General features: G+C 62.6%; 48 protein-coding genes, 1 tRNA gene and 7 pseudogenes (2 of these 56 running past the window's edge). 37 read left to right on the forward strand and 19 right to left on the reverse strand.

Annotated elements, in window-relative coordinates; all coding sequences use genetic code 11:
* Nucleotides 1-696, forward strand: the 3' portion of a protein-coding gene (locus ACRQ5J_RS03630) for a cell envelope integrity protein TolA (protein ID WP_432381165.1). 213 nt of this gene lie to the left of the window's left edge; 696 of the gene's 909 nt are visible here — the last part of the coding sequence; its start codon lies off the left edge, out of view; the stop codon is at nt 694-696.
* Between the two features lie 38 nt (nt 697-734).
* On the opposite strand, the gene hemB is transcribed toward ACRQ5J_RS03630, so the two are convergent.
* Complete coding sequence (gene hemB, locus ACRQ5J_RS03635; protein WP_432381166.1) at nt 735-1,736, reverse strand: porphobilinogen synthase; 1,002 nt, start codon at nt 1,734-1,736, stop codon at nt 735-737.
* On the reverse strand, nt 1,729-2,457 hold the full coding sequence (gene yihA / locus ACRQ5J_RS03640) for a ribosome biogenesis GTP-binding protein YihA/YsxC (RefSeq protein ID WP_432381167.1): 729 nt from the start codon (nt 2,455-2,457) through the stop codon (nt 1,729-1,731). Before yihA ends, hemB begins: the two co-directional genes overlap by 8 nt.
* A gap of 157 nt (nt 2,458-2,614) precedes the next feature.
* Here yihA and ACRQ5J_RS03645 point away from each other — a divergent pair, with 157 nt between their 5' ends.
* The 5 genes from ACRQ5J_RS03645 to ACRQ5J_RS03665 all read left to right on the forward strand — a co-directional run bounded on the left by ACRQ5J_RS03645 (nt 2,615) and on the right by ACRQ5J_RS03665 (nt 8,313).
* Nucleotides 2,615-3,280, forward strand: a complete 666-nt coding sequence (locus ACRQ5J_RS03645) for a c-type cytochrome (RefSeq protein ID WP_432381168.1) — start codon at nt 2,615-2,617, stop codon at nt 3,278-3,280.
* A 118-nt stretch (nt 3,281-3,398) separates the two neighbouring features.
* Entirely contained in the window at nt 3,399-5,498 is a 2,100-nt protein-coding gene (locus ACRQ5J_RS03650; protein WP_432381169.1) for a cytochrome c biogenesis protein ResB, read from the forward strand.
* A gap of 12 nt (nt 5,499-5,510) precedes the next feature.
* Complete coding sequence (ccsB, locus tag ACRQ5J_RS03655) at nt 5,511-6,674, forward strand: c-type cytochrome biogenesis protein CcsB (RefSeq protein ID WP_432381170.1); 1,164 nt, start codon at nt 5,511-5,513, stop codon at nt 6,672-6,674.
* Nucleotides 6,675-6,745: 71 nt separating this feature from the next.
* A complete protein-coding gene (gene msrP, locus ACRQ5J_RS03660; RefSeq protein WP_432381171.1) occupies nt 6,746-7,723 on the forward strand; it encodes a protein-methionine-sulfoxide reductase catalytic subunit MsrP in 978 nt (325 codons plus the stop codon).
* A complete protein-coding gene (locus ACRQ5J_RS03665; RefSeq protein ID WP_432381172.1) occupies nt 7,723-8,313 on the forward strand; it encodes a sulfite oxidase heme-binding subunit YedZ in 591 nt (196 codons plus the stop codon). Before msrP ends, ACRQ5J_RS03665 begins: the two co-directional genes overlap by 1 nt.
* A gap of 84 nt (nt 8,314-8,397) precedes the next feature.
* Here the strand turns inward: ACRQ5J_RS03665 and lysA are convergent, their stop codons facing one another.
* Together lysA and lptM are read right to left on the reverse strand one after the other, a co-directional pair.
* Nucleotides 8,398-9,675, reverse strand: a complete 1,278-nt coding sequence (lysA, locus tag ACRQ5J_RS03670; protein WP_432381173.1) for a diaminopimelate decarboxylase — start codon at nt 9,673-9,675, stop codon at nt 8,398-8,400.
* 5 nt (nt 9,676-9,680) lie between these two features.
* Complete coding sequence (lptM, locus tag ACRQ5J_RS03675; protein ID WP_432381174.1) at nt 9,681-9,860, reverse strand: LPS translocon maturation chaperone LptM; 180 nt, start codon at nt 9,858-9,860, stop codon at nt 9,681-9,683.
* Nucleotides 9,861-9,899: 39 nt separating this feature from the next.
* Between lptM and cyaY the strand changes: the two genes are divergently transcribed.
* Nucleotides 9,900-10,238: an iron donor protein CyaY gene (cyaY, locus tag ACRQ5J_RS03680; protein WP_432381175.1), complete on the forward strand. Its 339-nt coding sequence runs from the start codon at nt 9,900-9,902 to the stop codon at nt 10,236-10,238.
* Here the strand turns inward: cyaY and ACRQ5J_RS03685 are convergent.
* Nucleotides 10,235-12,571 (reverse strand): penicillin-binding protein 1A, encoded by a 2,337-nt coding sequence (locus ACRQ5J_RS03685; RefSeq protein ID WP_432381176.1) that lies wholly within the window; start codon nt 12,569-12,571, stop codon nt 10,235-10,237. The two genes, cyaY and ACRQ5J_RS03685, sit on opposite strands and share 4 nt — an antisense overlap.
* A gap of 251 nt (nt 12,572-12,822) precedes the next feature.
* On the opposite strand from ACRQ5J_RS03685, the gene ACRQ5J_RS03690 reads away from it, so the two are divergent.
* The 9 genes from ACRQ5J_RS03690 to ACRQ5J_RS03730 all read left to right on the forward strand — a co-directional run bounded on the left by ACRQ5J_RS03690 (nt 12,823) and on the right by ACRQ5J_RS03730 (nt 23,373).
* Complete coding sequence (locus tag ACRQ5J_RS03690; protein WP_432381177.1) at nt 12,823-13,905, forward strand: pilus assembly protein PilM; 1,083 nt, start codon at nt 12,823-12,825, stop codon at nt 13,903-13,905.
* Nucleotides 13,905-14,516 (forward strand): PilN domain-containing protein, encoded by a 612-nt coding sequence (locus tag ACRQ5J_RS03695; protein WP_432381178.1) that lies wholly within the window; start codon nt 13,905-13,907, stop codon nt 14,514-14,516. The genes ACRQ5J_RS03690 and ACRQ5J_RS03695 overlap by 1 nt, the downstream gene beginning before the upstream one ends.
* The gene (locus tag ACRQ5J_RS03700; RefSeq protein ID WP_432381179.1) at nt 14,516-15,193 is read left to right on the forward strand and encodes a type 4a pilus biogenesis protein PilO; all 678 of its coding nucleotides are present in this window, start codon (nt 14,516-14,518) and stop codon (nt 15,191-15,193) included. Before ACRQ5J_RS03695 ends, ACRQ5J_RS03700 begins: the two co-directional genes overlap by 1 nt.
* Nucleotides 15,190-15,726, forward strand: a complete 537-nt coding sequence (locus tag ACRQ5J_RS03705; protein ID WP_432381180.1) for a pilus assembly protein PilP — start codon at nt 15,190-15,192, stop codon at nt 15,724-15,726. The genes ACRQ5J_RS03700 and ACRQ5J_RS03705 overlap by 4 nt, the downstream gene beginning before the upstream one ends.
* Complete coding sequence (pilQ, locus tag ACRQ5J_RS03710; protein ID WP_432381181.1) at nt 15,723-17,915, forward strand: type IV pilus secretin PilQ; 2,193 nt, start codon at nt 15,723-15,725, stop codon at nt 17,913-17,915. Before ACRQ5J_RS03705 ends, pilQ begins: the two co-directional genes overlap by 4 nt.
* A gap of 31 nt (nt 17,916-17,946) precedes the next feature.
* The gene (locus tag ACRQ5J_RS03715) at nt 17,947-20,133 is read left to right on the forward strand and encodes an Ig-like group 1 domain-containing protein (RefSeq protein ID WP_432381182.1); all 2,187 of its coding nucleotides are present in this window, start codon (nt 17,947-17,949) and stop codon (nt 20,131-20,133) included.
* A gap of 12 nt (nt 20,134-20,145) precedes the next feature.
* Nucleotides 20,146-21,789 carry a bifunctional shikimate kinase/3-dehydroquinate synthase AroKB gene (gene aroKB, locus ACRQ5J_RS03720; protein ID WP_432381183.1) on the forward strand — a complete coding sequence of 548 codons (1,644 nt, stop codon included), beginning with the start codon at nt 20,146-20,148 and terminating at the stop codon, nt 21,787-21,789.
* Between the two features lie 2 nt (nt 21,790-21,791).
* Entirely contained in the window at nt 21,792-22,928 is a 1,137-nt protein-coding gene (locus tag ACRQ5J_RS03725; protein ID WP_432381184.1) for a deoxyguanosinetriphosphate triphosphohydrolase, read from the forward strand.
* A gap of 115 nt (nt 22,929-23,043) precedes the next feature.
* Nucleotides 23,044-23,373 (forward strand): hypothetical protein, encoded by a 330-nt coding sequence (locus tag ACRQ5J_RS03730; protein WP_432381185.1) that lies wholly within the window; start codon nt 23,044-23,046, stop codon nt 23,371-23,373.
* On the opposite strand, the gene mutY is transcribed toward ACRQ5J_RS03730, so the two are convergent.
* From mutY to mutM, 3 genes are read right to left on the reverse strand one after another with little or no spacing between them, the layout of a single operon-like run.
* Nucleotides 23,370-24,500, reverse strand: coding sequence for an A/G-specific adenine glycosylase (gene mutY, locus ACRQ5J_RS03735; protein ID WP_432381186.1), 1,131 nt, complete (start codon nt 24,498-24,500; stop codon nt 23,370-23,372). The two genes, ACRQ5J_RS03730 and mutY, sit on opposite strands and share 4 nt — an antisense overlap.
* A 13-nt stretch (nt 24,501-24,513) precedes the next feature.
* Nucleotides 24,514-26,442: a dynamin family protein gene (locus ACRQ5J_RS03740; RefSeq protein WP_432383576.1), complete on the reverse strand. Its 1,929-nt coding sequence runs from the start codon at nt 26,440-26,442 to the stop codon at nt 24,514-24,516.
* Between the two features lie 13 nt (nt 26,443-26,455).
* Nucleotides 26,456-27,295: a bifunctional DNA-formamidopyrimidine glycosylase/DNA-(apurinic or apyrimidinic site) lyase gene (gene mutM, locus ACRQ5J_RS03745; RefSeq protein WP_432381187.1), complete on the reverse strand. Its 840-nt coding sequence runs from the start codon at nt 27,293-27,295 to the stop codon at nt 26,456-26,458.
* 169 nt (nt 27,296-27,464) lie between these two features.
* On the opposite strand from mutM, the gene ACRQ5J_RS03750 reads away from it, so the two are divergent.
* From ACRQ5J_RS03750 to ACRQ5J_RS03785, 8 genes and pseudogenes are all read left to right on the forward strand, one after another.
* Nucleotides 27,465-29,189, forward strand: coding sequence for a tetratricopeptide repeat protein (locus tag ACRQ5J_RS03750; protein WP_432383577.1), 1,725 nt, complete (start codon nt 27,465-27,467; stop codon nt 29,187-29,189).
* Nucleotides 29,190-29,798 (forward strand): outer membrane lipoprotein LolB, encoded by a 609-nt coding sequence (locus tag ACRQ5J_RS03755; protein ID WP_432381188.1) that lies wholly within the window; start codon nt 29,190-29,192, stop codon nt 29,796-29,798.
* 9 nt (nt 29,799-29,807) lie between these two features.
* Nucleotides 29,808-30,673, forward strand: a pseudogene (gene ispE / locus ACRQ5J_RS03760) (4-(cytidine 5'-diphospho)-2-C-methyl-D-erythritol kinase).
* Nucleotides 30,674-30,749: 76 nt separating this feature from the next.
* Nucleotides 30,750-30,826 (forward strand) — tRNA-Gln (locus tag ACRQ5J_RS03765).
* Nucleotides 30,827-30,976: 150 nt separating this feature from the next.
* Nucleotides 30,977-31,927: a ribose-phosphate pyrophosphokinase gene (locus ACRQ5J_RS03770; RefSeq protein WP_432381189.1), complete on the forward strand. Its 951-nt coding sequence runs from the start codon at nt 30,977-30,979 to the stop codon at nt 31,925-31,927.
* Between the two features lie 131 nt (nt 31,928-32,058).
* Nucleotides 32,059-32,645 (forward strand): annotated as a pseudogene (locus ACRQ5J_RS03775) (50S ribosomal protein L25/general stress protein Ctc).
* 81 nt (nt 32,646-32,726) lie between these two features.
* Nucleotides 32,727-33,307, forward strand: a pseudogene (gene pth, locus ACRQ5J_RS03780) (aminoacyl-tRNA hydrolase).
* A gap of 10 nt (nt 33,308-33,317) precedes the next feature.
* Nucleotides 33,318-34,586 (forward strand): annotated as a pseudogene (locus ACRQ5J_RS03785) (amidohydrolase).
* Between the two features lie 87 nt (nt 34,587-34,673).
* Here ACRQ5J_RS03785 and ACRQ5J_RS03790 read toward each other — a convergent pair.
* Both ACRQ5J_RS03790 and ACRQ5J_RS03795 read right to left on the reverse strand, forming a co-directional pair.
* Entirely contained in the window at nt 34,674-36,485 is a 1,812-nt protein-coding gene (locus ACRQ5J_RS03790; RefSeq protein WP_432381190.1) for a DUF885 domain-containing protein, read from the reverse strand.
* A gap of 111 nt (nt 36,486-36,596) precedes the next feature.
* Nucleotides 36,597-36,944, reverse strand: a pseudogene (locus ACRQ5J_RS03795) (acyl-CoA thioesterase); the annotation flags it as partial.
* A 193-nt stretch (nt 36,945-37,137) separates the two neighbouring features.
* Between ACRQ5J_RS03795 and ACRQ5J_RS03800 the strand changes: the two are divergent.
* The 3 genes from ACRQ5J_RS03800 to ACRQ5J_RS03810 are packed head-to-tail and all read left to right on the forward strand — an operon-like array spanning nt 37,138 to nt 39,573.
* Nucleotides 37,138-37,965, forward strand: a complete 828-nt coding sequence (locus ACRQ5J_RS03800) for an AAA family ATPase (RefSeq protein WP_432381191.1) — start codon at nt 37,138-37,140, stop codon at nt 37,963-37,965.
* A complete protein-coding gene (locus ACRQ5J_RS03805) occupies nt 37,914-38,816 on the forward strand; it encodes an ATP-dependent nuclease (RefSeq protein ID WP_432381192.1) in 903 nt (300 codons plus the stop codon). Before ACRQ5J_RS03800 ends, ACRQ5J_RS03805 begins: the two co-directional genes overlap by 52 nt.
* 52 nt (nt 38,817-38,868) lie before the next feature.
* Nucleotides 38,869-39,573 (forward strand): hypothetical protein, encoded by a 705-nt coding sequence (locus ACRQ5J_RS03810; protein WP_432381193.1) that lies wholly within the window; start codon nt 38,869-38,871, stop codon nt 39,571-39,573.
* Between the two features lie 529 nt (nt 39,574-40,102).
* Here the strand turns inward: ACRQ5J_RS03810 and ACRQ5J_RS03815 are convergent.
* Together ACRQ5J_RS03815 and ACRQ5J_RS03820 are read right to left on the reverse strand one after the other, a co-directional pair.
* A complete protein-coding gene (locus tag ACRQ5J_RS03815; protein WP_432381194.1) occupies nt 40,103-41,149 on the reverse strand; it encodes a DUF2971 domain-containing protein in 1,047 nt (348 codons plus the stop codon).
* A gap of 59 nt (nt 41,150-41,208) precedes the next feature.
* A pseudogene (locus tag ACRQ5J_RS03820) lies at nt 41,209-41,613 on the reverse strand (IS3 family transposase); the annotation flags it as partial.
* Nucleotides 41,614-41,682: 69 nt separating this feature from the next.
* On the opposite strand from ACRQ5J_RS03820, the gene ACRQ5J_RS03825 reads away from it, so the two are divergent.
* Nucleotides 41,683-42,770 (forward strand): IS3 family transposase gene (locus ACRQ5J_RS03825; protein WP_432379136.1). Its coding sequence is split into 2 segments (ribosomal slippage): nt 41,683-41,944 and nt 41,944-42,770, totalling 1,089 coding nucleotides; the frame shifts between segments, so codons are not numbered across the junction.
* Between the two features lie 38 nt (nt 42,771-42,808).
* Here ACRQ5J_RS03825 and ACRQ5J_RS03830 read toward each other — a convergent pair.
* The 6 genes and pseudogenes from ACRQ5J_RS03830 to ACRQ5J_RS03855 all read right to left on the reverse strand — a co-directional run.
* A pseudogene (locus ACRQ5J_RS03830) lies at nt 42,809-43,560 on the reverse strand (IS3 family transposase); the annotation flags it as partial.
* Nucleotides 43,561-44,008: 448 nt separating this feature from the next.
* Nucleotides 44,009-44,305, reverse strand: a complete 297-nt coding sequence (locus tag ACRQ5J_RS03835; RefSeq protein ID WP_432381195.1) for a hypothetical protein — start codon at nt 44,303-44,305, stop codon at nt 44,009-44,011.
* Nucleotides 44,298-44,720, reverse strand: a complete 423-nt coding sequence (locus ACRQ5J_RS03840; RefSeq protein ID WP_432381196.1) for a DUF1249 domain-containing protein — start codon at nt 44,718-44,720, stop codon at nt 44,298-44,300. Before ACRQ5J_RS03840 ends, ACRQ5J_RS03835 begins: the two co-directional genes overlap by 8 nt.
* Nucleotides 44,717-45,136: a hypothetical protein gene (locus tag ACRQ5J_RS03845; RefSeq protein WP_432381197.1), complete on the reverse strand. Its 420-nt coding sequence runs from the start codon at nt 45,134-45,136 to the stop codon at nt 44,717-44,719. Before ACRQ5J_RS03845 ends, ACRQ5J_RS03840 begins: the two co-directional genes overlap by 4 nt.
* A gap of 70 nt (nt 45,137-45,206) precedes the next feature.
* Nucleotides 45,207-45,566, reverse strand: coding sequence for a hypothetical protein (locus ACRQ5J_RS03850; protein ID WP_432381198.1), 360 nt, complete (start codon nt 45,564-45,566; stop codon nt 45,207-45,209).
* Nucleotides 45,567-45,761: 195 nt separating this feature from the next.
* Complete coding sequence (locus ACRQ5J_RS03855; RefSeq protein ID WP_432381199.1) at nt 45,762-46,193, reverse strand: acyl-CoA thioesterase; 432 nt, start codon at nt 46,191-46,193, stop codon at nt 45,762-45,764.
* Nucleotides 46,194-46,508: 315 nt separating this feature from the next.
* Between ACRQ5J_RS03855 and ychF the strand changes: the two genes are divergently transcribed.
* From ychF to ACRQ5J_RS03875, 4 genes are all read left to right on the forward strand, one after another.
* Complete coding sequence (gene ychF, locus ACRQ5J_RS03860; protein ID WP_432381200.1) at nt 46,509-47,600, forward strand: redox-regulated ATPase YchF; 1,092 nt, start codon at nt 46,509-46,511, stop codon at nt 47,598-47,600.
* 69 nt (nt 47,601-47,669) lie between these two features.
* Nucleotides 47,670-49,334, forward strand: a complete 1,665-nt coding sequence (locus ACRQ5J_RS03865; protein WP_432381201.1) for an NYN domain-containing protein — start codon at nt 47,670-47,672, stop codon at nt 49,332-49,334.
* Between the two features lies 1 nt (nt 49,335).
* Nucleotides 49,336-50,187 carry an MOSC domain-containing protein gene (locus tag ACRQ5J_RS03870; protein ID WP_432381202.1) on the forward strand — a complete coding sequence of 284 codons (852 nt, stop codon included), beginning with the start codon at nt 49,336-49,338 and terminating at the stop codon, nt 50,185-50,187.
* A 67-nt stretch (nt 50,188-50,254) separates the two neighbouring features.
* A complete protein-coding gene (locus tag ACRQ5J_RS03875; protein ID WP_432381203.1) occupies nt 50,255-51,430 on the forward strand; it encodes a DUF484 family protein in 1,176 nt (391 codons plus the stop codon).
* Between the two features lie 90 nt (nt 51,431-51,520).
* On the opposite strand, the gene ACRQ5J_RS03880 is transcribed toward ACRQ5J_RS03875, so the two are convergent.
* On the reverse strand, nt 51,521-53,503 hold the full coding sequence (locus tag ACRQ5J_RS03880) for a cation:proton antiporter (RefSeq protein WP_432381204.1): 1,983 nt from the start codon (nt 53,501-53,503) through the stop codon (nt 51,521-51,523).
* Nucleotides 53,504-53,629: 126 nt separating this feature from the next.
* Here ACRQ5J_RS03880 and ACRQ5J_RS03885 point away from each other — a divergent pair, with 126 nt between their 5' ends.
* The 5 genes in view from ACRQ5J_RS03885 to lptB are tightly spaced (at most 13 nt apart) and all read left to right on the forward strand, a layout consistent with a single transcriptional unit that may run on beyond the window.
* Nucleotides 53,630-54,619, forward strand: coding sequence for a KpsF/GutQ family sugar-phosphate isomerase (locus ACRQ5J_RS03885; protein ID WP_432381205.1), 990 nt, complete (start codon nt 53,630-53,632; stop codon nt 54,617-54,619).
* Nucleotides 54,619-55,146 carry a KdsC family phosphatase gene (locus tag ACRQ5J_RS03890; RefSeq protein ID WP_432381206.1) on the forward strand — a complete coding sequence of 176 codons (528 nt, stop codon included), beginning with the start codon at nt 54,619-54,621 and terminating at the stop codon, nt 55,144-55,146. Before ACRQ5J_RS03885 ends, ACRQ5J_RS03890 begins: the two co-directional genes overlap by 1 nt.
* Nucleotides 55,147-55,159: 13 nt before the next feature.
* Nucleotides 55,160-55,753 carry an LPS export ABC transporter periplasmic protein LptC gene (gene lptC / locus ACRQ5J_RS03895; protein ID WP_432381207.1) on the forward strand — a complete coding sequence of 198 codons (594 nt, stop codon included), beginning with the start codon at nt 55,160-55,162 and terminating at the stop codon, nt 55,751-55,753.
* 11 nt (nt 55,754-55,764) lie between these two features.
* The gene (gene lptA / locus ACRQ5J_RS03900) at nt 55,765-56,346 is read left to right on the forward strand and encodes a lipopolysaccharide transport periplasmic protein LptA (RefSeq protein WP_432381208.1); all 582 of its coding nucleotides are present in this window, start codon (nt 55,765-55,767) and stop codon (nt 56,344-56,346) included.
* 1 nt (nt 56,347) lies between these two features.
* Nucleotides 56,348-56,429: the start of an LPS export ABC transporter ATP-binding protein gene (gene lptB, locus ACRQ5J_RS03905; RefSeq protein ID WP_432381209.1), read on the forward strand. It continues 671 nt past the right edge of the window; 82 of the gene's 753 nt are visible here — the first part of the coding sequence; its start codon is at nt 56,348-56,350; its stop codon lies beyond the right edge, outside the window.

The following is a 56,429-nucleotide window of genomic DNA, read 5'->3' on the forward strand; positions in this document are numbered from 1 at the left end:
GTCAAGGGCGGGCAGATGGTCTATATCGCGCCGCTGGAAAAGCAGGCCAGCAAGCCGAAACCGAAGCCGATCACCAAGCCGGAAACGCCGAAGGCCAAGCCGAAGACGCAGCCGTCGCGCAAGCCGGCCGAATCGAAACAGGCGCCGGTGGCGCCGCGTGAAAAACTGGAAACCTTCGTGCCGCCGGTGCAGGCCAGGATGACGCCGCCACCACCGGAACAGGATATGTCGGAAATGATCGCCAAGCGGCGCGCCGCGCGCGAGGCGCAGAATCCGCCGGCGCCGCCGTCGCCGCCGGTCGAGAGCGAAGGCGACCGCGCCAAGCGGGTGGCCATGGCCAACATCGCGCGCGCCAACAACGCCGCCACGGCCGATGAGAGCGGCGGCCTGTTCACGGTCAGGAAGATCAGCTTCAACAGCGCCGAGATCAAATTCCGCGGCTTTAACACCAACTTCAAGCGCAACTGGCTGAAGCAGGTGAACGTCGAGCGCGGCGCCGAGCCGGACATCGAAACGGCGGCGATCAAGGAAATGATCAAGATCATCCGCAGCGAGAAGACCGGCGACTTCGACTTCGAATCGCGCCGCCTGGGCCGCACCGTGCCGCTCAGCGCGCGCAAGGAAGACGAGAAGCAGCTGTTCGACTTCCTGATGCGCGAGGTGTTCCCCGACTACTTCAACCTCGGCCGCAGGTAGCCGCCCGTCGTTCCCGCCTGCGCGGGAACGACGCAGGTTTATTTGAGCTTGCGGGCGATGTCCAGCGCGAAGTAGGTCAGCACGCCATCGGCGCCGGCGCGCTTGAAGGCCAGCATCGATTCCATCATCACCTTGTCATGGTTCAGCCAGCCGTTTTGCGCGGCCGCCTTGATCATCGCGTATTCGCCGCTGACCTGGTAGGCGAAGGTCGGCACCTTGAACTCATCCTTGACCCGGCGCACGATGTCGAGGTACGGCATGCCCGGCTTGACCATCACCATGTCCGCGCCCTCGGCCAGGTCCAGGCCCACTTCGCGCAGCGCTTCGTCGCTGTTGGCCGGGTCCATCTGGTACTGGTTCTTGTCGCCCTTGCCGAGATTGGCCGCCGAGCCGACCGCGTCGCGGAACGGGCCGTAGAACGCCGACGCGTACTTGGCCGAATAAGCCATGATGCGGGTGTGGATGTGGCCGGCCGCCTCCAGCGCTGCGCGGATGGCGCCGATGCGGCCGTCCATCATGTCCGACGGCGCCACCACGTCGGCGCCGGCGTCGGCGTGGCACAGCGCCTGGCGCACCAGCATGTCGGTGGTGATGTCGTTGATGACGTAGCCGTTTTCATCGATCAGGCCGTCCTGGCCGTGGCTGGTGTACGGGTCGAGCGCGACGTCGGTCAGGATGCCCAGCTCGGGGAAGGCTTGCTTCAGCGCGCGCACGGCGCGCGGCACCAGGCCTTCGGGATTGGTGGCTTCGATGCCGTCCTCGGTTTTCTTCGCGCCGTCGATCACCGGGAACAGCGCCAGCACCGGGATGCCGAGCGCCACGCATTCCTCTGCCACCTTCAGCAACAGGTCGACCGAGACGCGCTCGACGCCCGGCATCGAGGCCACCGCCTCGCGCTGGTGCGTGCCTTCGAGGATGAATACCGGGTAGATCAGGTCCGCCGCCGTGATGACGTTTTCGCGCATCAGCGCGCGCGAGAACGGGTCGCGGCGCATGCGGCGCATGCGGATGGCGGGGAATGGGGACACTGCTTTAGTCATTGCTTTCACTTCCTAATGCTGGGGTGGGCGCCTCCGCCGCATCGGCGCCGGCGTCGCTGTCGGCCAGGCCGAACAATTCGAGAATCTTGTCGTTGGCTTCGTCGATACCGATGCGCTTGAGCGCGGAGAACAGTTGCACGGTGAAGGGGAAGCCTTCGCCGTCCTCGTCGACGTAGCTGTCGAGCCGGGCCTTGGCCTGGCGCAGCACGTTGACGGATTCATTGCGGTTCAGTTTATCAACTTTCGTCAAAATGCAATGAATAGGCTTGCCGGTGGGGGCGAACCATTCGAGCATTTGCACGTCCAGCTCGGTGAACGGGCGGCGCGAATCCATGATCAGCACCAGCGCGGCCAGCTGGTCGCGGCGCTGCACGTAGTCGCCCAGCAGGCGCTGCCAGTGCAGCTTGGCCGAGCCGGACACCTCGGCGTAGCCGTAGCCTGGCAGGTCGACCAGCAGCGCTTCGATTTCGTCGACAATGGTCGGGTCCTTACGGTGCTGCGCCACATGCGCGCCGCCGATCGAGAAGAAATTGATGTGCTGGGTGCGGCCAGGGGTCTTGGAGGCGAACGCCAGGCCTTTCTGGTTGCACAAAATGTTAATGGCGGTCGATTTACCGGCATTCGAACGGCCCGCAAAAGCGATCTCCGGCACCTGGGTGTCGGGCAGGTCGCGTAATTGGTTAACAGTAGTAAAGAAGCGGGCTTGCCAGAGTTTAGACATGGGGGAGTGGGGGAAAATGCAACACGTTAAGGCAGGTATTTTTTTAAGCTATTGTACAATGAGTAGTTACCTCGTGCCTCCTAGCACATTTTCGTGCTGCGTTGCCACACACGGTTCAAAACTTTTAGACTCCTCCAAGGGTGCTTGAATGAATAGTGTGAATAGTATGTTTTCACCGCTTGTAAAATCCTTGCTCGTCGCCTTGCTGGCCGTCACGGCCACCGCCCACGCCGCCGACAAGAAGCCCGCCCAACCCGCCCCGAAAATCGACGCCGCCAAAGGCGCCACGCTGTACACCGACGGCGACGCCGCGCGCGGCCTGCCGGCCTGCGTGTCCTGCCACGGCGCTGGCGGCAATTCGACCATCTCCGTCAATCCCAAGCTGGCCGGCCAGCACGAGGGCTATCTGTACAAGCAGCTGGTGAACTTCACCACGCCCGAGCGCAACAACCCGGTGATGACCACCTTCGCCACCATGCTCAGCGACGAGGACAAGCGCAACGTCGCCGCCTGGCTGGTGACGCAGAAGCAGACGCCGGGCGCGGCCAAGAACAAGGACACGGTCGAGTTGGGCAAGCGGATTTACCGCGGCGGCATCGCCGACAAGAGCGTGCCGGCCTGTGCCAGCTGTCACGGCGCCAACGGCGCCGGCATTCCGGTGCAATATCCGCGCATCTCGGGCCAGCACCAGGACTACACGATCGCGCAGCTCGGCCTGTTCAAAACCGGCGCCCGCAAGAGCGTCGAGATGGCGCCGATCGCCAAGCGCATGTCCGATGAGGAAATGAAGGCGGTCGCCGATTACGTCGCCGGCCTGAAGTAAAGTTAATGAAACCGCATCATCCGCATGCGGAGCAGGTCAAAAGAGGGGGCGGCTGCGCGAGCAGGCTGCCCTTTTTCTTGGTATCCTGCCGCCCAACCTCGTTATTTAAAGAATCCGCATGAGCAGCCCCAGCAGCCCCAGCACCACCGGCATCCAGCTGAAAACCCGCCGCCCCGTCGTCGCTGAAATCGTCGAACTGATTTCCTCGATGCGCTTCGCCATCGCCCTGCTGGCGATGATCGCCATCGCCGCCGTCATCGGCACGGTGATGAAGCAGGGCGAGGCCTCGTCCAATTATCTGAACCAGTTCGGCCCGTTCTGGTACGAGGTGTTCCGCAAGGTCGGCCTGTACACCGTCTACTCGGCCTGGTGGTTCCTGCTGCTGATGGCGGTGCTGGTCATTTCGACCACATTGTGCATCGTCCGCAACGCGCCGAAGATGCTGAAGGACATGCGCAGCTGGCGCGAGAACGTGCGCGAGCAATCCTTGCTCAATTTTCATCACAAGACGCAGTGGCGCTCGTCGCTGCCGCGCGCCGCGCTGGCGCAGCAGAGCGCCGACCGGCTGAAGGACGCCGGCTACCAGGTCAGGATCGTCGACAAGGACAACGGCACGCTGGTGGCCGCCAAGCGCGGCGCCGCCAACAAGTTCGGCTATATCTTCGCCCACGCCTCGATCGTGGTGATCTGCATCGGCGGCCTGCTCGATTCGGACGTGCCGATCCGGCTGCAGGAGTGGTTCCTCGGCAAGACGCCGTTCAAGGGCAGCGGCCTGATCTCGCAAGTGCCGCCGCAGCACCGCCTCAGCGTCAACAATCCCACCTTCCGCGGCAATACCATGATTCCGGAAGGGCAGAACAGCAACACCGCCATCCTGACCCGCCCCGATGGCGTGCTGATCCAGGAACTGCCGATCACCATCGACCTGAAGAAATTCACCATCGATTTCTACAGCACCGGCATGCCCAAGTTGTACGCCAGCGACGTCGAAGTGCGCGACAACGCCAGCGGCAAGATCGTCAAGGGCACCATCGAGGTCAACAAGCCGCTGATCGTCAACGGCCTGGCGATCTACCAGTCCAGCTTTGAAGACGGCGGCAGCAAGCTCAAGCTCAAGGGCTACGCCATGCTGGGCGGCGACGACCGGCGCTTCGACATGGACGGCGAGGTTGGCGGCGCCACCACGCTGAACGACGACTACACCGTCGAATGGTCGGGCTTCCGGCCGTTCAACGTCGAGAACATCGGCGCCGGCAACGATCCGCGCTCGGTCAAGCAGGGCCGCAGCCTGCAGGAAGAACTGGCGCAGAGCCTGGACCAGCACACCGGCTCGGCCGGCAAGAACGCCGTCAACAAGGACCTGAAGAACATCGGCCCGAGCGTCAGCTACAAGCTGCGCGACAAGACCGGCCAGGCGCGCGAGTTCAACAATTACATGCAGCCGGTCACGATCGACGGCGCCACCGTATTCCTGGCCGGCATGCGCACCAATCCGGCCGACAACTTCAGCTACCTGCGCATTCCGGCCGACGACGCCCACGGCCTGAACGAATGGATGCGCCTGCGCGCCGCGCTGCAAAATCCAGACCTGCGCGCGGCGGCCGCCCGGCGCTACGCCGCGCGCGCCACGGTCAACTCGCCCAACAGCGCCATGCGCGACACGCTGCAGGCGTCGGCCGACAAGAGCCTGAGCATCTTTGCCGGCAACCAGCAGGCGGGCGGCTTCATGGCCGTGTCGCAATTCCTGTCCAAGGTGCCGGCCGAGGCGCAGGAAAAGACCGTCGACGCCTTCATGAAGATCCTCAACGGCAGCCTGTGGGACCTGTGGCAGGTGGCCCGCGCCAAGGATGGCCTGGCGCCGGTCAGCGAGGACGAAGCCCACGCCCGCTTCCTGCAACTGGCCACCAACGCGCTGTCGGACGTGTCGCTGTACGGCGCACCGGTGTTCCTGCAACTTGATGAATTTACCGAGATCAAGGCCTCGGTGTTCCAGATTACCCGCTCGCCGGGCAAGAATGTGGTGTATCTTGGCTGCTTGTTCCTGGTGCTGGGCGTGTTTGCCATGTTCTACATCCGCGAGCGCCGCCTGTGGATCTGGCTGAAGGACGAGCCGCAGGGCGCCGCCGCGCTGATGGCCATGAGCACCCAGCGCAAAACGCTGGACTTCGAGAAAGAATTTGAAACACTGAAGGAAAAGCTGCCGCAGCCGGCAGCGTAAGCAGGAGAAATTATGGAACTCACCCAATCCCAGCAAGCCGCGCAAACTTACCAGCAGGCGCCCGGTTACTTCAAGCGCCTGACGGCGGTCGACTGGCTGTTCGCGCTGGCGCTGCTGGCCGGCGCCATCTTCGGCCTGAACCGCTACGGCCACTATATGGACATCTACGAACAGGGCATCCTGCTGCTGACCGCGCCGACCTTCGCCGCGCTCGGCTGGCACTGGAAGCCGGTGCGCTGGCTGATGCCGCTGATCGCGCTGCTGTCGCTGGCGGCGATCGCCATGTACAACGGCCAGCTGGACAACGGCACGCAGAAATTCTGGCTGCGCATGATGCTGTCGAGCCAGTCGGCGGTGCTGTGGATGAGCGTGATGTTCGTCATCTCCACCGTGTTCTACTGGATCGGCTTCATCGGCCGCTCGGAAGCCGCGTCCAGCCTCGGCACCAAGCTCAGCTGGGCGGCCGTGGTGCTGGGCTGGACCGGCATGATGGTGCGCTGGTACGAGTCCTACCTGATCGGCGCCGACGTCGGCCACATCCCGGTCTCGAACCTGTACGAAGTGTTCATCCTGTTCTCGCTGATCACCGCCATGTTCTACCTGTACTTCGAGCAGCGCTACGCCACCCGGCAGATGGGGCCGTTCGTGCTGCTGGTGATCTCGGCGGCGATCGGCTTCCTGTTCTGGTACACCACCTCGCGCAACGCTGCCGACATCCAGCCGCTGCTGCCGGCGCTGCAAAGCTGGTGGATGAAAATCCACGTGCCGGCCAACTTCATCGGCTACGGCAACTTCGCGCTGGCGGCCATGGTGGCCTCGGCCTACCTGCTGAAGACCTCGGGCTACCTGAAGGACCGGCTGCCGTCGGAAGAGGTGCTGGACGACGTCATGTACAAGGCCATCTCGGCCGGCTTCGCCTTCTTCACCATCGCCACCATCCTCGGCGCGCTGTGGGCGGCCGAAGCGTGGGGCGGCTACTGGTCGTGGGACCCGAAGGAAACCTGGGCGCTGATCGTCTGGCTCAACTACGCGGCCTGGCTGCACATGCGCCTGATGACCGGCCTGCGCGGCCGTCCGGCGGCCTGGTGGGCGCTGGTGGGCCTGCTGGTGACGACGTTCGCTTTCCTGGGCGTCAATATGTTCCTGTCCGGCCTGCACTCCTACGGTAAATTGTAAACAGAAGTTTAAAACTGGCTCGGGTAGATTGGTGTAAGGTTTAGCCCTGACACCCATCTACCGGAGCCCATATGCTGATCAAGCGCAGCCCCAACGGCATCGACTTGCCGTTCCCCTCGGAAATCACGCCGCGCGCGCTGTACGAATCGCGCCGCAGCTTCATCAAGCAGATCGCCCTGGGCGCGGTCGGCGGCGCAGCGCTGCTGGAGATGGCGCAGCGCGAAGCCTTCGCGCAAGGCACGGGCGCAAAACTTCCGGCCAAACTCAACCAGGCCTATTCGGCGCTCGACAAGCAGACGCCGTTCAAGGACGCCAGCAGCTACAACAACTTCTACGAATTCGGCACCGACAAGAGCGAGCCGGCGCGCTACGCCGGCACGCTCAAAACGCGGCCGTGGACGGTGGCCATCGAAGGCGAAGTGAAAAAGCCGATGACGCTGGACATCGACGCGCTGCTCAAGCTGGCGCCGCTGGAGGAGCGCGTCTACCGCTTGCGCTGCGTGGAGGGCTGGTCGATGGTGATCCCGTGGATCGGCTACTCGTTCGCGGAAATCATCAAAAAGGTCGAGCCGACCGGCAACGCCAAGTATGTGGAATTCGTCACGCTGGCCGACAAGAAACAGATGCCGGGCATCGGCAGCCGCGTGCTGCAATGGCCGTACACCGAAGGCCTGCGCATCGACGAAGCCAACCACCCGCTGGCGCTGCTGACCTTGGGCATGTACGGCGACGTGCTGCCGAACCAGAACGGCGCGCCGGTGCGCATGGTGCTGCCGTGGAAATACGGCTTCAAGTCGGCCAAGTCGATCGTCAAGATCCGTTTCGTCAAAGACCAGCCGCGCACCTCGTGGAACCTGTCGGCGCCGAGCGAATACGGCTTCTATTCGAATGTGAATCCGGAGGTTGACCACCCGCGCTGGTCGCAGGCGTCGGAGCGCCGCATCGGCGAGGACGGCTTCCTGTCGCGCAAGCGCAAGACGCTGATGTTCAACGGCTATAACGACGTCGCTTCGCTGTACGCCGGCATGGACCTGAAGAAATTCTACTGATGCTGACAACCAAACAAGTCAGCTGGCTCAAGGGCGCCGTATTCATCGCGGCGCTGGCGCCGCTGCTGCGCATGGCGTACTTAACGCTGACCGACCAGTTGGTGGACCCGCTGGAATTCATCACGCGCGGCACTGGCGACTGGACCTTGTACTTTCTGTGCTTCACGCTGGCGCTAACGCCGTTGCGGCGCCTGAGCGGCTGGAACTGGCTGGTGCGCATGCGGCGCATGCTGGGGCTGTACACCTTCTTCTACGGGCTGCTGCACTTCATCACCTTCCTGTGGTTCGATCACTTTTTCGACCTGGCGGAAATGTGGCGGGATGTGCTGAAGCGGCCGTTCATCACGGTCGGCTTCATCGCCTTCGTGCTGCTGATCCCGTTGGCGGCGACCAGCACCAACGGCATGATCAAGCGGCTGGGCGGCAAGCGCTGGCAATGGCTGCACCGGCTGATCTACGTCATCGCGCCGCTGGCGGTGCTGCACTTCTGGTGGATGAAAGCGGGCAAGCACAACTTCACGCAGCCGATCATCTTCGGCGCCATCCTCGGCGCGCTGCTGCTGACGCGCCTCTGGTCCGCCCGCAAATAATTCGGGTCAGGTCTGACATTCGCACACGAGCTCAACTGCATCGCAGTTGAGCTCGTGTGCGAATGTCAGACCTGACCCCGGAGGTTATTTGATCAGCGATTCCAGCGCGTAGAGGTCGGCCGGTTTTTCGCGTTGGCGCACCAGGTGCGGCACCGCGCCGTCGACGATGATCTCGGCCGCGCGGCCGCGCGTGTTGTAGTTGGACGCCATCGTCATGCCGTAGGCGCCGGCCGTGTGCATTACCAGCAGGTCGCCGGCCGCCACCGCCAGCGCGCGGTCGCGCGCCAGCCAGTCGCCCGATTCGCAGATCGGGCCGACCACGTCGTAGAGCGCCGCCTCGGCGCCGCCTTGCACGACCGGCTGCATGTCCATCCAGGCCTGGTATAGCGCCGGCCGCGCCATGTCGTTCATGGCGGCGTCGACAATGCAGAAGTTCTTTTCTTCGCCGTGCTTGATGAATTCCACCCGCGTCAGCAGCACGCCGGTGTCGCCGACGATCGAACGGCCCGGCTCGAAGATCACCTTGATCGGCTTGCCGTTGTGGCGCGCCGCGCGCCGGGCGTCGATCCTGGCGAACAAACGGCCCAGGTAGTCGCCCACCGGCACCGGCGCCGCTTCGCCCTCTTCACGGTAGTCGATGCCGATGCCGCCGCCGATGTCCAGGTGGTGCAGTTCGATCCCTTCGGCGCCGAGCTGGTCGATCAGCTCGATCAGGCGGTCCAGCGCTTCCAGCAGCGGCGCGTCGTCCAGCAGCTGCGAGCCGATGTGGCAGTCGATGCCCGACATTTCCAGGTGCGGCAACTGCGCGGCCGCGCGGTAGGTGGCCAGCGCGTCGTCGAACGCGACGCCGAATTTGCTGGCCTTCAGGCCGGTGGCGATGTAGGGGTGGGTCTTGGCGTCGACGTTCGGGTTGACGCGCAGCGAGATGCGGGCCTTCTTGCCCATCGCGCCGGCCACCTCGTTCAGGCGGTGCAGCTCGGGGATCGATTCGACGTTGAAGCACAGGATGTCGTGCGTCAGCGCCAGCCGCATTTCTGCCACGCTCTTGCCGACGCCGGAGAAGATCACCTTGCGCGGGTCGCCGCCGGCCGCCAGCACGCGCTGCAGCTCGCCGCCGGAGACGATGTCGAAGCCGGCGCCCTGGCGCGCCAGCAGGTCGAGGATCGCCAGATTCGAGTTGGCCTTCATGGCGTAGCACACCAGCGCGTCGCGGCCCTGGCAGGCGTCGGCGTAGGAGGCGAAATTGGCCAGCAGCGCGGCCTTGGAGTACACGTACGCCGGCGTGCCGAACTGCTCGGCGATGGCGCTCAGCGAAACGCCTTCGGCGTGCAGCACGCCGTCTTTATACGAAAATTGCGACATAGAAATTATTGTTGGGGGGCGGTGGGCACCGGAATGGCGGTCGGAGCAGGAGCGCCGCTGTTGGCGGCTGGCTTGGCTGCTGGAGGCTTGGGCAGGTACAGCGGGCCGGGTTGGCCGCAGCCGCTCAGCAATACGGTCAGGCACAGGGTCGCCGCGCCAATAATCAAACGGAAAGTGGACTTCACGATAGAATCACGAATTAAGTGCAGATACTGGAGTGTAGCATGGGCGAATCAGAATTCCTGGCGCAAGCCGAAGCCACCTTGGACGCCATCGAGGCGGCCCTCGACCGTTTGAACGACGCCGACATGACCGACGTCGAGTGCAGCCGCAGCGGCAATGTGCTCGAAATCGAGTTCATCAACAATGGTTCCAAGATCATCGTCAACAGCCAGGCGGCGATGCAGGAGCTGTGGCTGGCCTCGCGCTCGGGCGGCTACCACTACCGCCAGCAGGACGGCCAGTGGCGCAACACCCGCGACGGCTCCGAGCTGTTCGCCACCCTGTCCGAGGAAGTCACGAAGCAGGGCGGCGCGCCGGTGGTGGTCGCGCCCGACGCTTAAAACAGCTCGTTCTTCACGGCGTCCCTGGCCTTTTCCTCGGCCGGCGTGCCGTGCCCCGGCGCATCGAGGTTGCCAACCCCGGTGCCCGGCGGATTTTCCGCATAGTAGTAGTCATCGCCGATCAGCGTCACGCCATCGGGCACCGCGCGTTCCTCGATCGGAATATTCTTCAGCGCCTTTTGCATGTAGTTGATCCAGATCGGCAACGCCAGGCCGCCGCCGGTTTCGCGGTTGCCCAGGTTTTTCGGCTGGTCGTAGCCGATCCAGGCGATGCCCACCAGCTTGGCCTGGTAGCCGGCGAACCAGGCGTCGATCGAATCGTTGGTGGTGCCGGTCTTGCCGGCGATGTCGCGCCGCCCCAGCACATTGGCCTTGGCGGCCGTACCGAAGCGCACCACGTCCTTCAGCATCGAGTCCATCAGGAAGGCGTTGCGCTCGTCGATGACGCGGTTCTTCTCGTCGCCGGCCAGGTCCGGGCGCGCCTGCGACAGGATCTTGCCGTCGGCATCGGTCACCTTGGAGATCAGGTAGGGGCTGATCTTGTAGCCGCCGTTGGCGAACACCGCGTAGGCGCCGGCCATCTGCAGCGGCGTGACGTTGCCCGCGCCCAGCGCCAGCGTCAGGTACGGCGGGTTCTTGTCGGCGTCGAAGCCGAAGCGGGTGGCGTATTCCTGGCCGTACTTGGCGCCGATGCGGTGCAGGATGCGGATCGAGATCATGTTCTTCGATTTGGTCAGGCCCTTGCGCATCGTCATCGGCCCGTCGTACTTGCCGTCGTAGTTCTTCGGCTCCCACGCCTGGCCGCCGGTCTGGCCGGCGTCGAACGAGATCGGCGCGTCGTTGATGATGGTGGCCGGCGACAGGCCGCGCTCCAGCGAGGCCGAGTAGATGAACGGCTTGAACGACGAGCCCGGCTGGCGCCAGGCCTGGGTCACGTGGTTGAACTTGTTGCGGTTGTAGTCGAAGCCGCCCACCATGGCCTTGATCGCGCCGTCGGTGGTGCTGGCCGCAACAAACGCCGATTCGATTTCCGGCATCTGCGCCACCAGCCAGTCCTTGCCGTCCTGCAGCACGCGGATCACCGCGCCGCGACGGATGCGCTTGTTCGGCGGGTTCTTGTCCGACAGCCATGAGCGGCCCTGCTCCAGGCCGGCGCCGCTGATCTTGATTTCCTCGCCCGAGGCGGTGACCGCGGTGATCAGCTGCGGCGAGGCCGACAGCACCACGGCCGCCATCAGGTCGTCGTTGTCCGGGTGTTCGGCCAGCACGGTCTCGATCGCGTCGTCGGCCTCTTCCTTCTTGGCCGGGATGTCGATATAGGCTTCCGGGCCGCGATAGGCGTGGCGCCGCTCGTAGTCCATCACGCCCTTGCGCAGCGCCAGGTAGGCGGCGTCCTGGTCGGCCTTGGTGATGGTGGTAAACACGTTCAGGCCGCGCGTGTAGGTGTCTTCCTTGAACTGCTCGTAGACCAGCTGGCGCGCCAGCTCGGCCACGTACTCGGCGTGCACGCCGAACTCGCTGCTGTCGGTCTTGACCTTCAGATCCTCGGCCTTGGCCGTCTCATATTGCTTGTCGCTGATGTAGCCCAAGTCGTGCATGCGCTGCAGAATGTACTGTTGGCGGGTGCGCGCGCGTTTCGGGTTGACCACCGGGTTGTAGGCCGACGGCGCTTTCGGCAGGCCGGCCAGCATGGCGGCTTCGGCGATGCTGATGTCGCGCAGGTTCTTGCCGAAGTAGATTTGCGCGGCCGACGAGAAACCGTAGGCGCGCTGGCCCAGGTAGATCTGGTTCATATACACCTCGAGAATCTGGTCCTTGGTCAGATTCTTTTCGATCTTCCAGGCCAGCAACATCTCGTAGACTTTGCGCTTGATCGTCTGTTCGCTCGACAGGAAGAAGTTGCGCGCCACCTGTTGCGTGATGGTCGACGCGCCCTGCCTGCCGCCGCTGCCGACCGCGTTGTGCAGCGTGGCGCGCAGGATGCCGGTGTAGTCGACGCCGCCGTGCTCGTAGAAGCGGTCGTCCTCGATCGCCAGCACGGCTTTTTTCATCACGTCCGGGATGTCCTTGATGCGCACCAGGTTGCGGCGCTCCTCGCCGAACTCGCCGATCAGCACATTGTCGGCCGAGAAGATGCGCAGCGGCATTTTCGGCCGGTAGTCGGTCAGCGTGTCGATCTCGGGCAGGTTGGGGTAGGCGATGGCCAGGCCGAAGACCACCAGCAGCACGCCGGTGACGCCGAGCCCGGCGATGGAGACGCCGGCCAGCAGCAGGAAGCGCGAGGCTTTGCCGCGTGGCTTGCTTGGTGGGTTTTCCGAATTGGTAGAGGTCATGCAGTTCGATCTTTCGGTGAATTATCGCGGCCATTATAAGCGAGCCGCGCACCGCGCCTAAGTGTGGCGAAACCCGCACACTGGAACAAATATGCACAATAGAAATACCTTTACACTTAATTTGGCGCGATTTAATGTACAGGCAGATGTCGACCTCCTGATGCAGCTTGCTAGCGAGTTTCCTTTATGCAAACAGTTCCGTTTCGGATGGGTTGCAGGATGGGTGGCCACCATGGCGCCGGAGGACGCGCATGATCGATCTCAAGGCGCTGCTGGGGCAGGGCAGCCCGCCGCTGGTGGGCATCGACATTTCCACCTCCAGCGTGCGGCTGGTGGAGCTGGCGCCGCTGGGCAAGCCCGGCGCCGGCTACCGGCTGGAACGCTACGCCGCCGAGCCGCTGCCGCGCAACGCCGTCACCGACGGCAATATCGAAAACATCGACCAAGTGGTCGAAGCGGTCCGCCGCGTGTGGAAGAAAAGCGGCACCCGCGCCCGCCTGGCCGCGCTCGGCATGCCGCCGGCGTCGGTGATCACCAAGAAAATCATCCTGCCGGCCGGCATGTCGGAAGACCAGCTGGAAATCCAGGTCGAGTCCGAAGCGAGCCAGTACCTGCCGTTCGCGCTGGACGAGGTCAGCCTCGACTTCGACGTCATCGGCCCGGCCGCCAACGCTGCCGATGATATCGAGGTGATGCTGGCCGCCGCGCGCCGCGAGAAGGTCGAGGACCGGGTGGCGATCGCCGAGGCGTCCGGCCTCAAGGCCACCGTGATGGATATCGAGTCCTACGCCGCCCGCGCCGCGCTCGAGCGCGTGATCGGCCAGATGCCGCACGCCGGCGCCGGCCAGGTGATCGCGCTGTTCCAGATCGGCGCCCACGTCACCCATCTTTCCGTCATGCTCGACGGCGCCACCGTCTACGAGCGCGAGCAGCCTTTCGGCGGCAACACGCTGACCCAGGACATCGTGCGCAGCTACGGCCTGTCGTTCGACGAGGCCGAGGCGCGCAAGAAAACCGGCGACCTGCCGGGCGACTACCACGCCGAGCTGCTGACGCCCTTCCTCGAAAGCGCCGCGCTGGAAGTCACGCGCGCCATCCAGTTCTTCTACACCTCCACGCCCTATACCCGGGTCGACCAGCTGTACCTGGCCGGCGGCTGCGCGCTGATGCCCGGCCTGCTGGACCTGGTGGCCAGCCGCACCCGCATCGCCGGCGCCGTTGCCGCGCCGTTCCAGGGCATGCAGCTGGCCTCCTCGGTGCGCGCGGCGCAGCTGCGGCTGGACGCGCCGGCCTATCTGGTGGCCTGCGGCCTGGCGCTGCGGAGGTTCGGCTGATGATACGCATCAACCTGCTCCCGCACCGCGAGGAAAAGCGCCGCCAGAAGAAGCAAGCGTTCTACACGCTGCTGGCGCTGGGCGCCATCGTCGGCGTCGGCGTGGTGCTGCTGGTGGGCGGCTACAACGCGCGCGCCATCGGCATCCAGGACGCGCGCAACCAGGAATTGCAGACCGCCATCGCCGGCCTCGACAAAAAGATTGTCGAGATCGCCACGTTGAAGCAGGAGATCGAGGCGCTGAAGGCGCGCCAGCAGGCGGTGGAGGATTTGCAGGGCGACCGCAACCAGCCGGTCTACCTGCTGGACGAGCTGGTCAGGCAGACCCCGCCCGGCGTGTATCTGAAAGCCTTCCGCCAGGAGGGGCAGAAGGTGGCCGTGAATGGCTACGCGCAGTCGCAGGAGCGCGTGTCCGAGCTGCTGCGCAACCTGGCCGGGGCCTCGCCGTGGCTGGAAAAGCCGGACCTGATCGAGGTCAAGTCCACCGGCCTCGGCCAGGGCAAGACGGCGAAGAAGGTGGTGGAGTTCAACCTCAACGTGCTGATCAGGCGGCCGCGCGAGCAGGAGCGGCCGGAAGACGGCGCCAGCGGCAAGCCGCGGGGGCGCAGCTGATGGCAGCGCGCGCCAACATCGAACTCAACGCGCTGTTCGCCGCGCTGGCCGCGCAGTTCCGCGACCTCAACGGCCTGCATCCGGGCCAGTGGCCGCTGGCGCCGCGCCTGCTGTGCGCGGCCGGCGTGACGGCGGCCGTGTGCGCGGCCGGCTATTTCGGCTACTGGAGTTCGCAGTTCGAGCAACAGGAGGCCGGCGCGCTGCTGGAAACCCGGCTGCGCGACGCGTACCGGATCAAGAGCGAGCAGGCGATCAATCTGGACGCGCTGCGCGCACAGAAGGCCCAGGTCGACCGCTACGTCGAGCGCCTGCAAAAGCAGCTGCCGAGCAAGGCCGAGATGGCCGCGCTGCTGACCGACATCAACCAGGCCGGCGCCGGCCGCGGCTTGCAGTTCGACCTGTTCAAGCCGCAGCAGGTGGTGATCCGCGACTACTACGCCGAGCTGCCGATCGATATCAAGATCAACGGCAGCTACCACGACATCGGCGCCTTCACTGGCGACATCGCCAACCTGCCGCGCATTGTCACGCTCAACAACCTGGCGCTGTCCGCCGGCAAGGACGGCACGCTGACCCTGGAGGCGGTGGCCAAGACCTTCCGCTACCTCGATCCGGACGAGGTGGCCGCACAGCGCAAGGCCGCCGCCGACAGGAAAAAGGCGGCGAAAAAATCATGAGCACCCGCGCCGCCCTGTTGCTGGTGTGCCTGCTGGCCGGCTGCGGCGACAGCGACGTGCAGGAAGTGCGCGCCTGGATGAAGGAGGTCGATGCGCAGACCAAGGTGCGGGTCAAGCCGCTGGCCGAACCCAAGACCTTTGTGCCGTTCGCCTACGCCAACAAGGAGGCGCCGGACCCGTTCAATCCCGGCAAGCTGATGAGCGAACTGGAGCGGCAGGCCGTGCAGGGCGGCGCCAACGGCGTCCAGCCGGACCCGCGGCGCCGCAAGGAGCTGCTCGAGAGCTATCCGCTGGACACCATCAGGATGGTCGGCACCATCGAGCGGCGCGGCGTGATGCATGCCGTGTTGCAGGTCGACCGTGCCGTGCACCAGGTGGTCAAGGGGCAGCGCCTGGGGCAGAACGATGGCCTGATCACCAGCATTGACGAGAACAGCGTCCACCTCAAGGAAATCGTCCAGGACGCCAGCGGCGACTGGGTCGAGCGCAGGTCCAGGTTGGAGCTGCAGGAAAGCAAGGAGACCACCAAATGACCGCTCATCCCCTGGCCAGGCGGGCCCGGACCGCCGCCACCTGGGCCCCTGCGCTGGCGTGGGCCGTCGCGTTGACGTTGGCCTTGCAGCTGGCCGGCGCCGCGCGCGCGCAGACGCCGCCGCCCGCCGCCAACGCCATCGAAGCGATCACCGCCAGCCAGCAGGGCGCCAGCGTCATCGTCAGGATCGCGCTGCGGCAGGCGCCGGCCGCGCTGCCGATCAGCTTTGCCATCAGCAATCCGGCGCGCATCGCGCTGGACTTCGGCGCCACCGCCAACGCCACCGGCAAGAACCTGCTGGAATTCAACCTGGGCGACCTGCGCGGCGTCAATCTGGTGCAGGCCGGCGAGCGCGCGCGGCTGGTGTTCAACCTGAAGCGCCCGCTCAGCCACGCCACCGCCATCGATGGCAAGGCGGTGATCCTGACCATCGACGGTTCCGGCGGCGTCGCCACGGCGCTCGACAGCCGCGGCCTGCCCGCCGCCAGCGCCGCGCCCGCCGCCGACACCCGGCCGATGCTGCGCGCCATCGACTTCCGCCGTGGCGGCAACGGCGAGGGCAGGGTGGTGGTCGACCTGCCCGGCAACCAGGTCGCGGCCGACGTGCGGCAGACGCCCACCGGCGTGGTGGTCGATTTCCTCAAGACCGGCGTGCCGGAAGCGCTGCGCCGCAGGCTCGACGTGGGCGATTTCGGCACGCCGGTCGCGCTGGTGACGACCACGGCGCACGGCGAGCACGCGCGCCTGAGCATCGAGGCGCGCGGCCTGTGGGAACAGACCGTCTACCAGAGCGACACGCAGCTGGTGGTCGACGTCAAGCCGGTCAGGGAAGACCCGCACCGGCTGACGCAGGGCTCGCAGGGCTATCGCGGCGAAAAGCTGTCGTTCAATTTCCAGAACGTCGAGGTGCGCGCCGCCTTGCAGGCGATCGCCGATATCTCCGGCCTCAACATCATCACCAGCGACAGCGTGGCCGGCAACCTGACGCTGCGCCTGCGCGACGTGCCGTGGGACCAGGCGCTCGATGTCATCCTGCAAGCGAAGGGGCTGGACATGCGCAAGAACGGCAGCGTGATCTGGATCGCCCCCAAGGAAGAGCTGCTGACCAAGGAAAAGCTGGAGCTGGAGCAGCGCGCGCAAATCGCCGACCTTGAACCGCTGAAGTCGGAAATCTTCCAGCTGAACTACCAGAAGGCCGAGGCCTTCAGGACCGTGTTCGGCCTCGAAGGCGGCGACGCCAGGAACCGCATCCTGTCCAAGCGCGGCAGCGCCATCATCGAGCCGCGCACCAACCAGCTGTTCGTCACCGACATCGCTGCCAGGCTGGAGGACGTGCGCCGGCTGATCGCCAAGACCGACATCGCCACCCGCCAGGTGCTGATCGAGGCGCGCATCGTCGAGGCCAGCGACACCTTCACCCGCAACCTCGGCGCCAAGCTGGGCTTTTCCGACCTGCGCACCATCCGCGGCGGCGACGCCGGCTACCAGATCGGCAACGGCAACAACCGGGTCGCCATCGGCGGCAACCTGGCCGGCGTCGGCCAGACCACCGGCCAGGTGGCGGCCAGCGATGCCAGCTTCGGCAACACCCAGTTCGTCAATCTGCCTGCCGGCAATATCAACGGCGCGCAGGTCGGCAGCCTGGCGATCAGCCTGTTCTCGTCGGCCGCCAACCGCTTCCTCAACCTGGAGCTGTCGGCGCTGGAGGAGGATGGCACCGGCAAGATCATTTCCAGCCCGCGCGTGATCACCGCCGACAAGTCGGTGGCGCTGATCGAGCAGGGCATCGAGCTGCCGTACCAGGTGGCCACCAGCAGCGGCGCCACGTCGATCCAGTTCCGCAAGGCCAATTTGCGGCTGGAGGTGACGCCGCAGATCACGCCGGACGGCAATGTCGTCATCGATGTCGACGTCAACAAGGACAGCGTCGGCCAGGAAACCCGCTCCGGCTTCGCCATCGACACCAAGCACGTGAAGACCCAGGTGATGGTCGACAACGGCGGCACCGTGGTGCTGGGCGGCATCTATCAGCAGACCGAGCGCAGCACCACCGACAAGGTGCCGCTGCTGGGCGACGTGCCCGTGCTCGGCTATTTGTTCCGCAGCAACAGCCGCACCAACGACAAGACGGAGTTGCTGGTGTTTATCACGCCGAAGATAGTGACCGAGCGCGCGCAGGCGGCGCGCTGACCTTGAACCACGCTAGCAGGAGACGCGTTCGATGAAAAACTACACACACTGGCTGGCGACGCTGGCCTGCGCAGGCTTGCTCGCGGCCTGCGGCGGCGGCGGCGGCTCGCCGGGCAGCAACAGCAACGGGGTGGCGCCATCCAGGGCCGCCAGCGTGACGCTGGCGGCCAGCGCTGCCACCATCGCCTCGTCCGGCCTGGACGGCACCGAGGTGACGCTGACGGCCATCGTCAAGGACGCCGGCGGCAACGCGCTGGTCAACGAGACGGTCAGCTTCAGCGCCAGCTCGGGCACCGTCAGCAGCAGCAACCGGCTGACCAACAGCGCCGGCGAGGTGGTGGAAAAGCTCAGCGTCAAGGGCGACGCGACGCTCCGCGACATCAGCATCACCGCCAGCGCCGGCAATGCCCGTTCCAGCGTCATCACGGTCAAGGTGGTCGACGCCACGCCGGCGCGCACGCCGACGCTGACGCTGACCACCGATAAAGGGTCGCTGGCGTCGGCCGGCGTGGCCGGCACCGAGGTGACGGTCAGCGCGCTGGTGCGCGACGCCAATAACACCGTCATGCCGGGCGTGACCGTGAACCTCAGCGCCGATTCCGGCAGCCTGACGCTGACCAACCGCGTCACCAACGCCAGCGGCATCGTCACCGAGAAACTGGGCGTCGGCGGCGATGCGACTTCGCGCGCCATCAAGGTGACCGCCAGCGTGCCCGGCGCCACGCCGGCCAGCACCGTGGTCAACGTGGCCGGCAACACGCTGACGGTCAACGCGGCGCCGACCGTCAATGTCGGCGCCGCCACCGATGTCACGGTCAAGCTGGTGGACTCGGCCGGCAATGCGCTGGCCGGCAAGCCGGTCAGCTACAGTTCCAATGCGAACGCGCTGGGCGTCAAGGGCGGCGGCGCGGCGCTCACCAACGCTGCCGGCCAGCTGGTGCTGAGCTACCTGGCCAGCGGCGGCAGCGCCGACGTCATCACCGTGCGCTCGATGGGCGAGATCGCCTCGGCCGGGGTCGCCATCAATACGTCCACCTTCGCCGTGCGCGTGCTCGACGGCGGCGGCAACCCGGTCGCCTCGGCCGCCATCGGCGCGTGCCTGCAGGTGGCCGTCAGCAACGCGCCGGGCGCCAGCGTCACGCTCAGCACCTCGCGCGGCACCGTCTACAGCGACGCCGGCTGCAGCACGCCGCTGAGCGGCGCGCTGGCGCTGAGCGGCGGCGCCGCCAGCGCCCATGTCGACGCGTCCGGGCCCGGCGTGGCGACGCTGACCGCCAGCGGCGGCGGCCAGACCACCCAGGCGGTGCTGGAATTCTATGCGCCGCTGACCGCGCAGTCGACCATCAGTGTGCAGGCCGACCCGGCCGTGGTGGCGGCCAACACCGCCGGCAGCAGCAGCCAGCAGGCCACGCTGCGCGCCGTGGTGCGCGACGGCACGGCGCAGAACAACCTGGTCAAGGGCGCCAGCGTGGCCTTCTCCATCCTCGCCGACCCGAGCGGCGGCGCGCTGACCCAGCCGGCGCAGGTGATCAGCGGCGCCGACGGCGCCGCCACCACCAGCTTCATCGCCGGCGCCTCGGTCACGCCGACCGACGGCGTGCAGATCGAGGCGCGCCTGCTGGGTGGCTCCGGCGCCACGGCGGTGACGCGGCTGACGGTGGCGCAGAGATCGCTGTTCATCAGCGCCGGCACCGGCAACACGGTCGGCACGCCGACGCCGGCCACCTACCAGACCGATTACGCGGTGTTCGTCACCGACGCCGCCGGCAATGCGGTGCCCGGCGTCAACCTGACCGCCTCGGTGCTGCCGGTCACCTACTACAAGGGCTACCTGACCTATGTGGCGCCCGGCCCGTGGGCGCCGGCGGCGCGCAGCGCCTGCGCCAACGAGGACCTCAACAACAACGGCATCCTCGACAGCGGCGAGGACGTCAACGGCAACGGCGCGCTCGATCCCGGCATCCCGGTCAGCGTCACGCCGGCGGTCACCACCGACGCCAGCGGCCGCGCCACGGTGTCGCTGGTGTACCCGCGCGACCGCGTCTACTGGCTCGATGTGAACCTGACGATACGCGGCCAGGCCAGCGGCACGGAGTCGCGCTACACCTCTCTGGTACACTTGATGGGATTAAGCACCGATTACTCTACCCAGAACGTCCGCCCGCCCGGCGAGAACAGTCCTTACGGGGTGTCGACTCAGTGCAGTAACCCGTTATAAGTTGGATCGTGCATGCAAAATGTGTTTCTAGTCGGCCTGATGGGGGCAGGGAAAACCACCATCGGCCGCATCCTGGCGCGCAAGCTGGGGCTGACGTTTATAGATTCGGACCACGAGATCGAAGCCCGCACCGGCGCCTCGATCCCGTGGATCTTTGAAATCGAGGGCGAGGCCAGCTTCCGCCGCCGCGAGGCCGACGTCATCCGCGAACTGAGCGCGCAGCAGGGCCTGGTGCTGGCCACCGGCGGCGGCGCCATCCTCAACGCCGACAACCGCGCCTTCCTCAAGGCGCGCGGCACCGTCATCTACCTGCGCGCCTCGGTCAACAGCATCCTGCAGCGCACCGCGCACGACAAGAACCGGCCGCTGCTGCAAACGGCCGATCCGCGCGCCAAGCTGGAGGAGTTGATGGAAGTGCGCGACCCGCTGTACATGGAAATTGCCGACCTGGTTATCGACACCGGCCGTCCTAACGTACAATCGATGGTTCAGACCATTTTGAACCAGCTGGAAAGCATGGCCTGCGAGGCCGCGCCCAACTGTTCCACCCACGCCGAACCATCGATGAACGAACAATCCAACATCCTGTTAAACGTAGACCTGGGCGAGCGCAGCTACCCGATTGCCATCGGCCCGGCACTGCTGGACGACAGCGCCGCGCTGGCGCGCCACGTCCACGGCGCCAAGGTCGCCATCGTCAGCAACACCACCGTGGCGCCGCTGTACCTGGAGCGGATCGAGGCCGGCTTGCGTAGTGCTGGAAAGCAAGTAATCACGGTGATCCTGCCGGACGGCGAGGAGTTCAAGAACTGGACCAGCCTGATGCAGATCTTCGACGCCTTGCTGCAAAACAAGGCCGACCGCAAGACCACGCTGATCGCGCTCGGCGGCGGCGTCATCGGCGACCTGACCGGCTACGCGGCCGCCAGCTATATGCGCGGCGTCGACTTCATCCAGGTGCCGACCACGCTGCTGTCGCAGGTCGATTCTTCGGTGGGCGGCAAGACCGGCATCAACCACCCGCTGGGCAAGAATATGATCGGCGCCTTCTACCAGCCGCGGGCGGTGATCGCCGACACGGCGACGCTGGAAACGCTGCCGGCGCGCGAATTGTCGGCCGGCCTGGCCGAGATCATCAAGTACGGCGCGGTGATCGACCTGCCGTTCTTCGAGTGGATCGAGGCGAATATGGACAAGCTGATGGCGCGCGACAAGGGCGCGCTGGCCTACGCCATCGCCCGTTCGTGCGAAATCAAGGCCGACGTGGTGCGCCAGGACGAGCGCGAGGGCGGCCTGCGCGCCATCCTCAACTTCGGCCACACCTTCGGCCACGCGATCGAAGCCGGCATGGGCTACGGCGCCCGGCTGCACGGCGAGGCGGTCGGCTGCGGCATGGTGATGGCGGCCGATCTGTCGCAGCGCATGGGCCTGGTCGACGCGGCGACCGTGGCGCGCGTGCGGGCGCTGATCGCCGCCGCCGGCCTGCCGGTCAGGGCGCCGGACCTCGGCGTCGACAAGTGGCTGGAGGCGATGGAGGTCGACAAGAAGAACGAGGGCGGCGCCATCAAGTTCATTCTGATGAATCCGCTGGGCGCGCCGAAGATCACCAACGCGCCGCCGGAACTGCTGCTGGCCACGCTGGCCGCCTGCGTATAAGCATGGCGCCGGAAGACTACCTGGCCCCGTACGCCGCCCATTCCGAGGGCGGCGTCGGCCGCCGTCACGCGGAGACGGCGCACGCCTCGCGCAGCCAGTTCCAGCGCGACCGCGACCGCATCATCCACTCGTCGGCCTTCCGCCGGCTGGAGTACAAGACGCAGGTGTTCCTCAACCACGAGGGCGACCTGTTCCGCACCCGCCTGACGCACAGCCTGGAGGTGGCGCAGATTGGCCGTTCGATGGCGCGCAACCTGCGGCTGAACGAGGATCTGGTCGAGGCGATTTCGCTGGCGCACGACCTCGGGCACACGCCGTTCGGCCACGTCGGCCAGGACGTGCTCAACGAGTGCATGCACGACTACGGCGGCTTCGAGCACAACCTGCAAAGCCTGCGCGTGGTCGACGAGCTGGAGGAGCACTACGGCGCCTGGAACGGCCTGAACCTGATGTTCGAGACGCGCGAGGGCATACTCAAGCACTGCTCGCTGAACAACGCCAGGTTGCTGGGACCGGTGGCGCAGCGCTTCATCGACCGCACCCAGCCGTCGCTGGAGGCGCAGCTGACCAATCTGGCCGATGAGATCGCCTACAACAGCCACGATATCGATGACGGCCTGCGTTCCGGCCTGATTACGATCGGCCAGCTGGAGCAGGTGGATTTCTTCGCGCGGCTGTGGCGCGACGTGCAGCAGGCGTATCCGGGCCTGTCGGGGCGGCGCGCGATTTACGAGACCTTGCGCCGGCTGATCACGGCGCTGGCGGACGATCTGATCGTCACCTCCAGCGCCCGCATTGCCGATGCGGCGCCGGCGTCGATCGACGAGGTGCGGGCGGCGCCGCCTTTGATCCGCTTCTCGGACGGCATGCGCAAGGATGCGACCGAGCTGAAGCGCTTCCTCCATGCCAATCTCTACCGTCACTACAAGGTCAACCGCATGCGCGTGAAGGCCAGCCGCATCGTGCGCGAGCTGTTCGATTCCTTCATGGCCGAGCCGGTGCTGTTGCCGCCGGATTACCAGGACAAGTCGGGCGACATCAACAAGCAGGCGCGCAAGATCGCCGACTACATCGCCGGCATGACCGACCGTTACGCGATCCGCGAACACCGCCGCCTGTTCTCGCTGGACGAACTCTGAGCTTGCTCAACTTTCCCACGCGTTCAGCTTGACCTGCCTCCATGCGCGGCCGATGATGACACCACGTCATCGCGGGACGAAAAGCACCGCGGCTGGTTGTCCGAGGAGGCAGATCATGGATCAGCATGTCAGCGAGCGGGTTGGCGCACTGGAAACGGATGTCGCCGTCATCCAGTCCAACTACGTGCGGCGGGACGAGTTTGCGGACCTGCGCGCCGAAGTGCGGGTCGGCTTCGCCAGAACCGAGGCCAAGATCGATGTCGTGCGCCAGGACATGAACGCCAGGATCGATGTTTTACGCGAGGAAATGACCGCCAGGATCGATGTTCTGCGCAAGGAAATGACCGCCAGGATCGACCGCTTGACCGCCACCATGCTGAAATGGATGTTCGCCTCGCAACTCAGCGTGGCCGCGATGGCGGTCGCCGCCATCAAATACCTTTAGAACATGCGCTGCTGCGCCTCGCGGCGGTCGCCCATCAGCTCCAGCAGCAGTTTTTTCACCGGCGCGGGCAGGGCGGCGCCGGGGACGGCGGCGGCGTCGAGCCAGACGTGGCCGCTCGGCGCCGCCAGCGCCTGCCGCCGCGCCAGCGTCACCCGATACGGCGCGATGTGCAGCTTGTAGTGCGTGAACACATGCGTCACCGTGCTCAGCCGTTCGTAGGATTCCATCTCGCCAAAGCGGCTCGCCGCCAGCGCCAGCGCGTCGTGGTCGGCGGCCGGCGCCCCGTCGTCCGCGGCCGCCACATGGCCGTCGAGCTCCGGCAGCGACAGCAGGCCGCCCCAGATGCCGGTCGGCGGACGCTGTTCCAGCAGCACCTGTCCGCCATCGACCATCGCCAGCATCACCGCATGCTTTTCCGGCGTCGCCTTCTTCGGCTTGCGCACCGGCAGCTCCCTGGTGCGGCCGGTGGCAAAGGCCACGCAGCGCGGCTGCATCGGGCAGCGCTCGCACGACGGGCTGCTGCGCGTGCACAGCGTCGCGCCCATGTCCATCAGCCCCTGCGTGTAGGCCTCGATGCCTTGCTCCGGCAACAGCGCCTCGGCGCGCCGCCACATGGCTTCCTCGGTTTTCTTCTCGCCCGGATAACTGTCGATGCCGAACACGCGCGCGAACACGCGCTTGACGTTGCCGTCCATGATGGCCGCGCGCCGGCCGCTGGAAAACGCCGCGATCGCCGCCGCCGTCGACCGGCCGATGCCCGGCAACTCGGCCAGCAACAGCGGATCGGACGGGAACACGCCGTCATACTCGGCCACCACCTGCTGCGCGCACTTGTGCAGATTGCGCGCGCGCGTGTAGTAGCCCAGGCCGCTCCACTGCGCCATTACCTCTTCCACCGGCGCCGCGGCCAGGTCGCGCAGCGTCGGGAAGCGCGCCAGGAAGCGCGCGTAGTAACCGAGCACGGCCGACACCTGCGTCTGCTGCAACATGATCTCCGACAGCCAGATCAGATACGCATCGCGGGTGTTTTGCCACGGCAGCGCATGGCGGCCATGGATTTTCTGCCAGCCGATCAGGTCGGCCGAGAAACTCGGATCTGCAAAATTTTCTACTGCTACAACTTTCATGCTGTTCCTAACGTTAGGCGGCGGCGTCCAGCGCCACAAACTCCGCGCCAATGGCGGCGCCGATGGCGCCGGCCAACTCATTCAAACGCGCTTTCTGCTCCTCCAGCTCGCGCTGGTTGCGCTCGAAAGCCTCGATCTTCTGTTCCAGGCTATCGGTGGCGTCATGGATGCGCTGGATCGACGCCAGCCGGTGCTTCAGCTGATCCTTGTGCTGGCGGATCTGCGCCTCCAGCGGCCCCATGATGACCTTCAGCCACGCTTCGGCGTCGTTGTTGGCCGACTTGAAGCAGCCGCGCACGCGCGAGGCGATGGTGTCGAAAAATTTTTCCATCAGCGTGACGCGGCTGGTGGTGATCAGGGTGGCAGTGCCGAAGGTCTTCGAATAAATCGCCTCGATCGAGGCCAGCTCGGCGCGGTAGCGCTCCAGCGAAAATGGCATCGGCAGCGCCAAAGTCAAGCCGTGTTCGGCAGAAAAGCGGCGGTACATCACGCCCATCATCTCGGTGATCTCGATGGTCTTGCGCTCGGCCGCGTCGAGGTTGGCGTGGGTGCGCTCGAAGTAACCGCGCACGGCGTCGCGCACGCCGATGAAGAAGCGGCTGCGCTGCATTTCCTCGCGCACCAGCTCGATATCGTCGCGCACGATGTCCATGCCCATGCAGGTGTACAGCTCGGTCGACAGCCGCGTGAACACCGCGCGCGTGGCCTGCAGCTTGAACAGGCTGGCGTCGAATTCGCGCTTCTCCACATCGATGCGGCGCATCATGTGCGCGATCACGCTCTGGTTCTTGCCGCGCAGGCTGCGCAGCTCGTGCAGCTGCTCGACGATGCCGCGCGCCCGCGTGTTGAGCATGCCCGTCTGCGCCGCGTTCAGCGCCTGCAATTCCTCGGCCAGCTGCTTGCGCACGATTTCCTTCTTGGCCGGAATCAGCTGGTTGAACAGCGCCCCCTCCAGCGCATGCAGGCGGCTGCGCGCCAGCAAGGCGACGTCGTGGTTGATCTTGCCCACCAGCGCCTTCTGCGCCGACACCGGAAACACCGCGCGCGGCTCCAGCGACAGCGTGTGCGCCACATGGGCCTGCTGCCGCTCGATCTCGGCGTTGATGTCGTCCTCGCTGCGCAGCTCGTCCCACATGCTGTCGATCTTGTTCAGCACCACCAGCCGGCCGGCGCCGGCGCCGATGTGGTTGCGCCAGACTTCGATATCGCTCTTGGTCACGCCGGTGTCGGCGGCCAGGATGAACAGCACGGCGTGCGCGTTCGGAATCAGATTCAGCGTCAGCTCCGGCTCGGTGCCGATGGCGTTCAGGCCGGGCGTGTCGAGGATCACCAGCCCCTGCTTGAGCAGCGGATGCGGGAAGTTGATGATGGCGTGCCGCCACAGCGAAATCTCGACGTTGCCGTGCTCGTCCAGCGTGACCGGCATGTCGGGGTCGTCCGCGTCGTACAGGCCGTAGCGCCTGGCTTCGTCCACCGGCACGTAGCGGGTCTTGCTGACCTGCTTGAAGGCCTCCTGCATCTCGCCGCCGGCGTCCAGGTTCAGCGGCAGCACGGTCCAGGCGCCCGGCTGCTCGCGGTAATCGCTGGTGGACAGGTTGTCGGCGCGCGTCTCGATCGGCAGCAGGCGGATCGACGGCGCCAGGTTGGCGTCCCATTGCAGCTCGGTCGGGCACATGGTGGTGCGGCCGGCCGCCGACGGCAGGATGCGCTGGCCGTACTCGGCAAAGAAGATCGCGTTGATCAGCTCGGATTTGCCGCGCGAGAATTCAGCCACGAAGGCCACCGACAGCTTATCGTCCTCCAGCCGCGCCAGGTTGCGCACGATGCGCTGCTCGGTGGCGGCATCGCTCAGGGACGCGTCCGCCATCCACGCCTGATAATTTTTCAGCGCGGTGACCACGCCCTGCCGCCAGGCGCTGTACTGTTCGAAATCCCTGACCATCATCTGCCGGCCCTTATTTTTGGCAATTCACGCAATAAAAAGTGGATCGCTGTCCCTGCTTGATCTGGCGTATCGGCGCTGCGCACACGCGGCACGGCACACCAGCCCGATCATAGACGAAATATGTCTGCTGGAAATACCCGGACTGCCCGTTGACGCTAATAAAGTCGCGCAGCGTGCTGCCGCCTTGCACGATGGCTTCGGCCAGGATCTCGCGGATGGCCTGGGCCAGCTTCTCGTAGCGCGCCAGGCTGATGCGCCTGGCCGGCGTCTTCGGGTTAATTCCTGCGCGAAATAAACTTTCTGACGCGTAAATATTGCCGACGCCAACGACGATATCGCCGGCCAACAGCACCTGCTTGACGGGCGCGCTGCGCTGCCGAGTCTGATCGTACAGCAATTTGCCGCTGAAGCCAGCTTCCAGCGGTTCAACGCCCAGTTCACGCAACAGAATGTGGTGTTCCAGCTCGCCGTCGCCGGCGTCATGCCACAGCACCGCGCCGAAGCGGCGCGGGTCTTTCATGCGCAGCACCTGCGGCCCCTGGCCGTCGGCCGCTTCGACTTCCAGATCGAAATGGTCGTGTTTCTCCGGCGCCAGGCCGGCGCCCATCACCCGCAGGTGGCCGGACATGCCGAGATGGATGATCAGCGTGCCGTGCTCGAAATGCACCAGCAGGTACTTGCCGCGCCGGCCCGTGCCCAGCACCTTGCGTCCGGCCAGCAACTGCGGCAGCGCGGCGGGGAAGGGCCAGCGCAGGCCGGCGCGGCGCAGCACCACGTTGCGCACGATGCGGCCTTCGACATGGGGCGCGACGCCGCGCCGGGTAACTTCGACTTCTGGTAATTCTGGCATCTGTCTGGCTGAAGAGAGAGGAAAGAGGGGCGAATCTGGCCGGCGCAGAATATTTGGTTACACTAGTCAAACTCCGCCCGCCGTGGGTTCGGCGTAAAATTTGACGACCTTTGCAGACCAGTCAGGATCACCTTTGAAAAACGCTTTCGCCATTGTAACCCTCTCAGCCATGCTGTCGGCGTGCGCTATCGCGCCGCACAAGCCGGCCGGGTCCGCCGCCGAGCCGGCCGCCGGGCAGAATCCGGCCGCGGCTGCGGTGGCGTCGGACCCGCTGCCGAACACCGAGCTGACCGGCGACCTGCTGTTCCGCATCACCAAGGCCGAACTGGAATTCAAGAACGGCAACTGGCAGGGCCCGTACATCACCATGATGGCGCTGGCGCAGCAAACCCGCGATCCGCGCCTGGCGCGGCGCGCCGCCGAAATGGCGCTGACCGCCAAGCAGCCGGACGAGGGCATGGCGGCGATCCGCCTGTGGCGCAGCCTGGCGCCGGAGTCGGACGAGGCGGCGCAGCTGTTCCTCGGCTTCGCCGTCACCGCCGACGACCTCGGCGAAGCGGAAGCCGTGTTCGAGCAGCGCCTGAAGAAGGCGCCGCCGTCGGCGCGGCCGATGGTGATGTTCCAGATGCAGCAGATGCTGCTGCGCGCCAAGGACAAGGCGGCCGCCTTCAAGCTGGAGGAGCGCGTGCTGATGCCGTATGAGGACACGGTGGAGGCTCACCTGATCCTGGCGCAAGGCGCGTTCGCCCTCAACGACCAGGCCCGCGCGCGCGCAGAGGCCGCCAAGGCGCTGGCCATCAAGCCCGATTCCGAACTGGCCGCGCTGACCAGCGCGCAGGTGTCCGGCGACATCGACGCCGCCATCAAGCAGTTGGACCGTTTCCTGCAAAAGTACCCGAAGGCCCACGAGGTGCGCGCCGCCTACGGCCGCATCTTGGCCGACAACAAGCAGATCGGCGAGGCCCGCAAGCAATTCGAGCTGTTGCTCAAGGACCAGCCCGACAACCTGGCCACCTTGTACGCGCTGGGCGTGATCGCGGTCAGCGCCGACGACCTGCCGGCGGCGGAGAAACACTTCACCCGCTTTATCAGCGTGCTGCAGGACCACCCGGACGACGAGCGCGATCCGGCCAAGGTGCTGCACGCCCTGTCGCAAATTGCCGAGCAGCGCGGCGACGTCGACGCCGCCATCGGCTGGCTGGCCAAGATCGACTCGGGCGATGAAAAAGTCTACCTGGCCGCGCGCCTGAAAATGGCGGTGCTGACCGCCCGCAAGGGCAATCTCGACGCAGCCCGCAAGCAGCTGGAGGAACTCCGGCCGTCGAACCCCGACGATCAGGCGCAGGTGTTCCAGACCGATGCCCAGCTGCTGCGCGACGCCGGCGACCACCGCACCGCCTTCGTGGTGCTGGAAAACGCCACCAAGCGCTATCCGGGCAACCCGGACCTGCTGTACGATTTCGCGCTGGTGGCGGAAAAGCTCGGCGACGTCGCGCTGATGGAAAAAGCGCTGCGCCAGGTGATGATCGCCGCGCCGGACAACCAGCACGCCTACAACGCGCTGGGCTATTCGCTGGCCGAGCGCAACGAGCGCCTGCCGGAAGCCTATGCGCTGATCGACAAGGCCTTGCAGATGGCGCCGGGCGACCCGTTCATCATGGACAGCATGGGCTGGGTGCTGTACCGCATGGGTAATCTGGCCGAGGCCGAATCCTACCTGCGCCGCGCCTACGCCGTGCGCGCCGATCCGGAAATCGCCGTGCACCTGGGCGAAGTGCTGTTCGCCAAGGGCGACCTCGCCGGCGCGCAAGCGCTGTGGAAGGAAGCCCACGCCAAAGATCCGAAAAACGATGCGCTGAAGACCACCCTGGCGCGCCTGAACCAAAGCCTTTAAATGATACGACCACTGATCCTCGCCGCCTCCCTCGCCACGCTGGCCGCCCTGGCCGGCTGCGCCACCACCGCTTCCGCGCCGCGCTCCGGCGCCGCCGTGGCGGCCTACCAGGACAATATCGAGCTGGCCGGCGGCATCTTCATCAGCTACACCCGCGACGGCAGGAAGGAGCCGCTGAACGGCAGCTTCACCTGGAAGCAAACCAGCGCCAGTACCGACGTCAGCCTGATCTCGCCGACCGGGCAGACGGTGGCCGTGATCAAGGTCACGCCGACCTCGGCCACGCTGACCGAAAGCGGCAAGCCGCCGAAGAGCGCGCCCAACCTCGACACGCTGACCGCGCAGACGCTGGGCTGGACGCTGCCGGTGTCCGGCCTGCGCGACTGGCTGCAGGGCTATGCCACCGGCCGCGACGGCAAGCGCTTCGTGGCCTCGCCGTCCAACGACAACGTCATCACGCGCGACGGCTGGAAGCTGGAATACGTGAGCTGGCAGGACGACCAGGCCGCCGTGCCGCAGCCCAAGCGCATCGACGCCACCCGCATCGTGCTGGGCGAGGCCGTCGATGACATGCAGATCCGCATCGTCATCCGTCCGCAGCAACAGTAAAATGCCGGCATGAACGCACTCAAAAACTGCCCGGCCCCGGCCAAGCTCAATCTGTTCCTGCACGTCAACGGCCGCCGCGCCGACGGCTACCACCTGCTGCAAACCGTGTTCCAGATGATCGACCACGGCGACACGCTGCATTTCACGCTGCGCGACGACACCGCCTTGCGGCGCGTGACCGAGCTGCCGGGCGTCCCGGAGGAGAGCGACCTGATCATCCGCGCCGCCGGCTGTTGCAGGCCGAGGTGCTGCGCCGCAGCGGCGCCTTGCCGCGCGGCGTCGACATCGCGATCGAGAAAGTGCTGCCGATGGGCGGCGGCGTCGGCGGCGGCTCGTCCGACGCCGCCACCACGCTGATGGCGCTGAACCAGCTGTGGAACGCCGGCCTGAGCAAGCAGGAACTGATGGACCTGGGCCTGCCGCTGGGCGCCGACATCCCGTTCTTCATCTTCGGCGAAACCGCGTTTGCCGAGGGCGTGGGCGAGGCGCTGCAACCGGTGAGCGCGCCGGAATGTTGGTATGTCGTCATCGAGCCGGGCGTCATGGTGCCGACCGCTGCAATTTTTGGTTCAGAACATTTGACAAGAAGCACGCCGCTCGTTAATATAACGGACTTTTCCAGCCACTCCATCACGTTGGGGTTTGGAAAGAACGACTTGCAACAGGTAGCAACGAAGTTATTCCCGCCGGTGGCAGAAGCGGTAGAATGGCTCGGTGCTTACGGTGACGCCAGGATGACTGGCTCCGGTGCATGTGTGTTCAGTGCGGTAGCAACCGAGGCGGACGCCGATGCGGTACTTGCAAAAGTGCCGGCGCGGTGGAAAGCCTGGAAAGCCAAGGCGCTGAAACGGCATCCGATCACTGAGAAGTTGTGAGGCGGCAAAAAAGATTTTGCGAAGCGTGAAAATGGCTGTATAATATCGGCCTGTAACGACGAGCAGTCAGTTGCGTAGGGGAATCGCCAAGCTGGTTAAGGCACCGGATTTTGATTCCGGCATACCAAGGTTCGAATCCTTGTTCCCCTGCCATTCGTTTGTATCTGGAACCGTCGAGGCACTAGTCTCCGGCCAGATAGAGCAAAAAGTGAGGCGCACGATGCGCCTCATTCCATTTAGTTCGGTGCCGCGTTGCTTGCGCTGGCACGTCAAAGAATCTTCTACAACTTCTCTGGAATCCCAATGGCTTACGAAAACCTGATGGTTTTTACCGGCAACGCTAATCCTGCGTTGGCAGAGGGAGTCGCAAAAAATCTCGGCATCCCCCTCGGCAAAGCGAACGTTTCGAAATTCTCGGACGGCGAAGTCATGGTTGAAATCAACGAAAACGTCCGCGGTAAAGACGTGTTCGTGCTGCAATCGACCTGCGCGCCCACCAACGACAACCTGATGGAACTGATCCTGATGGTGGACGCCCTGAAACGTGCATCGGCCGGTCGTATCACCGCTGCGATTCCTTACTTTGGTTACGCCCGTCAAGACCGCCGCCCACGTTCGGCGCGCGTTGCGATCTCGGCCAAAGTGGTCGCCAACATGCTGGAAGAAGCCGGCGTCGAGCGCGTCCTGATCATGGATCTGCACGCGGACCAGATCCAGGGCTTCTTCGACATCCCGGTCGACAATATTTACGCTTCGCCCATCCTGCTGAGCGATCTGCAGAAAAAGCACAACGAAGACCTGCTGGTCGTGTCGCCAGACGTCGGCGGCGTGGTGCGCGCGCGCGCGCTGGCCAAACGCCTCGGCTGCGACCTGGCCATCATCGACAAGCGCCGTCCGAAAGCCAACGTTTCCGAAGTGATGAACATCATCGGCGACGTCGAAGGCCGCAACTGCGTGATCATGGACGACATGGTCGACACCGCCGGCACGCTGGTCAAGGCCGCCGAAGTGCTGAAAGAGCGAGGCGCCAAGAAAGTCATCGCGTATTGCACCCACCCGGTGCTGTCCGGCCCGGCAATCGACCGCATCAACAGCTCGTCGCTGGACGAACTGGTGGTGACCGACACGATTCCGCTGTCCGACGCCGCCAAGCAATGCGGCAAGATCCGTCAGCTGACCTGCGCACCGCTGCTGGCGGAAACGTTCAAACGCATCATCAAGGGCGATTCCGTGATCTCCCTGTTCGTCGACTAAACAGCCGGCGACCACATTTTTCAGACGGCGCGCCCGGTATTTGCCGGGCGCGCCGTTTTTCCCGAAGCGCGCCTGGTCGCGGGGCGCTTCATAACACGGGGCGCAAGTCCTGTTATTTATTGGAGTATCACATGAAAGTAGTAGCCTTCAAACGCGAACTGCAGGGTTCCGGAGCGAGCCGCCGCCTGCGTAACTCGGGCCAAACCCCTGGCATCATCTACGGCGGCACCGAAGCCCCAGTAGCGATCGCCCTGGACCACAACGCCCTGTTCCACGCTCTGAAAAAGAAGCGTTCCACTCGTCGATCCTGGACCTGGAAATCGACGGCAAGGCAGAGAAAGTTCTGCTGCGCGACTTCCAGATGCACGCATTCAAGCAACTGGTTCTGCACGCTGACTTCCAGCGCGTTGACGCCAACAAAAAACTGCACGCCAAAGTCGCGCTGCACTTCGTGAACGCCGAAATCTCGCCAGCAGTCAAACTGCACGGCGCGACCATCAGCCACGTTGCCAACGAACTGGAAATCGAATGCCTGCCAGGCGACCTGCCAGAGTTCATCACCGTTGACCTGACCAACGTGGACGTTGGCCACTCGGTGCACGTTGCCGACCTGTCGCTGCCAAAAGGCGTGACCGCTGTTACCCACGGCAACAACCTGACCATCGCTACCGCTTCGGTACCAGCTGGCCAAGTTTCGGCTGACGCCGCTGCTGAATAATTCAGGGAATTGCTCCCCGGATGAAGAAACCCGCCGCTGGCGGGTTTTTTTGCCATAATTATTTTATTTCACGCGCTTTCCATGCCTATCCGTCTTATCGTTGGCCTCGGCAACCCCGGCCCAGAATACGAACAAACCCGCCACAACGCCGGCTTCTGGCTGGTCGACAACCTCGCCAACGACAGCGGCGCGCGCCTGCAGCGCGACGCCAAATACAACGCCATGTACGCCAAGGCCAGCATCGGTGGCCACGACGTCTACCTGCTGCAGCCGCTGACCTATATGAACCGCTCCGGCCAGTCGGTCGGCGCGCTGTGCCGCTTCTTCAAGATCGGCGCCGACGAAGTGCTGGTGGTCCATGACGAGCTGGACCTGATGCCCGGCATCGCCCGCCTGAAAAAGGCGGCTCCTCGGGCGGGCACAACGGCCTGAAGGACATCACCGCCGCGCTCGGCACGCAAGACTACTGGCGGCTGCGCCTCGGCATCGGCCACCCGCGCACGCTGAACCTGGCGCAGCAGGTGGCCGACTTCGTGCTGCACCGCCCGCGCCGCGAAGACCAGGACCTGATCGAGCGCGCGATCGAAAAATCGCTGCTGATCCTGCCGCAAATCATCAAGGGCGAATTTGCCGCCGCCACCACCAAGTTGCACACCGACTGAAAGGAAACCGATGAAACGCATACCGATCATAGCCTTCCTGGCCGCCGCCAGCGCCGCCAGCGCCGTTGCGCAGGCGCAGGCGCAGGACGCCGGCGCCGTCATCAACGGCATCTACCCGCAGCTGGACGCGGTCTACAAGGACCTGCACGCCAACCCGGAAATCGCCTTCCAGGAAACCCGCACGGCCGCCAGGCTGGCCGGCGAAATGCGCAAGATCGGTTTTGACGTCACGGAAAAAGTCGGCAAGACCGGCGTGGTGGCCATCTACAAGAACGGTCCCGGCCCGCTGGTGCTGGTGCGCACCGAGCTGGACGGCTTGCCGATGGAGGAAAAATCGGGCCTGCCGTACGCCAGCAAGAACGGCGCCGCCCACAGCTGCGGCCACGACATCCACATGACGGCCTGGCTGGGCGCGGCGCGCGCGCTGGTCACGCTCAAATCGCAGTGGAAGGGCACGCTGATGTTCATCGGCCAGCCGGCCGAGGAAACCGTCGCCGGCGCCAGGGCCATGCTGGACGACGGCCTGTTCACGCGCTTCGGCAAGCCCGACTACGCCTTCGCGCTGCACTCGTGGCCGCTGGCCTACGGCACCATCGGCTACAACAGCGGCGCGGTGTCGTCGAATTCGGACGCGATCGAAATCACCTTCAAGGGGCGCGGCGGGCACGGCTCGGCGCCGGACAAGGCGCTGGACCCGATCACGATTGCCGCGCGCTTCGTGGTCGATGTGCAGACGGTGATCAGCCGCGAAAAAGACCCGAAGGAATTCGGCGTTGTGACTATTGGCGCCATCAACGGCGGCACGGTCGGCAACATCATCCCGGACACGGTCAAGGTGCGCGGCACGATCCGCAGCTACACGCCGGCGGTGCGGGAAAAATCCTGGCCGGCGTGCGCCGCATCGCCAACGCCTCGGCCGCGATGGCCGACGCGCCGGCGCCCGATGTCGAGCTGATTCCGGGCGGCGCCGCCATCGACAACGACCAGGCGCTGGTCACGCGCACCGAAGCTGTGTGGAAAAAGCCTTTGGCGAGGCCAACGTCATGCGCGCGCCGGCGATGACCGCCAGCGAAGACTTCTCGCAGTACATCAAGCAGGGCGTGCCGGGCGTCTTCTTCTTCACCGGCGTCTACGACCCGAAAGTGGTGGCGGCGGCGGAAAGGGCGGCCAGCCGGTCGCCTTCAACCACTCGCCGCAATACGCGCCGGTGCCCGAACCGTCGATCAAAACCGCCGCCCAGGCGATGACGCTGGCGGTGATGAACGTGATGCCCAAATAAACCCCGGGTCAGGTCTGACATTCGCACACGGGCTCAACTGCGAAGCAGTTGAGCCCGTGTGCGAATGTCAGACCTGACCCCGGATTGTCATTTTGCGCTGGCAATCCAGCGGTCGACGCGCTGCTCCAGGAGCGGCAGCGGCAGCGTGCCGTCGCCGATTACTACTTCGTGGAATTTCTGGTAGCTGAACTTGTCGCCCAGCGCCTGCTGCGCCCGCGCGCGCAGCTCCAGGATTTTGAGCGAGCCGATCTTGTAGCTCAGCGCCTGCGCCGGCCACACCATGTAGCGCTCGATCTGGTTGCGGGCGCGCGCTTCCGGCCAGCCCAGCGTGTCGGCCAGATAGGCGATCGCTTGTTCGCGCGTCCAGCCCTTGGCGTGCATGCCGGTGTCGACCACCAGCCGCGCCGCGCGCAGCATCTCGGCGTTCAAATGGCCGTAGTGGGCGACCGGATCGTCGTACAGGCCCAGCTCCTTGCCCAGCGTTTCCGAGTACAGCGCCCAGCCTTCGGTGTAGGCCGCGCTGTTCGGATTCTCGGTGCTGAACTTGCGGAAGTCCGGCAGGTCCAACTCTTTGAGCAGCGCCGCGTGCAGGTGGTGGCCGGGAATGCCTTCGTGCAGGAACAGGCTGACCATGTCGACGCGGCTGTATTTCTTCGGATCGTTGACCACCGGCCAGAACACGCCGGGGTGCGAACCGTCGGCCGCCGGCGGCGTGTAGTGGTCGGAGGCGGTGGCGCGCGTCAGCTCGGGTTCCAGATGCAGTTCCAGCTTCGCTTTCGGAACCAGGCTGAAGTAGGCCGGCAGCCTGGCCTGCACTTGCGCGTAGATGGCGCGGTAGGCGTCCAGCACCTGTTCGTCGCTGGCGAAGATGTTGAACCGGGTTTGCGCGCCTATCCATTGCGGCAGCTGCTTCTCAGCACCGTCGTAGCCGAGCTTCGGGCCGAGCGCGGCCAGTTGTTGTTGAATCCGCGCGACTTCTTTCAGGCCTAGCGCGTGCACCTCGTCGGGTGAGAGCGGCAAGTTGGTGCTGTCCTTGATGCGTGCCGCGTACCAGGCCGTGCCGTTCGGCAGCGCGCTCCAGCCGGTGCTGCTGCGGCTGGCGGGCAGGTACTCGTTTTGCAGGAAGTTGACCAGACGCGTCAGTGCTGGCGCGATGCCGGTGTCCACCACCTTCAGGTAGGCCGCGCTGAGCTTCTTCTTGTCGGCGTCGGAGAACGAGGCCGGGAAGCGCGTCGCCGGCGAGTAGTAGACGCTGGTTTCGGGCGTGGCCGCGCGCAGGTTCTGGAACTGCGGCAGCATCGCCACGGTGATCGCCTTCGGCTGCACCACGCCGCTGCGCATGCCTTCCTTCATGTTGGCGATGGCCTGGTCGATCCAGCGCGGCAGCTGGTTCAGGCGGCTCAGGTAATCCTGGTATTGCTTGACGGTGCCGAGCGGCTGCGAGCCGGTGCCGTCGGCGTAGTTGGCCAAGGTGCTCGGCACGTTGTCGAACTGGTTCAACGGCAGCAGATGCTCGGGGAAGGACTCCAGCTGCATCGCGTTGTTCAATTCGTAGGTCAGCAGATCGTAGGTCAGCTGGTCCTGCGCGCCCAGCTGGTCGCGGCGCACATTCATCAACTGCTTTTGCAGCGCGCGATACAGCGTGAACTGCTCGGCGCGCACCTTGGGCGAAATCGCCAGCCCCAGCTGATCGTTATAGCGGCTGTCGCCGTTGGCGGTGGCGAACAGCAGCGGATCGAATTTGCAGCGCGCCGCGTGGAACGCCGCAGCCAGCCTGGCCAGCTGCTTTTGCGCCGCGCTCGTCTTCGCTGCCGTCACCGGCGCCGCCTGCGCCGGCAGCGTGTAAGCACCCGCCAGCATCAGGCTGGCAACCAGAACGGAAGTACGCAGACGGAACATAAGTTTTCCTGAAAGGTGGGATGGCGAAAGAGTCTAGCATCAAAAAAGTTTCGCTCAAAAGCCTGGGTGGGCGGCTCTGGCGTTTGCTATGTTCGCAAGCGAGCCAGGCGGCTAAGCGATGGATTGCAGCAGCGTGCGTACCGCGTCCGGGATCGGCACCGAGCGGTTGCTGGCGCGTTCGACGTAGACGTGGACGAAATGGCCGGCCGCCGCCGGCAGCGGGTCGTCGTTGCGGTACAGCGCGATTTCGTAGCGCACGCTGGCGTTGCCCAGCTTGGCCACGCGGATGCCGGCGTGCACCACGTCCGGAAAGGCGACCGGCGCAAAGTAGGCGCAGCCGCTGTCGACCACGAACCCGACCACCTCGCCCTTGTGGATATCCAGCACGCCAGCCTCGATCAGGAACTGATTGACTGCCGTGTCGAAGTAGGAGTAGTAGACAACATTGGTGACATGTCCAGCTTGACAAAGTAGGGCATGGGCTAGAACTCACTTTTACGCTGTTTGAAATGCAGCCTGCAAAAATCAGCGGTAGCAAAAAAGCAATGCGCTACATCACCTCTACGCGTAGACGTGGCATTGCATATGTTGTGAAAAACAAAACCATGCTACACTAAAAGCAATCTTATTTGTAGCGTGGAATGCTGAGTATATGGATTTTTTTCAGATTCGGATCAAAAATTATCGAAGTATCGTGGATGAAATTAGTCTTGGTTTTGGTAAGAAAGTAACGCTGATTGGACCTAATAACAGCGGGAAAACCAATATCGTAAATGCTATACAAGCATTCTTTTCTGGTATAGAGGAGAATTCATACCAAATTAAAAGGGATTTACCTGTCAATTTTGGCGGAAAACAGACAAGCATAATTGCATCTTTTTCAGCGGATAAAGGCAAAGACGCAGTTTTTTTGAAATTGTATGCCGAAATGCAGAATTGTCTGGAGGCCGAAAATCGGCAGGATGACATATTTCAAATATACCTTTATTATTCCAGCACAGGTAAGCCTGTTTATCAGTTCTTCCCTAACGTAAAAATAAAAAATAAACTGGCTCATAGCTTCAAAACATTGCATCAACGGGCATTGAGGCTTGTATTGGCATCTTTCTGTTGTAAAAGTATACCTTCTGTAAAAGATCCTAGTGCGCTATTTTCCACAATATTGCTTCCTTTTATTAAAAAATCGGTGGCATTAGTTTTGGAGCCCCATCTTCCTAAGATCAAAAGCCAATTAGATGAGATCTCTAATGGTGTAAATTCTGTTCTTAGCGCAAGAAAACTTCCTAATATAAAAACTGCTTTTGATATTAGCGAGACTATCGAAAATACGCTATCTAATTTCGATTTTCAGATCGATGATGGTTTACGAATGTCTGCAAAATCCAAAGGCTCCGGTCTGCAAGCGGCAGCTATATTGGCATCACTTAAGTGGATTGGAGCAGAAGAGAAAAAGCTGGCCGCCAGACAATTTGGCTTCTAGAAGAACCAGAGTCATATTTGCATCCAAATTTAGCAAAATCTTGCCATGAAATTATTGATGATTTAAGCAAGCAGAATTGCGTTGTAATCACTACTCACTCTATCTCCTTCATTGGTCAAGATCCTGCGCATATTTACGAGACTGCAGTAGGTCCAAACGGCACTCTCTTGAAGCAGTGTCGTACTTATTCCGAGGCCACTTCGTCTATTCGTAAAGCTATCGGTTTGCGTTATAGTGATTTCTTCCAGTTAGGCAGCGCTAATATTTTTGTAGAAGGAGTTTCTGATAGGGAAATACTAACATGGGCGCTTAATAAGGTTAAGCCAAATAAAGGGAAAAACCAATTTCCGTTGTTGAGATCTGCGACAATCATGGACTTCACAGGGGTTTCTTCTTTAAAGGACTTCTTGAAACATTCGTATGATTTCATAAGGAACGAAGTAGCAATATTTGTTGTTTTTGATGGTGATGATGCTGGAGTGGAAGCAACTGATGCTTTAAATGGATTTTTTACCAACAAGTCCATACCATTTAATGCGAACAAAGATTACGCTGTGCTCCCTAAAGGCTTTGCAATTGAAGGATTGTTTCCGCAAGAATTTATTAAAGATTTGAATGATAAACATCCAAGTTGGTTTAGGAAATTTAATGCCGATATTCATGGGAATATCCTTGGATTTTCTATACGAGACGGAAACAAGAGTAGTGCACAGCGCGCTCTGATGGCGAAAGCGGAGGAAGAGAGTGAAAAAACAGGAAATTATGTTTGGGCTAAAGAGTTCGTGAATTTATTTCAAGTAGCAGAGAAGCAGTTGGAAACAAAAATTGAAAATCTGGGGCTTAGCTCTTAGCTAGTACTACTCAAGGAGCTATGCATTCATAAATCGGTAGGGAAGTGATTAAATGTCAGATTCACTAAATCAGAATGTAACAGATTATGTGGTTTCAGCCGCGAAGGCTTCGCTTGGCATGGTCCCTTTTGCCGGTTCTCTATTGGCAGAACTTGCTGGGACCATAATTCCAAAACAGCGAGTTGACCGCCTTGTTGATTTCACTCGTAAGCTTGAAGATAAAATTGGTGAACTCGATGAAACAACCATTAGAGCAAAGCTATCTGACGAGAACTTCACTGATTTGCTGGAAGAGTCAGCACGACAAGCCGCGCAAGCAGTAACGGAAGAGAGGCGCCAATATTTAGCTTCTCTACTGGCCTCCGGCATGTCAGAAACTCGCATGTCCTTTGTCGAACGCAAGCATCTTCTTCGGTTGCTAAGCCAAATAAATGACATTGAAGTGATTTGGTTGCGCTTCTATCACTATCCGTATATGAGTGGTGACGAGGAGTTTCGTAGTAAGCATGCATCAATTCTGAAACCGATAATGGCAACACTCGGTAGTGATCAAGAAACTATTGACCAGAGTGCATTGCAAGAAAATTACACAGAACATTTGGTTTCGCTTGGTTTGCTAACACGCCCTCTCCAAGTTGACTCTAAAACCGGATATCCGTTGTTCGACAAAACCACAAAGAACTGGAAAACTCAGAGTGCTCAGACGACCCGGTTAGGCAGGATACTTTTGCGATATATCGGCTTAGATGGAAACTGAGGAGATTAATCGATATATTGCAGCAAGTCACCATAGACATGCGCAACAAGTGCTGAATCAACTTCAGGAGTACCCCTAATGCAAGCATGGCAATTAGAAATTAACTGTCCACTCTGCGGTGTAAAGTTTTCTGTGAGCCGAGCACTTAAGCACAAAAAAGAAGCATCCTGACGTTGAAGCGGATAAATTTATCGCTGAGATCAAGGGGGCGCTAGAACGTGGTGAAAACGTATTCGATACGAAAAAACTTGTGACGGAAACCAAGTTGGCGGGGAAGTCTGCGTTTAGCAAGGATGTACGCGGCTCCGCAAAGTGGTTCACAATTGTTCCAGGAGGAGCTGTTGGATTAGGTAAGAAAAAGTAATATCCTCTAATACTTACCATTTTTCATGTGTACAGCATGCTTTCAAGGGACAGGCCAATAAGTGGCCATTAACACTATAGAGTACTAACGGCCAGTTGTATCCGGTCGAGAGCAGAACGAGACCTGCGTGGCCGCGTTTGGGCTAAAAACTGTTGCATAGGTAAGTCATGCAAGAACACTTTTGAGTGGGAGCGCATCATACTGTGTTTCGACTTCCAGAAGACTAAGGTAGTGGTTAACCCATTTGTTTTTTGAGCGAAGGTACTGGACGAAGATAATTGGATTGCCAGGAGTGCTTTTTGACGCGCTAATATCTACTTGCTGTATCTCCATGCAGTAGGGCTCCCGCCGTACAATTTCCGCAGCCTTCTGAAGGTGAGTGTGATACTGCTTGTATTCTGGTTTTAGATGGTCCAAGGAGATTGCCCCATCGATTATCGGTGCTAGATTTTCTTTGTAGCTCGATACATCCGCAAAAAGATCCTTAATAGGTGCAGACCGAAGTAAATATGAGGAACCTGGGCTTTCAATTTGTTCGTAAGCGACGCCTCTCCCTGCAAGTGCTTCCATAACAGCGAATCGCGTCGTTTCAGGGCAGCGAAGGCCAAAGTACACCTTTCTCACTGCTCGGAAGTCATATTCATGGAGGCCCGGAGGTGTCGTGATGACACGTACCTCCTGTTCATATGACCATGCCGTCGATTTGATACCCAAAATTCTCTGTAGTGTTTCAGCCGTGGATGGAGATTCGAAGAAGTAACCCGTCTGAAAGCTCGGCGCACTATCGCTGTATTTAACGTCAATATAGGTGTGTAGGTTGGGTTCAAATTCAGTCAGTTTCTGGATGTCGTAGCCAACGCAGAATCCATGATGTGAACCACCGTAATGGGACCAGATTAGTTCACTTAATGGGGTGTAGCTAAGAGAGAAAACCCCATATTTGTCGACAAAACCAAGAATTTGATCGAGAGCCATTAACACCTTATCAAACGACTGCGCTGCTGCGGCGGAAATGCTCGGAAGAGCGGTACGAATACCGTCAAGTTGCGAGTCGAGCGAAGACCTATCGAATCGTCCTTCGAACGGATCGTTTAAAGTACTCCGCTGTGCTGCATAAAAGGTAGATTCACGTAACCCTTGGAGATCTCGATCCAAAGTTGTTGCATCACCAGTTCGGTATTTGAAAGCTAATCGTGAAGGTGAGGCATTCATTAGACTGATCGCTTTAGTGATAGAAGGGGCCGTGCATGAATTGAATCGCCACGAGTCTGCTAGACACCCGCGAGCCGTTCAAAATGCCTTCGCTCATACTCTACTGGCGAAAGCCTGTCATTAAATCCGTGACGGCGCTTGGGATTGTAGAACATCTCGATATAGTCGAAGATATCCTGCCTTGCATCATCTCTGGTTGCATAGTTCTTGCGCTTGATACGCTCGCGCTTCAGAAGCTGGAAGAAGCTTTCAGCGACCGCATTGACGTAACAGTTTCCGCGCCGGCTCATGCTGGGTTCCAGCCGATGCGCCGTCAAAAAATCGCGCCAGTCCTTGCTGGTGAACTGCGAGCCCTGATCCGAATGAACCATCACAGGATCGGCCGGTTTGCGTCGCCAAACCGCCATCAGCAGCGCATTCATCGCCAGCTCTGTATCAATCCGCGAACTCATTGACCACCCGAGGTAATCCCCCCAGCAAATGATCGCGTTTAAAAGTAGAATTTTCCAAACTCAGATTTTTGAAAGTTCTGCATGAAGACGTCCCGTTTTACCGATAGCCAGATCATCGCCATCCTCAAGCAAGCCGAGGGCGGATCGCCAGTCCCTGAGTTGTGCCGCGAGCACGGCATCAGCAACGCCACGTTCTACAAGTGGCGTTCCAAGTTCGGCGGCATGGATGCCTCGCTCATGGCCCGCATGAAAGAGCTGGAAGACGAAAACCGTCGCCTGAAAAAGATGTATGCCGAGGAGCGCCTGAAGGCCGAGATCGTCGCGGAGGCACTGGCAAAAAAGTGGTGAAGCCATCTCGTCGACGTGAGATGGCGCAGCACTACGTGGCCGCAGGCCGATTGAGCATCAAGGTCGCGTGCCTGGCCTTTGGCATCAGCCAAACTTGCTACCGCTACGAAGCCAAGCTAAATGCGGAGAACGAAGTCATCGCCGACTGGCTGGTGCGACTGACAAGCAATCAGCGTAACTGGGGCTTCGGTCTGTGCTTTCTGTACCTGCGCAACGTGAAGTCGTTCGGCTGGAACCACAAACGGGTCTACCGGATTTACCGCGAGTTGGAACTGAACCTGCGGATCAAGCCGCGCCATCGCCTGGTGCGCGAAAAACCGCTGCCGTTGGCCGTGCCCACACAGATCAACCAGACTTGGTCGATGGATTTCATGCATGACCAACTGTCCGATGGCCGCAGTATCCGTTTGTTCAATGTAATCGACGACTACAACCGCGAAGGACTCGGTATCGAGGTCGACTTCTCGCTGCCCTCGGAACGGGTCATCCGATCGCTCGACAGGATCATCGAATGGCGAGGTAAGCCACTGGTCATTCGTTGCGATAACGGCCCTGAGTACATCAGCGCTGTAACCTTGGCATGGGCCGCTAAGCGCGGCATCCGCATTGACTTCATTCAGCCCGGACAGCCGCAGCAAAACGCCTACGTCGAGCGCTATAACCGCACAGTGCGCTACGATTGGCTGGCTCATCACCTGTTCGACACGCTCGATGAGATTCAGGATTTTGCAACCCGCTGGTTGTGGACTTACAATCACGACCGGCCCAACATGGCACTTGGCGGCATCACACCGAAACAGAAGCTTGCTTTGGCCGCTTAACCCCTACTTTTGGCGCGCTCTAAAAATGGGGGGATTACCCCGACAACCTGGCGTGAAAACAAGTCGAGTACAACTGCCAGGTATAGCCAGCCTTCATGGGTTCGAATGTAGGTTATGTCCGTCACCCAGACCCGGTTTGGCTCAAGCACGTCAAATTGCCGCTGCAGATGATTCGGTGCCACCACCGACGGCACGCCGCCGCCTTTCCATTTGCGCTTGCCGTATCCGGTCTGCGAGCGCAGCCCCGCCGAGCGCATGATGCGGTGAACGCGATTGACGCCGCATCGCTCGCCCAAGTCGCGCAGGTCGTCGGATACCTTGCGGTAGCTGTAGACCGCGCCGCTTTCCAGCCATGACTGCTTAATGTGGCCCAGCAGGCGCTTGTCTTCCTTGGCCCGCTTGCTTTCTGGCTGAGCGCACCACGCATAGAAGCCGCTGGGATGAACTCCCATCATCTTGCACAAGCGCCGCACCGGAAATTCGTCCTGTACTTCTTGAATGAAGGCGTACCTTACCCGGACGTCTTGGCAAAGTACACCGCGGCCTTTTTCAAGATGTCGCGCTCCTCGGTAACGCGCTTCAACTCGGCCTTCAGTCGCCGCATCTCGTCAGACTGGGCGTCCTGGGCTTTGCGTGCGACTTCGGGCACGCCATACCGCTTTGTCCACGCATAGATGCTGTGGATACTGACGCCAAGTCGCTCAGCGACCTCGGCTGCAGGGTGTCCGCGCTCAAGAACCTGCTTGACCGCAGCGACCTTAAATTCTTCCGTGTAACGCTTCCCACTCATGATTTCTCCTTTGCGTAAATTATGGCTCAGGAGTGTCTACAATGGTCGTGGCGATTCATTCATCATCAAACTCATGTCGAACATCTTTTATGGCCATATTATTCTCTGAACAGAATTATCAACGCTCACCTCTGCCGCTGCCAATTTCGATCCATGAACGACTGAGGTGTCAATTGATACGAATAGTAGCGGCTTTCTTGATGTTGGGAAATCAATGTAACTTGGTTGCCATGATGGCAGATACATTTAAATCCAATAGTCACAAGGAAAAAGTTGACGGTGAGCGTCTGGGGAGAGGTAATTCGAAGACTACGAGTTGCAGATGAGTCAGTTCTGTGCGCCGAGAGGGCTTACTTCGACAGGCGGCCGTGATCGCGTTGTTGGAGAGCGGCTCTAGTTCAGAGCAATGATTCGCTATCAGAGAAAGACTGCCATGCGGCGAGCTATCTTAATATTCATTCGGAAGAAGAAGCGTTGTTGACGAACGGTCGGCTTCGGTGATGATCCAGATTTTCGTTGCCGCACTGAGTTTGTAGCTGGAAAATACGCGCAGGCCTGAACGAACTGCGATATGATTTTGGTGCTGATCATCAGCGCCCAAATCGCCCCAGTCGCCAGTGACGTGTCGATGAATCAGTGCTAGCGGCGATAGACCGAGTTCGGCTATCGCGTTCAGCGCCGCAGGTGTCGCGACGACCTGACCAAGCGCGAACAATGGTGTTCCCTTTTCGAGATTGTCACTCATGGTCTGCCGTCACCTTGATCGAGTGACCGGCCACGATCAGATTGCCGAGCCAGGTATGCAGGTAATCGTTCAGCACACGCTTTGCCAGAATGTCGATATGGCTTCGGTCTGGCGAATACACCGAGTTCGACATATACGCATCGCGGTACGTCAACGCTTCAGCCATGCCGCGATCAAGGTACACCGCTATCGTCATCTCTGGATTGATCACCACGCCACCACCTTCAGCGCGACTATGACCGAGCATGATGATGAGCTTGGTAGGGCTTCGCGTCACCACATCGAAGTGCAACGGCCAGTTTCCATCGACTTCGGACAGGCCCACATCATCGATGCTTTGCAGATCAGGTATCACGTCCAGCAAACGATTGAAGATCTGGCTGTATAGGTTCTCACTGGAGTATCGGCTGCTCATGCCAAACCCAGTTCCTTGACGTCGTCTTGATGACGGAACATATGCACATGCCAGGACACGAAGAAGGCCTTATACATCGCCTGATATTCGAGCGAGTTCATCGGCAAGTTCTGCGATAAGTACGACCACGCAGTGATGAAGGTAAGGTCGTGGGTCAACGGCTTCCGGCTGTTGTTGGTGGTGTAGAGCGAGAGCGTCAGATCTGGCACGACACGACCACCATCGTTAGCTGCCGCTTTGTTCAGTTCGAGCGTCAGCGTTCCGCATCGATGGTATTCAACATTTACCACCAACGGCGGCATTGTTTCGGTTTGTGCTTCGCTCTGATCTTCCAGCGCCTTGATCATCGGTATCAACACGAGCAGTTGCTGGTGAAGTGGTGTACGTACACGCTGGACTTGTTTGGTGGCTTTCATCGCTGTTCTCCGATTGTGAGTAGACGTCGGCGGCGTATTGATCACGCCGCCACCATGGCATCGTGATGGATCAGATCTCGATGATCTGATGAACGATGGCCTGTACCTCACCGGGATTTTTCTTCAGCAGCGATGCGAAACGTGCGACGATCAAACGGTTCTTCTTCGTTTCGATCTTGTTGATCTCACGAACTGCGGCCAGGTCGAGAGGCTTACCAGGCTTGATGTTTTCGATGGTGTTCTTGACGAGATCATTACGCTGCGAGTCGAGAGCTTTGATTGCTTCGCGCAGTTGTTCGGCATTGTCTTTCGCTGCCGGCTTGGCGGCGGCATTGGACTGGGCGTTTTCTGGCAACAGGGTGCCAGCGTTGGTGTCGGCGTTCTTCTTGTCCAGCGTCAGGGTCGGCTTTTTATCTGTGGTGGCGTTCATCGTAAATCTCCTGTGAATTTGTCAAATCGACAAGAGAATTTTATCCAGCCTTTTTCAAAACGTACATTGAAATTATTGCTTTATTTCAACAAATTTCCTTCGATGAGCGCAGAGCACCGGGACAACTCAATTTTAAAATCTCTAAGTGGTAGAACTCTTCAGTTGTCCCGGACCACTGGGCTGTTCAATCATCCTTCATAGAGGTGAAGTTATCGTTTCAAGCACCGCGCGGACATTCTCTGGGATTGGGACAGAGCGATTGCTCTTACGATCTACGTAGACGTGAACGAAATGCCCAGCCGCAGCCGGTTGTTCATCGCCATTCCGATAGAGCGCTAACTCATAACGGACGCTGGAGTTTCCAATCTTCGCGACGCGCACTCCCGCATGCACTGTGTCCGGGAACGAAATCGAATTGAAGTATGAGCATCCAGTATCGACCACCATACCAACGACTTCATCCGAGTGAATGTCGAGGACACCTCTATCGATGAGGAATCGATTCACGGCAGTGTCGAAGAAGCTGTAATAGACCACATTGTTCATATGCTGGTATGCATCGTTGTCCATCCAGCGAGTAGGAATTTCAAGAAAATGGGGGAATTGGGTCCGGGCAGCATCACGCATGGTGTACCTCTATTAGTAGTCAGGAAGGGGCGGCGTAGCCGAGTGGTGTCAAGCTGGACATGTGGCCTTATTCACATGACCATAGATGTCATTGTCCATCCACCGCGTCGGAATGGTCAGAAAGTGGCGGAACTGGTCGCGGCCGGCGTCGCGCATCGTCATGGAGTCTCCTGTTTTTTGAAGAGTGTGGGCAAGGGCGGTACAATGGACCCTTGAACGCTGTCATCAGCGAATTAGCAAGAATATCCAAAAACGCCCCTGACGGGCGGTTTTCATCAGCCGCTTGCCGGCAATATTGATAATTTAAAGGTTCACATGAGTCTCCAATGCGGCATCGTCGGCCTGCCTAACGTCGGCAAGTCCACCCTGTTCAACGCCCTGACCAAGGCCGGTATTCCGGCTGAAAACTATCCGTTCTGCACCATCGAGCCTAACGTCGGCGTGGTCGAGGTGCCGGATCCGCGCATGGCCGCGCTGGCCGAGATCGTCAAGCCGGAACGCATGGTCAACGCCATCGTCGAATTCGTCGATATCGCCGGCCTGGTGGCTGGCGCGTCGCAGGGCGAGGGCCTGGGCAACCAGTTCCTGTCGCACATCCGCGAAACCGACGCCATCGTCAACGTGGTGCGCTGCTTCGAGGACGACAACGTGATCCACGTGGCCGGCAAGGTCAGCCCGCTGGACGATATCGAGGTGATCCAGACCGAGCTGGCGCTGGCCGACCTCGGCACCGTCGAGAAAGCCATCCACCGCGAGCAGAAGAAAGCCCGCTCCGGCGACAAGGATGCGATCAAGCTGGTGGCGCTGATGGAGCGCCTGGTGCCGCACCTGAACGACGCCAAGCCGGTGCGCTCGCTGGGCCTGGACGCGGCTGAAATGCTGCTGATCAAGCCGCTGTGCCTGATCACCGCCAAGCCGGCCATGTACGTGGCCAATGTGTCCGACACCGGCTTCACCAATAACCCGCTGCTGGACCAGCTGACCGCCTACGCCGCCACGCAGAACGCGCCGATCGTTGCCATCTGCGCCGCCATCGAGGCCGAGATCGCCGATCTGGACGACGCCGACAAGGCCGCCTTCCTGGCCGACATGGGCATGGAAGAGCCGGGCCTGGACCGCCTGATCCGCGCCGGCTACAAGCTGCTGGGCCTGCAAACCTATTTCACCGCCGGCGTCAAGGAAGTGCGCGCCTGGACCATCAAGATCGGCGACACCGCGCCGCAGGCGGCCGGCGTGATCCACACCGACTTCGAGCGCGGCTTCATCCGCGCGCAGACCATCGCCTACGACGACTACATCCAGTACAAGGGCGAGGCCGGCGCGAAGGAAGCCGGCAAGATGCGCGCCGAAGGCAAGGAGTACGTAGTCAAGGATGGCGACGTGCTGAACTTCCTGTTCAACGTCTAAGCTGTCCCTTCCGCCGCGGCCGGGCGCGCTGTCGCCCGGCCGCTACTGACACTCTCTACCTATACTCCCATGGCATCCTCCAACGAAAACGTCAGCATGGCGCTGTTCTGCGATTTTGAGAACGTGGCGCTCGGCGTGCGCGACGCTAACTACGACAAGTTCGACATCAAGCCGGTCCTGGAACGCCTGCTGCTCAAGGGCAGCATCGTGGTCAAGAAAGCGTATTGCGACTGGGACCGCTACAAGTCGTTCAAGGCCTCGATGCACGAGGCGAACTTCGAGCTGATCGAGATTCCGCACGTGCGCCAGTCCGGCAAGAATTCCGCCGATATCCGCATGGTGGTCGATGCGCTGGACCTGTGCTACACCAAGTCGCACGTCGATACCTTCGTCATCATTTCCGGCGACTCCGACTTTTCGCCGCTGGTGTCCAAGCTGCGCGAGAATGCCAAGAAGGTGATCGGCGTCGGCGTCAAGCAGTCGACGTCGGACCTGCTGGTGGCCAACTGCGATGAGTTCATTTTCTACGACGACCTGGTGCGCGAGAGCCGCCGCGCCAAGCGCGAGGCCAATGCCGACAGCAAGCCGCAGGTCAAGCGCACGCCGGAAGAGGAGCGCGCGCGCCGCGAGGAGATGGAGAAGCGCCGCAATCAGGCGGTGGAGATCGCCGTCAATACCTTCGAGGCACTGGTGCTGGAGCGTGGCGACAGCGGCAAGATCTGGGCGTCCGTGCTGAAGGAGGCGATCAAGCGCCGCAAGCCGGACTTCAGCGAGTCGTACTATGGTTTCCGCACTTTCGGCAATCTGATCGAGGAGTGCAAGGCGCGCGGCCATCTGGAGTTCGGCCGCGATGAGAAGTCGGGCGCGTATGTGTACCGTGGCAGCGGTGTGGCGCAGCCGGTGAGCGAGACGCCAGCGGCGGCCGATGGCGCCACGCCGACGGCCGATAGCGCGCAGCAGGAATCGCGCCGTAGCCGCAACCGCGGCCGTACTGCCGCCGAGCGCTTTGCCGAACGCCAGGCGCAGCGCCTGACGCAGCAGCAGCGCAGCGCTGCCGCCCAAGCTGACGCCGCGCCGGTCGAGGCAGACGCTGCGGACCCGGTCGTCGCGGACGCGGCGCCGCCTGCCGTCGCGCCGGCGGCCGATCAGGCCGCGCCCGTCCCGGTGGTGCTGGAGCCGGCGCTTGAATTGCCGGCCGCCGCCGCGCCGGCCAAGAAAAAGAATGGCACCAAGCCGCCAGCCCGCAAGCTGAAGAGCGAGGCCAGGAAGGGCCTGACTGCCGCCGAGCCCGGCGCGGTCGCGGTTGCCGTGGAAGTCGCGGCACCGTCCGAGCGTGCCGTGGCTGCGCCAGTCGAGACCGCGCCCGAGGCTGGCGTGGCGGCGGTTGCGCCAGCGCCTGTCGAAGCTGCGCCGGCCGTGGCGGCGGAGGCCAAGCCAGCCAAGGGCCGCCAGAACGCCCGGACGAATGCGAAACCGAACGCCAAGGCCGGCGGCAGGCAAGCCGCCAAGCCGGCCGAGCCGGTTCAGCCGGCTGCGGGCAAACCTGCGGCCAACGCAGCGGCCCCGGCCCAGCGCGACGGCGGCCAACAAGCGGGCGAGGCCCCGGCCCAGCCAAGCGGCGACGCAGCGGCGGCCAGCGCCAAGCCAGCCGCCAAGTCCAGCGCCAGGCCGGCCCGCAAGCCTGCCGCGCGCACGCCGCGTCCGCCGAAGGCCGCCGCGCCAGTCGAGGAATAACATGCCCGTTTTGTCCGCCATCACGCTGTACCCGATCAAGTCCTGCGCCGGCCTGTCGCTGCAGGAGGCCACGCTGACTTCGCTGGGCGTGATGAGCGCGCAGATCTACGATCGTGAATGGATGGTGGTGGACCACAACGGCATGTGCCTCACGCAACGCGAGCATCCGCGCATGGCGCTGATCAAGCCGACGCTCAAGGGCGCCACGCTGGAACTGCGCGCGCCCGGCATGCTGCGGCTGGAGGTTCCGCTCGGCTTGCCGGACCCGGCCACCGCGCCGACGCTGACCACGCACCTGTGGGAGGACACCGTGCTGGCCTATGACTGCGACGCGCTGACCGCCGAGTGGTTCAGCCAGGCCATCGGCGTGCCGTGCCGGCTGGCGCGCTTCCACGCCAACGCCGCGCGCCCGGTCAGCACCAAGTGGACCGGCGGCGTGCAGGCCACCACGATGTTCTCCGACGGCTACCCGATCCTGGTGGCCGGTGAGGCCTCGTTGCAGGACCTGAACCAGAAACTGCTGGCCGCCGGCCGCCAGGCGCTGCCGATGAACCGTTTCCGCCCGAATCTGGTCATCGACGGTATCGAGGCTTTCGAGGAAGACTACGCGGAAAGCTACCTGATCGGCGACGTGCTGCTGAAGCCGGTCAAACCGTGCCCGCGCTGCCCGATGCCGTCCATCGACCAGGACACCGGCCAGTTCGGTCCCGACCCGATGGACATCATGCAAAGCTACCGCGCCAAACCGGAAGTGGACGGCGCCCTGTGCTTCGGCATGAACGCCATTTTGCTTGCCGGGGAGGACCAACATGTGCGCGTTGGACAAGAAATTGAAGTTACCTTGGCTTTTTGATACCCCGGAGCATTCACAAGCGCCTCAACTTGGCGTAATGTGAGGGGGTCTGCAAGAAAGGCCCATTATGACGCACACCGCCACCGGAAAATTTCCGCCCCATACCGATCATGCCGGGCAAGCCCATGATCTGGCGGCCGAAAACCGGGCATTGCGCGCGCGCATGGCCTACCTGCTGGAACAGGCCGAACGCAACCACGCCATCATGACGCGCCACCAGGCGTTCGACCTGGAAATCGTTGGCGCCAGCAATTTCCCTGAACTGGTCGGCACCATCTTCCGCGTGCTGCCGGTCATTTCCGAACTCGATAGCGTGACGCTGACCCTGGTGGACGAGGATGCCGACATCCGCACCGTCATGCTCAAGCTGGATGTAGTCTTTGCCGATTTTCCTGGCCTGATCTTTGTCGAATCGCTCGACCAGCTTGACCTGGACCCGGGGCGCCGCAGCGCCGCCTCGCCGACGCCCAAGCCCATCCTCGGCATGTACGACAAGCTGCGCCATGCGCCGTCGTTCCCCGACGCGCGGCCGGGGCTGCAAAGCGTGGCGCTGGTACCGCTGCTGCGCAACAAGCGCGTCATCGGCAGCCTGAACCTGGGCAGCAACGATCCGACGCGCTTCACGCCCAGCCTCGGCACCGATTTCCTGGAGCACATGGCGTCCATCATCGCCATCTGCCTGGAGAACGTGATCAGCAACGAGATGCTCAAATACATCGGGCTGACCGATTCGCTGACCGGCGTTTATAACCGCCGCTATATCGACCGCCGCCTGCTGGAGGAAATCGCCCGCGCGCGCCGCCAGCAGTATCCGATTTCCTTTATGTACATCGACGTCGACCATTTCAAACGCGTCAACGACACCGTTGGCCACGGCGGCGGCGACGAGGTGCTGCGCGAAGTGGCGGCGCGCATCAAGAACGAGCTGCGCGCCTCGGATGCGCTGGCGCGCTTTGGCGGCGAGGAGTTCGTCGTGCTGCTGATCGACGCCAACCTCGAAAGCGCCGCCTTCGTGGCCGAGCGCATCCGCGCCAGCGTGGCCGGCGCCATGATCGTGCTGTCGCCGTCGCTGCAATTGTCGGTGACGGTGTCGATCGGCGTGGCCTGCCTGGAGCCCGGCAGCGCCGAAGGCGAGGGCGGCGCCATCGCTCGTGCGCTGATTGAACGCGCCGACGAGCTGCTGTACGACGCCAAGGAGAACGGCCGCAACCGCGTGGCCAGTTACCGGAGCCAGGCCGCCTAAGGCTGCCCCGTCATTCCCGCGCAGGCGGGAATCCATGGACCGAGTGCGCATCAGCGCGGCATGGGTTCCCGCCTGCGCGGGAACGACGGGTTAGCGCAGCAGGCGCTGCTCGCCGCGGCTGACCGCCTCGGCCACGCCGCGCAGCACCACCACGTCGCCCGCTTGCAGCACCGTCTCCGGCGTCACCGCGACGCCGCTCATGCCGCGGCGGATGCTGGCCACCTCGGCGCCCGAGCTGGCCACGTCGAGCGAGCCCAGCGAGCGGCCGACGCTGCCGGCGCCGCCGGTCAGCGTGACCGTGTGCAGCCGTTCCAGGTCGGCCTCCTCTTCGACATCGCTCATGCCGTGGAAGTAGCCGCGCAGCGAGGCGTAGCGTTCCTCGCGCGCCGCCTGCACGCGGTGCACCACGCGCCGCAGCGGCACGCCCAGCATCACCAGCGCGTGCGAGGCCAGCATCAGGCTGCCTTCCATCAGCTCCGGCACCACCTCGGTGGCGCCAGCTTCCTTCAGCTTGTCGAGATCGGTGTCGTCGTGCGAGCGGACGATTACCGGCAAGGTCGGCGTCAGCTGGTGCACCTGATGCAGCACCTTCAGCGCCGAGCGCGTGTCGGCATAGGTGATGATGACCGCGCTGGCGCGGTAGATGCCGGCCGCCACCAGGCTTTCGCGGCGCGCCGCGTCGCCGTACGAGACGTGGGCGCCGGCGGTCTGCGCCACCTGCACCCGCTCCGGATCGAGGTCCAGCGCGTGGTAGTCGATTTTCTCTTCGGACAGCAAGGTCGCCAGGCTCTGGCCGCTGCGGCCGAAGCCGCACAGCAGCACGTGCTTGTTGGCCTTCATGGTGCGGCTGGCGATCTTGGTCAGCGCCAGCGACTGCATCATCCATTCATTGCTGGAGAACTTCATGACGATGCGGTCCGACTGCGCGATGATGAACGGCGCCAGCAGCATCGACAGCACCATCGACGCCAGCACCACCTGCACCACATAGGGCGCCATCAGCTGGTGGTCGGCCGCCAGGTTGAGCAGCACGAAGCCGAACTCGCCGGCCTGCGCCAGCGCCAGGCCGGTGCGCATCGACACCCCGTCCGACGAGCCGAACAGCTTGGCCAGGCCGGCGATCAGCGCGAATTTCATCGCCACCGGCAGCAACAGCAGCAACAGCACCAGCCACCAGTTTTCCAGCACCAGGCGCAGGTTCAGCAGCATGCCGATGGTGATGAAGAACAGCCCCAGCAGCACGTCGCGGAATGGCTTGATGTCTTCCTCCACCTGGTGGCGGAACTCGGTCTCGGAAATCAGCATGCCGGCCACGAACGCACCGAGCGCCAGCGACAGGCCGGCGCGCTCGGTGATCCAGGCCGCCGCCATCACCACCAGCAGCAGGTTCAGCATGAACAGTTCCTGCGAGCGGCGCTTGACCACGATGGTGAACCAGCCGCGCGTGACCTTGTGACCGACCACGAACAGCAGGGCCAGCACCACCACCGCCTTCAGGCTGGCCCAGCCCAGCGTCTCGGCCAGCGCCTCGGGGCGCTCGCCCAGTGACGGGATCAAAATCAGCAGCGGCACCACCGCCAGGTCCTGGAACAGCAGGATGCCGATGATCTTGCGGCCGTGCTCGGATTCGAGTTCGAGCCGCTCGGTCAGCATCTTGACCACGATGGCGGTCGACGACATGGCCAGCGCGCCGCCCAGCGCGAACGCGGCCTGCCACGAAATGTGCAGGTGCGGCGGCAGCTGGGTGGCCAGGGTCCAGCCAAAAATCATCGTTGCGACGATAGTGAGCACTACCTGCGCCAACCCCAACCCGAACACGATGGCGCGCATCGCCTTGAGCTTGGGCAGCGAGAATTCGAGGCCGATCGAGAACATCAGGAACACCACGCCGAACTCGGCCAGGCCATGCGTGGTTTCGCTTTGCTCGGCCAGGCCCAGCGCGTGGGGGCCGATCAGGATGCCGACCGTCAGGTAGCCGAGCATCGGCGGCAGGTGCATCATGCGGAAAGCCACCACGCCGAGGACGGCGCTTCCCAGCAACAACAGGGTCAATTCCAGGGGTGAAAACGTCATTTCAACATCGCCAGTAAAAAAAGTTCGTTGTTTGCGGTGCGCCAAGCGCGTTATGTTGTGACTGGCAAGTTTTTTGCTTTCTCAATTCGGCTATACTTGGGCATGAGTGTAACCCATGAAAAAACAATGCTGAAAGTTTTTGATGCAAAAACGGCACTGCGCCTTGCCCGCGACACGCTGCAAAACGAAGCGGACGCCATCAATGCGCTGAACGCCCGCCTGGAGAACGACGACAGCGTGGTCCAGGCCATCTCGCTGCTGCTCAATTGCCGCGGCCGCGTGGTCGTGTCCGGCATCGGCAAGTCCGGCCACATCGGCCGCAAGATCGCCGCCACGCTGGCCTCCACCGGCACGCCGGCGCTGTTCGTGCACCCGGCCGAAGCCGCCCACGGCGACCTCGGCATGGTGACTGCCGATGATGCCTTTATCGCCATTTCCTACTCCGGCGAAAGCGCCGAGCTGATGACCATCCTGCCGGTGGTCAAGCGCATGGGCAGCAAGGTCATCGCCATCACCGGCAAGCCGGGCTCCAGCCTGGCGACCATCGCCGACGTCCACCTGAACGTGGCGGTCGAGAAGGAAGCCTGCCCGATGAACCTGGCGCCGACCACCTCCACCACCGTCACGCTGGCGCTGGGCGACGCGCTGGCCGTGGCGCTGCTGGACCTGCGCGGCTTCAAGGAAGAGGATTTCGCCCGCTCGCACCCGGGCGGCGCGCTGGGCCGCCGCCTGCTGACCCACGTCAAGGACGTGATGCGCAGCGGCGACGCCGTGCCGCGCGTGACCGCCGACGTCAGGCTGACCGACGCGCTGCTGGAAATCACGCAGAAGGGCATGGGCATGACCGCCATCGTCGACGCCGACAACCAGCCGGTCGGCGTGTTCACCGACGGCGACCTGCGCCGCATGATCGACAAAGTGCAGGACTTCAGCAAGGTCATCATCGGCGACGTGATGCACGCCAACCCGCGCACCATTTCGCCCGAGAAAATGGCGGTGGACGCGGTGGCCATCATGGAACAGTACCGCATCAACCAGATGCTGGTGACCGACGCCAACGGCAAGCTGGTCGGCGCATTGCACATCCACGACCTGACCCGCGCCAAGGTGATCTGATGAGCATGACCTATCTCGAACGGGCCGCGCGCGTCAAGCTGATGATCTTCGACGTCGACGGCGTGCTGACCGACGGCAGCCTGCACTACGGCGCCGACGGCGAGGCGCTGAAGACCTTCAACGTGCAGGACGGCCTTGGCATCAAGCTGATCCAGGAAGCCGGCATCCAGACCGCCATCATCAGCGCGCGCACCTCGCCGCAGGTGATCCGCCGCGCGGCCGATCTCGGCATCAGCCATCTGCACCAGGGCGGCCACGACAAGCTGACGCCGTTCCACGCGCTGCTGCAAAAGACCGGCCTGACGGCCGAGCAGGTCGGCTTCATCGGCGACGATGTGGTGGACTTGCCGATCCTCAAGCGGGCCGGCTTTGCCGTCGCCGTGCCGAACGGCCGCCAGGAAGTGCTGGAACTGGCGCACCACACCACCGTCGCCCACGGCGGCAAGGGCGCGGTGCGCGAAGTGTGCGAACTCTTGATGCATGCCCAAGGCAGCTACGTGCGCGTCATGGCACAATTCCTGGTTTGAACAAGGACTAATCATGCGTAAAAGAACAGCACACCGCTGGCAGCTGACGCTGATCATGATGACCGGCGTGTTCGTCGCCGTCGGCAGCTTCTGGCTGGTGCAGGTGGTCAACCAGGCCGGCCAGGGCGCCGGCGCCGACAAGTTCCGCGAGGAGCCGGATTACATCATCGAGCGCTTCAGCACGGTACGCATGAACAAGAACGGCCAGCCGGCCTACATCGTCTCCGGCGACAAGCTGACCCATCACCCGATCGGCGACGTCTCGGTGATCGACAAGCCGTTCGTGCACAGCCTGTCGTCCGAGCAGCCGCCGATGAATATCCACGCGCAGACCGCGTATGTGGACCAGAACAACACGCGCGTGCGGCTCGACGGCAATGTCGACGTGGTGCGGCCCGCCACCAGGCAGGCCCAGGAACTGCGCCTGAAGACCAGCACGCTGACCGTCTACCCGGACGAGGAACGCATGGAAACCACGGCCCCGGTACAGATGCTGGCAGGCACGTCGACCGCCAGCGGCACCGGCATGAAGGCCAACAACGCCAGCCGCCAGATCGAACTGGGCGGACGCGGAACCATTACGATGCCGCCGCGCGCGGCGCACTGAAGGAAGCAATGATGAAGATGAATAAACTGTTACTCTCGGCCGCGCTGGCGCTGGCGGCCTGCGTGGCGCAGGCGGAAAAGGCCGATTCCGGCAAGCCGACCCAGATCACCTTTGACCAGCTCGACGCCGATGACGTCAAGCAGATCAAGACCTTCACCGGCAACGTCGTGCTGACGCGCGGCACGCTGCTGATGAAGTCGCCGAAGGCGGTGGTCACCGAAGACCCGGAAGGCTACCAGTTCGTCGTGCTGCACAGCGGCCCCGGCGTGCAGGCCACGTTCCGCCAGAAGATGGACGGCCCGGGCGACCAGTGGGTCGAGGGCAAGGCCGACCGCATCGAGTACGACAACAAGACCGAGCTGGTGAAGCTGTTCGCCAAGGCCCAGATCAAAAAGCTCGAAGGCCCGAAGACCGCCAGCCAGGTCGACGGCGAATTCATTTCGTATGACAGCCGCAAGGAATTCTTCGCGGTCAAGAACACGCCGAGCGGCGAAACCCAGCCCGGCGGCGGCCGCAGCACGATGGTGATCCAGCCGTCGAGCAAGCAGGCCGCGCCGGCGCCGGCCGCCACCCAGCCTGCAGCGGGGAGATAAGATGGAGCCAAGCTGCGGCAGTACCCTGATCGTCAAAGGCCTGCAAAAAACCTACGGCAAGCGCCAGGTCGTGCATGACGTCT

This window comes from Duganella sp. P38 (assembly GCF_050859475.1).
Lineage (GTDB): Bacteria > Pseudomonadota > Gammaproteobacteria > Burkholderiales > Burkholderiaceae_D > Rugamonas.

Bases quoted from the DNA above. Each gene is read 5' to 3' on its own strand.
- ACRQ5J_RS03855 (WP_432381199.1), bottom strand. From the start codon at position 46,193: ATGCGTGATGCTGCCCGGACCCAATTCCCCCATTTTCTTGAAATTCCT.
- hemB (WP_432381166.1), bottom strand. From the start codon at position 1,736: ATGACTAAAGCAGTGTCCCCATTCCCCGCCATCCGCATGCGCCGCATG.
- ACRQ5J_RS03790 (WP_432381190.1), bottom strand. From the start codon at position 36,485: ATGTTCCGTCTGCGTACTTCCGTTCTGGTTGCCAGCCTGATGCTGGCG.
- ACRQ5J_RS03685 (WP_432381176.1), bottom strand. From the start codon at position 12,571: ATGACCTCTACCAATTCGGAAAACCCACCAAGCAAGCCACGCGGCAAA.
- ACRQ5J_RS03715 (WP_432381182.1), top strand. From the start codon at position 17,947: ATGAAAAACTACACACACTGGCTGGCGACGCTGGCCTGCGCAGGCTTG.
- ACRQ5J_RS03730 (WP_432381185.1), top strand. From the start codon at position 23,044: ATGGATCAGCATGTCAGCGAGCGGGTTGGCGCACTGGAAACGGATGTC.
- ACRQ5J_RS03885 (WP_432381205.1), top strand. From the start codon at position 53,630: ATGCTGAAAGTTTTTGATGCAAAAACGGCACTGCGCCTTGCCCGCGAC.
- lptC (WP_432381207.1), top strand. From the start codon at position 55,160: ATGCGTAAAAGAACAGCACACCGCTGGCAGCTGACGCTGATCATGATG.
- msrP (WP_432381171.1), top strand. From the start codon at position 6,746: ATGCTGATCAAGCGCAGCCCCAACGGCATCGACTTGCCGTTCCCCTCG.
- ACRQ5J_RS03695 (WP_432381178.1), top strand. From the start codon at position 13,905: ATGATACGCATCAACCTGCTCCCGCACCGCGAGGAAAAGCGCCGCCAG.
- ACRQ5J_RS03705 (WP_432381180.1), top strand. From the start codon at position 15,190: ATGAGCACCCGCGCCGCCCTGTTGCTGGTGTGCCTGCTGGCCGGCTGC.
- ACRQ5J_RS03770 (WP_432381189.1), top strand. From the start codon at position 30,977: ATGGCTTACGAAAACCTGATGGTTTTTACCGGCAACGCTAATCCTGCG.
- cyaY (WP_432381175.1), top strand. From the start codon at position 9,900: ATGGGCGAATCAGAATTCCTGGCGCAAGCCGAAGCCACCTTGGACGCC.
- ACRQ5J_RS03875 (WP_432381203.1), top strand. From the start codon at position 50,255: ATGACGCACACCGCCACCGGAAAATTTCCGCCCCATACCGATCATGCC.
- ACRQ5J_RS03800 (WP_432381191.1), top strand. From the start codon at position 37,138: ATGGATTTTTTTCAGATTCGGATCAAAAATTATCGAAGTATCGTGGAT.
- ACRQ5J_RS03725 (WP_432381184.1), top strand. From the start codon at position 21,792: ATGGCGCCGGAAGACTACCTGGCCCCGTACGCCGCCCATTCCGAGGGC.
- lptA (WP_432381208.1), top strand. From the start codon at position 55,765: ATGAAGATGAATAAACTGTTACTCTCGGCCGCGCTGGCGCTGGCGGCC.
- ACRQ5J_RS03650 (WP_432381169.1), top strand. From the start codon at position 3,399: ATGAGCAGCCCCAGCAGCCCCAGCACCACCGGCATCCAGCTGAAAACC.
- ACRQ5J_RS03810 (WP_432381193.1), top strand. From the start codon at position 38,869: ATGTCAGATTCACTAAATCAGAATGTAACAGATTATGTGGTTTCAGCC.
- ACRQ5J_RS03750 (WP_432383577.1), top strand. From the start codon at position 27,465: ATGCTGTCGGCGTGCGCTATCGCGCCGCACAAGCCGGCCGGGTCCGCC.
- ACRQ5J_RS03880 (WP_432381204.1), bottom strand. From the start codon at position 53,503: ATGACGTTTTCACCCCTGGAATTGACCCTGTTGTTGCTGGGAAGCGCC.
- ACRQ5J_RS03815 (WP_432381194.1), bottom strand. From the start codon at position 41,149: ATGAATGCCTCACCTTCACGATTAGCTTTCAAATACCGAACTGGTGAT.
- ACRQ5J_RS03835 (WP_432381195.1), bottom strand. From the start codon at position 44,305: ATGAGTGACAATCTCGAAAAGGGAACACCATTGTTCGCGCTTGGTCAG.
- ACRQ5J_RS03665 (WP_432381172.1), top strand. From the start codon at position 7,723: ATGCTGACAACCAAACAAGTCAGCTGGCTCAAGGGCGCCGTATTCATC.
- aroKB (WP_432381183.1), top strand. From the start codon at position 20,146: ATGCAAAATGTGTTTCTAGTCGGCCTGATGGGGGCAGGGAAAACCACC.
- ychF (WP_432381200.1), top strand. From the start codon at position 46,509: ATGAGTCTCCAATGCGGCATCGTCGGCCTGCCTAACGTCGGCAAGTCC.
- ACRQ5J_RS03870 (WP_432381202.1), top strand. From the start codon at position 49,336: ATGCCCGTTTTGTCCGCCATCACGCTGTACCCGATCAAGTCCTGCGCC.
- pilQ (WP_432381181.1), top strand. From the start codon at position 15,723: ATGACCGCTCATCCCCTGGCCAGGCGGGCCCGGACCGCCGCCACCTGG.
- mutM (WP_432381187.1), bottom strand. From the start codon at position 27,295: ATGCCAGAATTACCAGAAGTCGAAGTTACCCGGCGCGGCGTCGCGCCC.
- ACRQ5J_RS03740 (WP_432383576.1), bottom strand. From the start codon at position 26,442: ATGGTCAGGGATTTCGAACAGTACAGCGCCTGGCGGCAGGGCGTGGTC.
- mutY (WP_432381186.1), bottom strand. From the start codon at position 24,500: ATGAAAGTTGTAGCAGTAGAAAATTTTGCAGATCCGAGTTTCTCGGCC.
- ACRQ5J_RS03700 (WP_432381179.1), top strand. From the start codon at position 14,516: ATGGCAGCGCGCGCCAACATCGAACTCAACGCGCTGTTCGCCGCGCTG.
- ACRQ5J_RS03755 (WP_432381188.1), top strand. From the start codon at position 29,190: ATGATACGACCACTGATCCTCGCCGCCTCCCTCGCCACGCTGGCCGCC.
- yihA (WP_432381167.1), bottom strand. From the start codon at position 2,457: ATGTCTAAACTCTGGCAAGCCCGCTTCTTTACTACTGTTAACCAATTA.
- ACRQ5J_RS03865 (WP_432381201.1), top strand. From the start codon at position 47,670: ATGGCATCCTCCAACGAAAACGTCAGCATGGCGCTGTTCTGCGATTTT.
- ACRQ5J_RS03890 (WP_432381206.1), top strand. From the start codon at position 54,619: ATGAGCATGACCTATCTCGAACGGGCCGCGCGCGTCAAGCTGATGATC.
- ACRQ5J_RS03690 (WP_432381177.1), top strand. From the start codon at position 12,823: ATGATCGATCTCAAGGCGCTGCTGGGGCAGGGCAGCCCGCCGCTGGTG.
- ACRQ5J_RS03845 (WP_432381197.1), bottom strand. From the start codon at position 45,136: ATGAAAGCCACCAAACAAGTCCAGCGTGTACGTACACCACTTCACCAG.
- ACRQ5J_RS03850 (WP_432381198.1), bottom strand. From the start codon at position 45,566: ATGAACGCCACCACAGATAAAAAGCCGACCCTGACGCTGGACAAGAAG.
- lysA (WP_432381173.1), bottom strand. From the start codon at position 9,675: ATGTCGCAATTTTCGTATAAAGACGGCGTGCTGCACGCCGAAGGCGTT.
- ccsB (WP_432381170.1), top strand. From the start codon at position 5,511: ATGGAACTCACCCAATCCCAGCAAGCCGCGCAAACTTACCAGCAGGCG.
- ACRQ5J_RS03840 (WP_432381196.1), bottom strand. From the start codon at position 44,720: ATGAGCAGCCGATACTCCAGTGAGAACCTATACAGCCAGATCTTCAAT.